Source organism: Streptomyces sp. NPDC014907 (genome assembly GCF_055562975.1).
This window is the reverse complement of sequence record NZ_JBVHEG010000002.1, coordinates 640,107-696,625: the sequence shown is the minus strand read 5'-3', so window position 1 is coordinate 696,625 and position 56,519 is coordinate 640,107. Positions and strand designations below refer to the sequence as shown.

The 56,519-nt window shown below is 74.0% G+C and carries 49 protein-coding genes and 2 tRNA genes (1 of these 51 only partly in view); 17 read left to right on the top strand and 34 right to left on the bottom strand.

Translation table 11 applies throughout. The features are described from left to right. A protein-coding gene (locus tag ACZ3IL_RS08505) for an IclR family transcriptional regulator (protein ID WP_467387929.1) crosses the window boundary here: on the bottom strand, positions 1-460 show its 5' portion. The gene continues 299 nt to the left of window position 1, outside the view; the window shows 460 of its 759 coding nt (coding positions 1-460); its start codon is at positions 458-460; its stop codon lies beyond the left edge, outside the window. Positions 461-915: 455 nt separating this feature from the next. Here ACZ3IL_RS08505 and ACZ3IL_RS08500 point away from each other — a divergent pair, with 455 nt between their 5' ends. Further along, positions 916-1,986, top strand: a complete 1,071-nt coding sequence (locus ACZ3IL_RS08500; RefSeq protein ID WP_467387928.1) for an LLM class flavin-dependent oxidoreductase — start codon at positions 916-918, stop codon at positions 1,984-1,986. Positions 1,987-2,288: 302 nt separating this feature from the next. Further along, positions 2,289-3,983: a glycosyl hydrolase family 18 protein gene (locus ACZ3IL_RS08495; RefSeq protein WP_467387927.1), complete on the top strand. Its 1,695-nt coding sequence runs from the start codon at positions 2,289-2,291 to the stop codon at positions 3,981-3,983. Positions 3,984-4,127: 144 nt separating this feature from the next. Here the strand turns inward: ACZ3IL_RS08495 and ACZ3IL_RS08490 are convergent, their stop codons facing one another. Then, positions 4,128-5,996, bottom strand: a complete 1,869-nt coding sequence (locus ACZ3IL_RS08490) for a putative bifunctional diguanylate cyclase/phosphodiesterase (RefSeq protein WP_467387925.1) — start codon at positions 5,994-5,996, stop codon at positions 4,128-4,130. 325 nt (positions 5,997-6,321) lie between these two features. On the opposite strand from ACZ3IL_RS08490, the gene ACZ3IL_RS08485 reads away from it, so the two are divergent. Further along, the gene (locus tag ACZ3IL_RS08485) at positions 6,322-7,674 is read left to right on the top strand and encodes a M6 family metalloprotease domain-containing protein (protein ID WP_467387923.1); all 1,353 of its coding nucleotides are present in this window, start codon (positions 6,322-6,324) and stop codon (positions 7,672-7,674) included. A 59-nt stretch (positions 7,675-7,733) separates the two neighbouring features. On the opposite strand, the gene ACZ3IL_RS08480 is transcribed toward ACZ3IL_RS08485, so the two are convergent. The 6 genes from ACZ3IL_RS08480 to ACZ3IL_RS08455 all read right to left on the bottom strand — a co-directional run bounded on the left by ACZ3IL_RS08480 (position 7,734) and on the right by ACZ3IL_RS08455 (position 13,459). Then, a tRNA-Lys gene (locus ACZ3IL_RS08480) sits at positions 7,734-7,807 on the bottom strand. Next, positions 7,798-8,454: a hypothetical protein gene (locus ACZ3IL_RS08475; protein ID WP_467387921.1), complete on the bottom strand. Its 657-nt coding sequence runs from the start codon at positions 8,452-8,454 to the stop codon at positions 7,798-7,800. Before ACZ3IL_RS08475 ends, ACZ3IL_RS08480 begins: the two co-directional genes overlap by 10 nt. 347 nt (positions 8,455-8,801) lie before the next feature. Continuing rightward, on the bottom strand, positions 8,802-9,158 hold the full coding sequence (locus ACZ3IL_RS08470; RefSeq protein WP_467387919.1) for a hypothetical protein: 357 nt from the start codon (positions 9,156-9,158) through the stop codon (positions 8,802-8,804). A gap of 101 nt (positions 9,159-9,259) precedes the next feature. Beyond that, positions 9,260-10,597, bottom strand: coding sequence for an AAA domain-containing protein (locus tag ACZ3IL_RS08465; protein ID WP_467387917.1), 1,338 nt, complete (start codon positions 10,595-10,597; stop codon positions 9,260-9,262). Further along, the gene (locus ACZ3IL_RS08460) at positions 10,594-12,183 is read right to left on the bottom strand and encodes a hypothetical protein (protein ID WP_467387915.1); all 1,590 of its coding nucleotides are present in this window, start codon (positions 12,181-12,183) and stop codon (positions 10,594-10,596) included. Before ACZ3IL_RS08460 ends, ACZ3IL_RS08465 begins: the two co-directional genes overlap by 4 nt. Before the next feature lie 85 nt (positions 12,184-12,268). After that, the gene (locus ACZ3IL_RS08455) at positions 12,269-13,459 is read right to left on the bottom strand and encodes a hypothetical protein (RefSeq protein ID WP_467387913.1); all 1,191 of its coding nucleotides are present in this window, start codon (positions 13,457-13,459) and stop codon (positions 12,269-12,271) included. A gap of 190 nt (positions 13,460-13,649) precedes the next feature. On the opposite strand from ACZ3IL_RS08455, the gene ACZ3IL_RS08450 reads away from it, so the two are divergent. Further along, the gene (locus tag ACZ3IL_RS08450) at positions 13,650-14,246 is read left to right on the top strand and encodes a histidine phosphatase family protein (RefSeq protein ID WP_467387911.1); all 597 of its coding nucleotides are present in this window, start codon (positions 13,650-13,652) and stop codon (positions 14,244-14,246) included. Between the two features lie 228 nt (positions 14,247-14,474). Here the strand turns inward: ACZ3IL_RS08450 and ACZ3IL_RS08445 are convergent, their stop codons facing one another. Then, the gene (locus tag ACZ3IL_RS08445; protein WP_467387909.1) at positions 14,475-15,773 is read right to left on the bottom strand and encodes a tetratricopeptide repeat protein; all 1,299 of its coding nucleotides are present in this window, start codon (positions 15,771-15,773) and stop codon (positions 14,475-14,477) included. 224 nt (positions 15,774-15,997) lie between these two features. On the opposite strand from ACZ3IL_RS08445, the gene ACZ3IL_RS08440 reads away from it, so the two are divergent. Both ACZ3IL_RS08440 and ACZ3IL_RS08435 read left to right on the top strand, forming a co-directional pair. Further along, the gene (locus tag ACZ3IL_RS08440; RefSeq protein WP_467387907.1) at positions 15,998-16,438 is read left to right on the top strand and encodes a hypothetical protein; all 441 of its coding nucleotides are present in this window, start codon (positions 15,998-16,000) and stop codon (positions 16,436-16,438) included. A 114-nt stretch (positions 16,439-16,552) separates the two neighbouring features. After that, positions 16,553-17,416 carry a spermidine synthase gene (locus tag ACZ3IL_RS08435; RefSeq protein WP_467387905.1) on the top strand — a complete coding sequence of 288 codons (864 nt, stop codon included), beginning with the start codon at positions 16,553-16,555 and terminating at the stop codon, positions 17,414-17,416. Positions 17,417-17,547: 131 nt separating this feature from the next. Here the strand turns inward: ACZ3IL_RS08435 and ACZ3IL_RS08430 are convergent, their stop codons facing one another. Continuing rightward, the gene (locus tag ACZ3IL_RS08430; RefSeq protein WP_467387903.1) at positions 17,548-18,156 is read right to left on the bottom strand and encodes a hypothetical protein; all 609 of its coding nucleotides are present in this window, start codon (positions 18,154-18,156) and stop codon (positions 17,548-17,550) included. A 79-nt stretch (positions 18,157-18,235) separates the two neighbouring features. On the opposite strand from ACZ3IL_RS08430, the gene ACZ3IL_RS08425 reads away from it, so the two are divergent. Together ACZ3IL_RS08425 and ACZ3IL_RS08420 are read left to right on the top strand one after the other, a co-directional pair. Beyond that, complete coding sequence (locus ACZ3IL_RS08425) at positions 18,236-18,937, top strand: response regulator transcription factor (protein ID WP_467387901.1); 702 nt, start codon at positions 18,236-18,238, stop codon at positions 18,935-18,937. Continuing rightward, positions 18,934-20,355 (top strand): sensor histidine kinase, encoded by a 1,422-nt coding sequence (locus ACZ3IL_RS08420; protein ID WP_467387899.1) that lies wholly within the window; start codon positions 18,934-18,936, stop codon positions 20,353-20,355. Before ACZ3IL_RS08425 ends, ACZ3IL_RS08420 begins: the two co-directional genes overlap by 4 nt. Before the next feature lie 555 nt (positions 20,356-20,910). Here ACZ3IL_RS08420 and ACZ3IL_RS08415 read toward each other — a convergent pair. The 5 genes from ACZ3IL_RS08415 to ACZ3IL_RS08395 form a co-directional block, all read right to left on the bottom strand. After that, positions 20,911-21,348, bottom strand: a complete 438-nt coding sequence (locus ACZ3IL_RS08415) for a hypothetical protein (RefSeq protein ID WP_467387897.1) — start codon at positions 21,346-21,348, stop codon at positions 20,911-20,913. Continuing rightward, a complete protein-coding gene (locus ACZ3IL_RS08410) occupies positions 21,345-24,443 on the bottom strand; it encodes a DNRLRE domain-containing protein (RefSeq protein ID WP_467387895.1) in 3,099 nt (1,032 codons plus the stop codon). Before ACZ3IL_RS08410 ends, ACZ3IL_RS08415 begins: the two co-directional genes overlap by 4 nt. A gap of 295 nt (positions 24,444-24,738) precedes the next feature. Further along, positions 24,739-24,811: transfer RNA gene (locus ACZ3IL_RS08405), tRNA-His, on the bottom strand. 117 nt (positions 24,812-24,928) lie between these two features. Continuing rightward, a complete protein-coding gene (gene orn, locus ACZ3IL_RS08400) occupies positions 24,929-25,531 on the bottom strand; it encodes an oligoribonuclease (RefSeq protein WP_467387893.1) in 603 nt (200 codons plus the stop codon). 133 nt (positions 25,532-25,664) lie between these two features. Then, the gene (locus tag ACZ3IL_RS08395) at positions 25,665-26,834 is read right to left on the bottom strand and encodes a helix-turn-helix domain-containing protein (protein WP_467387890.1); all 1,170 of its coding nucleotides are present in this window, start codon (positions 26,832-26,834) and stop codon (positions 25,665-25,667) included. An 849-nt stretch (positions 26,835-27,683) separates the two neighbouring features. Here ACZ3IL_RS08395 and ACZ3IL_RS08390 point away from each other — a divergent pair. Further along, on the top strand, positions 27,684-28,205 hold the full coding sequence (locus ACZ3IL_RS08390; RefSeq protein ID WP_467387888.1) for a universal stress protein: 522 nt from the start codon (positions 27,684-27,686) through the stop codon (positions 28,203-28,205). A 243-nt stretch (positions 28,206-28,448) separates the two neighbouring features. Here ACZ3IL_RS08390 and glmS read toward each other — a convergent pair whose 3' ends face one another. Continuing rightward, positions 28,449-30,266, bottom strand: a complete 1,818-nt coding sequence (gene glmS, locus ACZ3IL_RS08385) for a glutamine--fructose-6-phosphate transaminase (isomerizing) (protein ID WP_467387886.1) — start codon at positions 30,264-30,266, stop codon at positions 28,449-28,451. Between the two features lie 68 nt (positions 30,267-30,334). Continuing rightward, positions 30,335-30,610, bottom strand: a complete 276-nt coding sequence (locus ACZ3IL_RS08380) for a hypothetical protein (protein WP_467387884.1) — start codon at positions 30,608-30,610, stop codon at positions 30,335-30,337. Positions 30,611-30,804: 194 nt separating this feature from the next. Between ACZ3IL_RS08380 and ACZ3IL_RS08375 the strand changes: the two genes are divergently transcribed. Beyond that, positions 30,805-32,481 (top strand): beta-N-acetylhexosaminidase, encoded by a 1,677-nt coding sequence (locus ACZ3IL_RS08375; protein ID WP_467387882.1) that lies wholly within the window; start codon positions 30,805-30,807, stop codon positions 32,479-32,481. Positions 32,482-32,550: 69 nt separating this feature from the next. On the opposite strand, the gene ACZ3IL_RS08370 is transcribed toward ACZ3IL_RS08375, so the two are convergent. The 3 genes from ACZ3IL_RS08370 to ACZ3IL_RS08360 are packed head-to-tail and all read right to left on the bottom strand — an operon-like array spanning position 32,551 to position 33,843. Next, positions 32,551-32,763: a DUF397 domain-containing protein gene (locus ACZ3IL_RS08370; protein WP_467387880.1), complete on the bottom strand. Its 213-nt coding sequence runs from the start codon at positions 32,761-32,763 to the stop codon at positions 32,551-32,553. Between the two features lie 34 nt (positions 32,764-32,797). Continuing rightward, the gene (locus tag ACZ3IL_RS08365; RefSeq protein ID WP_467387878.1) at positions 32,798-33,007 is read right to left on the bottom strand and encodes a DUF397 domain-containing protein; all 210 of its coding nucleotides are present in this window, start codon (positions 33,005-33,007) and stop codon (positions 32,798-32,800) included. Further along, positions 33,004-33,843, bottom strand: coding sequence for a helix-turn-helix domain-containing protein (locus ACZ3IL_RS08360; RefSeq protein WP_467387876.1), 840 nt, complete (start codon positions 33,841-33,843; stop codon positions 33,004-33,006). Before ACZ3IL_RS08360 ends, ACZ3IL_RS08365 begins: the two co-directional genes overlap by 4 nt. Positions 33,844-33,938: 95 nt before the next feature. On the opposite strand from ACZ3IL_RS08360, the gene ACZ3IL_RS08355 reads away from it, so the two are divergent. Further along, positions 33,939-34,406 (top strand): hypothetical protein, encoded by a 468-nt coding sequence (locus tag ACZ3IL_RS08355; protein WP_467387874.1) that lies wholly within the window; start codon positions 33,939-33,941, stop codon positions 34,404-34,406. After that, positions 34,403-34,702, top strand: a complete 300-nt coding sequence (locus tag ACZ3IL_RS08350) for a hypothetical protein (RefSeq protein WP_467387872.1) — start codon at positions 34,403-34,405, stop codon at positions 34,700-34,702. Before ACZ3IL_RS08355 ends, ACZ3IL_RS08350 begins: the two co-directional genes overlap by 4 nt. Positions 34,703-34,808: 106 nt before the next feature. Here the strand turns inward: ACZ3IL_RS08350 and ACZ3IL_RS08345 are convergent, their stop codons facing one another. The 4 genes from ACZ3IL_RS08345 to ACZ3IL_RS08330 are packed head-to-tail and all read right to left on the bottom strand — an operon-like array spanning position 34,809 to position 40,460. Continuing rightward, positions 34,809-35,969 (bottom strand): acyl-CoA dehydrogenase family protein, encoded by a 1,161-nt coding sequence (locus tag ACZ3IL_RS08345; RefSeq protein WP_467387870.1) that lies wholly within the window; start codon positions 35,967-35,969, stop codon positions 34,809-34,811. Positions 35,970-35,977: 8 nt separating this feature from the next. After that, a complete protein-coding gene (locus tag ACZ3IL_RS08340) occupies positions 35,978-36,913 on the bottom strand; it encodes a hydroxymethylglutaryl-CoA lyase (protein WP_467387868.1) in 936 nt (311 codons plus the stop codon). Further along, positions 36,910-38,838, bottom strand: a complete 1,929-nt coding sequence (locus ACZ3IL_RS08335) for an acetyl/propionyl/methylcrotonyl-CoA carboxylase subunit alpha (protein WP_467387866.1) — start codon at positions 38,836-38,838, stop codon at positions 36,910-36,912. The genes ACZ3IL_RS08340 and ACZ3IL_RS08335 overlap by 4 nt, the downstream gene beginning before the upstream one ends. Positions 38,839-38,852: 14 nt before the next feature. Beyond that, a complete protein-coding gene (locus ACZ3IL_RS08330) occupies positions 38,853-40,460 on the bottom strand; it encodes a carboxyl transferase domain-containing protein (RefSeq protein WP_467387864.1) in 1,608 nt (535 codons plus the stop codon). 87 nt (positions 40,461-40,547) lie between these two features. On the opposite strand from ACZ3IL_RS08330, the gene ACZ3IL_RS08325 reads away from it, so the two are divergent. Next, positions 40,548-41,144 (top strand): SACE_7040 family transcriptional regulator, encoded by a 597-nt coding sequence (locus tag ACZ3IL_RS08325; protein WP_467387862.1) that lies wholly within the window; start codon positions 40,548-40,550, stop codon positions 41,142-41,144. Positions 41,145-41,289: 145 nt separating this feature from the next. On the opposite strand, the gene ACZ3IL_RS08320 is transcribed toward ACZ3IL_RS08325, so the two are convergent. From ACZ3IL_RS08320 to ACZ3IL_RS08295, 6 genes are all read right to left on the bottom strand, one after another. Further along, entirely contained in the window at positions 41,290-42,336 is a 1,047-nt protein-coding gene (locus tag ACZ3IL_RS08320) for a TauD/TfdA family dioxygenase (RefSeq protein ID WP_467387860.1), read from the bottom strand. Positions 42,337-42,404: 68 nt separating this feature from the next. Next, on the bottom strand, positions 42,405-43,379 hold the full coding sequence (locus tag ACZ3IL_RS08315; protein ID WP_467387858.1) for a HesA/MoeB/ThiF family protein: 975 nt from the start codon (positions 43,377-43,379) through the stop codon (positions 42,405-42,407). Next, positions 43,376-44,251: a hypothetical protein gene (locus tag ACZ3IL_RS08310; RefSeq protein ID WP_467387856.1), complete on the bottom strand. Its 876-nt coding sequence runs from the start codon at positions 44,249-44,251 to the stop codon at positions 43,376-43,378. The genes ACZ3IL_RS08315 and ACZ3IL_RS08310 overlap by 4 nt, the downstream gene beginning before the upstream one ends. Beyond that, entirely contained in the window at positions 44,248-45,459 is a 1,212-nt protein-coding gene (locus ACZ3IL_RS08305; protein WP_467387854.1) for an acyl-CoA dehydrogenase family protein, read from the bottom strand. The genes ACZ3IL_RS08310 and ACZ3IL_RS08305 overlap by 4 nt, the downstream gene beginning before the upstream one ends. A 40-nt stretch (positions 45,460-45,499) precedes the next feature. Further along, complete coding sequence (locus tag ACZ3IL_RS08300) at positions 45,500-45,820, bottom strand: hypothetical protein (protein ID WP_467387852.1); 321 nt, start codon at positions 45,818-45,820, stop codon at positions 45,500-45,502. 710 nt (positions 45,821-46,530) lie between these two features. After that, positions 46,531-47,976: an MFS transporter gene (locus ACZ3IL_RS08295; RefSeq protein ID WP_467387850.1), complete on the bottom strand. Its 1,446-nt coding sequence runs from the start codon at positions 47,974-47,976 to the stop codon at positions 46,531-46,533. 111 nt (positions 47,977-48,087) lie between these two features. Between ACZ3IL_RS08295 and ACZ3IL_RS08290 the strand changes: the two genes are divergently transcribed. The 3 genes from ACZ3IL_RS08290 (at position 48,088) to ACZ3IL_RS08280 (ending at position 51,136) form a co-directional block, all read left to right on the top strand. Continuing rightward, positions 48,088-48,495: a MarR family winged helix-turn-helix transcriptional regulator gene (locus ACZ3IL_RS08290; RefSeq protein WP_467387848.1), complete on the top strand. Its 408-nt coding sequence runs from the start codon at positions 48,088-48,090 to the stop codon at positions 48,493-48,495. A 368-nt stretch (positions 48,496-48,863) separates the two neighbouring features. Beyond that, the gene (locus ACZ3IL_RS08285) at positions 48,864-50,138 is read left to right on the top strand and encodes an AfsR/SARP family transcriptional regulator (RefSeq protein WP_467387846.1); all 1,275 of its coding nucleotides are present in this window, start codon (positions 48,864-48,866) and stop codon (positions 50,136-50,138) included. A gap of 218 nt (positions 50,139-50,356) precedes the next feature. Continuing rightward, positions 50,357-51,136, top strand: coding sequence for a phosphatase (locus ACZ3IL_RS08280; protein ID WP_467387844.1), 780 nt, complete (start codon positions 50,357-50,359; stop codon positions 51,134-51,136). Between the two features lie 49 nt (positions 51,137-51,185). Here the strand turns inward: ACZ3IL_RS08280 and ACZ3IL_RS08275 are convergent, their stop codons facing one another. The 4 genes from ACZ3IL_RS08275 to ACZ3IL_RS08260 form a co-directional block, all read right to left on the bottom strand. Further along, positions 51,186-52,157 (bottom strand): cation diffusion facilitator family transporter, encoded by a 972-nt coding sequence (locus ACZ3IL_RS08275; protein WP_467387842.1) that lies wholly within the window; start codon positions 52,155-52,157, stop codon positions 51,186-51,188. A gap of 19 nt (positions 52,158-52,176) precedes the next feature. Beyond that, positions 52,177-53,049, bottom strand: coding sequence for an acyl-CoA thioesterase (locus ACZ3IL_RS08270; protein ID WP_467387840.1), 873 nt, complete (start codon positions 53,047-53,049; stop codon positions 52,177-52,179). Next, complete coding sequence (locus ACZ3IL_RS08265) at positions 53,050-54,207, bottom strand: acyl-CoA dehydrogenase family protein (RefSeq protein WP_467387838.1); 1,158 nt, start codon at positions 54,205-54,207, stop codon at positions 53,050-53,052. Positions 54,208-54,311: 104 nt separating this feature from the next. Continuing rightward, a complete protein-coding gene (locus ACZ3IL_RS08260; RefSeq protein ID WP_467387836.1) occupies positions 54,312-55,586 on the bottom strand; it encodes a helix-turn-helix domain-containing protein in 1,275 nt (424 codons plus the stop codon). A 164-nt stretch (positions 55,587-55,750) separates the two neighbouring features. Here ACZ3IL_RS08260 and ACZ3IL_RS08255 point away from each other — a divergent pair, with 164 nt between their 5' ends. Beyond that, a complete protein-coding gene (locus tag ACZ3IL_RS08255) occupies positions 55,751-56,356 on the top strand; it encodes a hypothetical protein (protein ID WP_467387834.1) in 606 nt (201 codons plus the stop codon). Positions 56,357-56,519: the final 163 nt, after the last annotated feature.

The window sequence follows — 56,519 nt, the reverse complement described above, 5'->3', positions numbered from 1 at the left end:
CGAGCTGGGTGAGCAGGCACTTGCCGACCGCGCTGGCGTGCGCCGCCGAGCGGAAGTCGACCCACTCGTTGACCTTGGGCGTGCGCGGGCCGTCCGCGAACTGGGTGATCTTCACCTCGCCGTCGATGTACCGGCTGATGTAGACGGCCGCGCCGACGGAGTCGCGCAGCTCGGTCAGGGTCTCCTGGAGCTTGGCCTCCAGGGCGTCGCGGCGGGTCGTGCCGGAGCCGAGGAGGACGAGGGAGTCCCCGACCACGTACGCGCCGTCGGCGACCTGCTCGACGTATCCCTCGCGACGGAGCATGAGGAGCAGCGAGGACAGGTGGGCCACGGGGAGGCCGGTCTCGCGTGCGATCTGGACGTCCGTCACTCCGCCGCCGTGCCGGGAGATCGTTTCGAGTACGCGCAGGGCGTACTGCACCGAATGGAACGGCGCGGTGGGCTCGGGCTTCAGCGCCACGGTTTCCCCCTACCAGGTTGTGACCGCTAGCTTTCGTTCCAAGATAGCCGTCAAGGCCCCTTCGGAGGGCGGCTGTTGGCCAGAAAGACGCGGGCGGTCCGGGCCCTGTGCTGGGTCGCGCCACTCTGGCATATGCCAGGGTCATTGGTTTCGGGCAGAACCTCAGGTCAGGGACGTGCGTGAACGCGCTCGTCCGCGTGTTCGACCGGAAGAGAAGAAGAGATTTTTCGCGCGGAAAGGGACCCGGTGCCGCCTCCTCCCCGGTGGCCGGGAACGCACGCCGCCGCCCGCGCGGGGGTACGGCGCCCCGCACGGGCGGCGGGAGCGGGAGGAGGCGGGAGCGACGGCGGGAAGAGGCGGGGCGAAGAGGTGGGGCGGAGGGGACGGAATAAGCGGAGCCTCCCTCCTGTTCTTCCCCTCATGCACACGCGAGCGCGCCGAGGAGGGTCCCGACGGTGACCGACACCATTCGAGGAGAGGTGCGGGGGACCGCGCCCGTACCGCTGTCCGTGCTGGATCTGGTGACCGTCGGCAGCGGGCGGACCGCGAGCCAGGCCCTCGCCACCAGCGTCGAGCTGTCCCGGCTCGCCGAGCGGCGCGGCTACCACCGCCACTGGGTGGCCGAGCACCACTCCATGCCCGGGGTCGCCTCCTCCTCCCCGGCCGTCATCCTGGCCCACCTCGCCGCCCACACCCGGCGCGTCCGGCTGGGCTCGGGCGGCGTCATGCTGCCCAACCACGCCCCGCTCGTCGTCGCCGAGCAGTTCGGCACCCTGGAGGCCCTCGCCCCCGGCCGGATCGACCTCGGTCTCGGCCGCGCGCCCGGCACCGACGGCGCCACGGCCGCCGCCCTGCGCCGCACCGACCGGCTGAACGAGGGCGCCGACGACTTCCCGGAGCAGCTCGCGGAGCTGACCCGCTTCCTGGACGACGACTTCCCCGACGGGCATCCGTACGCGCGCGTCCACGCCGTGCCCGGCCCGGTGCAGGGCCCGAAGGGACGCCCGCCGGTCTGGCTGCTCGGCTCCTCCGGCTTCAGCGCCCGGCTCGCCGGCCTGCTCGGGCTGCCCTTCGCCTTCGCCCACCACTTCTCGGCCAGGAACACGATCCCGGCGCTCGACCTCTACCGGGAGTCCTTCCGGCCCTCGGCGGTGCTCGACGCCCCGTACGCGCTGATCGGCGTCTCGGCGCTCGCCGCCGACGAGGCCGGGGAGGCGCGCCGCCAGGTCCTCACCGGCGCCCTCTCGATGCTGCGGCTGCGCACCGGCCGGCCCGGTCTGGTGCCGACGCCGGAGGAGGCGGAGGCGTACTCCTTCGGCCCCGCCGAGCGGGAGTTCGTGGACGGCTGGCTGGCGAACGTCGTGTACGGCACCCCGGACGAGGTCCGCACGGGCCTGGACGACCTGCGGAAGCGGACCGGCGCCGACGAGCTGATGATCACGGCCAACGCGCACGGCGGGGAGGCGCGGCTGCGGAGCTACGAACTCATCGCCGACGCCTACGGCATGCCGGAGCTCCCCGAGTAGCCCGGACGGTCCGGCCGTCCGGTCCCGGACCGGCGCCCGCCGGACGGATCGCGGATTTCCGGAACGGGTGGTTCACCGTCGAACGAATCCCGGATCTTCCCTAAGGGAACCTTAAACCGCTCGTCACCGATGGTGGCGGGCGGTTCTTTTCTGTGCCGCACCCCTCCGACAAGGCCTTTCTGCCTCCGATTGGTCTAGTCCTCAATTTGGTTCAGACCATTGACTCACCGTTCGCGCGGCGGCTATCACTGCTCCCACTCCTGTACGGCACCACCCAGTACCCCCCCACCCGGAGGCCGCACGTGCACCCCCGCAAGTCACTGATCGCCGCGCTCCTCGGCTCGGCCCTCGCCGCCGGCGCGCTCGCCGCGACCGCCGGACTCGGCTCCGCCCAGGCGGCCGGCACGACGACCGCCGCCTCCGCGGGCGGCGTGCGCATCGCGTACTACGACCAGTGGAGCGTCTACGGCAACGCGTTCTACCCCAAGCACCTCGACACCCGGGGCATCGCGGGCCGGCTGGACGTCCTCAACTACTCGTTCGGCAACATCCACCCCACCGACCTCACCTGCTTCATGGCCAACAAGGCCGCGGGCGACGACAACAACCCCAACGCGGGTGACGGCGCGGGCGACTCGTTCGCCGACTACCAGAAGTCCTTCGGCGCGGCGGACAGCGTCGACGGCGTCGCCGACACGTGGAACCAGCCGATCGTGGGCGTCTTCAACCAGTTCAAGGAGCTGAAGGCGAAGTACCCCCACCTGAAGATCAACATCTCGCTGGGCGGCTGGACCTACTCCAAGTACTTCCACGACGCCGCGAAGACGGACGCGAGCCGCAAGAAGCTCGTCTCCTCCTGCGTCGACCAGTACCTCAAGGGCAACCTGCCGGTCGAGGGCGGCTTCGGAGGCCCGGGCTCGGCGGCCGGCGTCTTCGACGGCATCGACATCGACTGGGAGTACCCGGGCTCCTCCGGCGGCCACCTGGGCAACCACTACGGCCCCGAGGACAAGCAGAACTTCACGCTCCTGCTCGCCGAGTTCCGCAAGCAGCTCGACGCGTACGGCAAGGCCAACGGCGGCAAGAAGTACCTGCTGACCGCGGCCCTCCCGGCGGGCCAGGACAAGATCAAGCACATCGAGACGGACAAGATCGGCGCGTACCTCGACTACGCGAACATCATGACGTACGACATGCACGGCGCCTGGGACGGCGACGGGCCGACGTACCACCAGTCCCCGCTGTACCCCTCCCCGGACGACCCGACCGACCCGATCGCGCCGGGCACCGAGAAGTACACGATCGACTCCGCCGTCGACTCCTGGATCGACGGCAACCCGGCCTACGGCGTCGCGGGCGGCTTCCCCGCCGGCAAGCTGACCCTCGGCTACGAGTTCTACTACCGCGGCTGGAAGGGCGTCCCGGCCGGAACCACCCACGGCCTCGCGCAGACCGCCACCGGCGGCTCCAACGCCCGCCCGCTCAGCCAGCAGGCCGGCATCGCGCACTACAAGGAGCTGGGCGGCATCGTCGACAACCCGGCGACCACCTTCTGGGACGACCGGTCGAAGTCCTCGTACTTCTACAAGGACGGCGAGTTCTTCACCGGCCTGAACCAGAAGTCCGTGCAGGCCCGGGTCGACTACGGCAAGCAGCGAGGCCTGGCCGGCGCGATGATGTACTCCCTGCTCGGCCTGGACGAGAACGCCACCCTCCTGAAGCAGATCGACACCGCGCTCGGCTCCGCCACCACGCCGCCCACCACCCCGCCGACGACGCCTCCCACGACGCCGCCGACCACCCCGCCCACCACGCCCCCGACGACGCCGCCGGCCACCGGCTGCACCGCCCCGGCGTACGCGGCCGGCACGGTCTACAACACCGGCAACGAGGTCTCCCACAACGGCCGCACGTACAGGGCCAAGTGGTGGACCCAGAACGAGGCCCCCGGCACCACCGGTGAATGGGGCGTCTGGCAGGACCTCGGCGCCTGCTGAGGACCTGACCCCCCCCACGACCGCCGTCCCGTCCCGGCCGGCCGCTCCCCACGGCCGGCCCCCTCCCCCCACGACCACCGCCCCCGCCCGGACTGTCCCTCCGGCCGGGGGCGGTTCCACGCCCCGGCCCGGCGCGCGGGCGGCTCAGACCGGCAGCGGCTCCGTGCCGATCAGCTCGGCGATCCGGTCCGGGGTCACCGCCCGCGAGTACAGCCAGCCCTGCCCCGTGTCGCAGCCGATCCGCCGCAGCCGGCCGGCCTGCCCGGCGGTCTCGACGCACTCGGCGGTGACCGTGAGCCCCAGCCGGTGCGCGAGCTGGACGAGCGCCTCGACGATCAGCTCGTCCGCCGGGTTGGAGTGCTCCTCGTCCTGGAAGCCGCGGACGAACGAACCGTCCAGCTTGAGCACGGAGACCGGGAGCCTGCTCAGGTAGGCGAGGTTCGAGTACCCGGTGCCGAAGTCGTCGATCGCGATCCGCACCCCCATGTCGCTCAGCGCCTGGAGCGCCCGCAGCGGCCGGCCCGCCGAGCCCATCACGGCGGACTCGGTCAGTTCGAGCTGGAGCAGGTGCGGGGCGAGGCCGGTCTCCGCGAGGACGCCGGCCACGTCCGAGACGAGGTCGGAGTCCCAGACCTGCCGGACCGCCACGTTGACGCTCACGAAGAGCGGGCGTTCGCGCGGATGGTCCTTCTGCCACTGCCGGGCCTGGTGGCAGGCGGTGCGCAGGATCCACCGCCCCAGCTCCACGATGGAGCCGTCCTCCTCGGCGATCCCGATGAACCGGTTCGGCGCGAGCGGGCCGAACCGCGGATGGTGCCAGCGCACCAGCGCCTCCACCCCGCGCACCGCCCCGTCGGACAGGTCCACGAGGGGCTGGTACTCCAGGGCGAACTCCCCGCGCTCCACGGCCGGCCGCAGGGTGGAGGAGAGCGCCTGCCGGGTCATCCGGTGGGCGTTGCGCTCGGGGTCGAAGAGGGCCCAGCGGGCCTTGCCGTCCGCCTTCGCCCAGTACAGCGTGGTGTCCGCGGCCTGCATGAGGGACGTCGCCGTCGTCCCGCGCCCGGAGCGCTCGACCACGCCGATCGAGGCGGACACCGAGAGCCGCTGCCCGGCCAGGTCGAAGGGGGCCTGGAGCGCGTCGAGCACCGAGCGCGCCAGGTCCGCGAGCTGTTCCGTGCCGGTGGAGTCCTCGACCATGATCGCGAACTCGTCCCCGCCGAGCCGCGCCACGAGGTGACCGCCGCCGCGGGTGGGGCCCCCGCCGTCCGCGCACGCGGTCAGCCGGTCGGCGACGGCGGCCAGGAGCCGGTCGCCGACCCGGTGGCCGAGGGTGTCGTTGATCGCCTTGAAGCCGTCGAGGTCGATGGAGCAGAGGCCGATCCGGCCGGTCCCGCCGTACCCGTGCGGCTCGTGTGATTCGTGCGGCTCGTGCGGCGGTCCGGACGGGCCGGTGTCCTGCCGGGCGGCGGCGTCCAGGGCGGCCGAGAGGCGTTCGAAGAAGAGCGCGCGGTTGGGCAGCCGGGTCACCGGGTCGTGCATCTGGAGGTGGCGCAGCCGGGCCTGGAGCTCGCGCCGGTCGCTGATGTCCGCGACCGACAGCAGGACCCGCCGGCTGCCCGGCACGGGGGCGACGGTGACCTCGGCCCACAGCGGGCGCCCACCGGGGTGCTCGAGGCGGCGGGTGCAGCGGAGGCGGGAGCGCCGGCCGCGGAGCACCTCGCGGTACGCGTGCCACGTGCGCCCGTCCGAGGCGAGGTCCACGAGGTCGGAGGCGGCCCGCTCCCGGAGCGCCTCGGCCCCGGTGCCGAGGAGGGCGCCGAGGGAGTCGTTGGCGGCGACGACGATGCCGTCCTGGTCCACGACGGCCATGGCGAGCCGGGCGACCCGGAAGGCGGCGCGGTAGTCGTGGAGTTCGGCCGCGCGGTGCTCGTCGTGACGCTCCGTGAGGGCGGGGGCGGTGCCGGGCGGCTCCGGCCGCTCCTGGGGCGCCGGTCCTTCGGGGGTTGCGCTCACCGCTCGCTCCCGTAGTGCAGTCGGGCCGGTCACACGGGGACGGGACGGTCGGCCGAGGAAGAGTGAGCCGATCATAGAGCCAGGCCGGGCGGCCCTTCCAGCCGTGGGGGGCCGCCCGGGTCCGCCCGGCCTCCCGGAGCGCTCCGCCGGGCCGCCCCGCCCGACCGCTTCGGCCCGGCTCTGACAGGGGCTGATGGGGGGTGATCGATTGTGACTTTCCGTGAACCGGTTCGTGTCCGTTTCACGTCGACACCGTGGCTCCTCCTCACCCGACCGGGTCAGCGGAAATATGCGAAATGATGCAAATCATCACAAGGTGGGTGAGGTGTCCCGCATTCGTGATCCGGAGGTCCACGTGAGGCGTCAGCAGCCACCCGGAGGAGGGGAACCGCCCGGGGGAGCGGAGCCACCGGGAGGCGCGGGACCGTCCGGCGGCACGGGTCCCTCCGGAAGGGCGGGACGCCCGCGCCTGCGCGCCGGGGCGGCCGCCTTCACCTCGCTCACCGCGCTGGCCGCCACCACCCTCGTCACGGGCCCCGCCGTCGGCGTGCCCTCGGCGGCCCCCTGCGCCCTGACCCGCACCGGGGCCCACCACTCCCTCGGCCTCGACACCTGGAACGGCTCGTACCCGCGCCCGGGGGGCGTCCTCGACGCGGTCATGATCTTCCTGTCCTTCCCGGACGCCGAGCCCCTCACCGGCCCGGCCGAACTCGCCGCCGACCACTTCCCCGGCACCAGCGAGTACTTCGAGCGCGCCTCCTACGGGCGCTTCACCCTGCGCCCGCACCCGCAGAAGGCCTGGACCCCGATGCCGCGCGACTCCGGCGCGTACGGCATACGGCGGGACTGGGACACCGAGAAGCGGGCCGCGTACCTCCGGGACGCCGTCGCCGCCGCCGACGCGAGCGTGGACTTCTCCCGGTACGACATCGTCTACCTGGTCGCGGACCCGGACGCGCCGGGCGTGGACTCCGACGCGACCAAGGTCGTCAACCTGGACCGGCCGCTGGAGGCCGACGGCACCGAGATCAGGCGGGTCGTCACCGTCTTCGAGCGGCACCCGCCCGACCGGAACGTCCTCGCCCACGAGACCGGCCACGTCTTCGACCTGCCCGACCTCTACCACCGCCCGGAGGACGGCAGGGGCGACTGGGACACCCACGTGGGCGACTGGGACGTCATGGGCAGCCAGTTCGGGCTCGCCCCGGACCTCTTCGGCTGGCACAAGTGGAAGCTCGGCTGGCTCTCCCGCACGCAGGTGACGTGCGTCCGGGGGCCCGGCCCCGAGGTGGTCAGCCTGGAGCCGACCGACGCCCCGCGGGCCCCGGGGGCCACGCTCGGCACCCGGCTGGCCGTCGTCCGCACCGGTCGCGACAGCGCGCTCGCGATCGAGGCCCGCAGCGACGCCGGGAACGACGCCGAGACCTGCACGGAGGGCGTGCTCGTCTACCGGATCCGCAGCGGTACGGCCTCCGGCGACGGGCCGGTCGAGGTCGTGGACGCGCACCCGGACACCGAGGCGTGCTGGGACCGCTCGGTCTACCCGCCGCTCGCGGACGCCCCGCTGGAGGAGGGCGAGACCTTCACCGTGCCGGGGACGGACGTCCGGATCGAGGTCACGGACCGCACGGCGTCGGACGTCTGGACGGTCCGGATCACCCCGGCGGGAGCGCGCTGACGGCCGCCCGCCGGCACACGAAGAAGCCCCCCGCTTCCGCGAGGGGCTTCTTCCGTCGGTGCGCCGCCAGGGACTCGAACCCCGGACCCGCTGATTAAGAGTCAGCTGCTCTAACCAACTGAGCTAGCGGCGCCTGCTGACGTCGTAGACATTAGCACCCGGAACGGCGGGAGGAAAAATCGATACCCGCACGTCGGCGGCGGCGGCCGCCCGCGCGGCCCGCACGCAGGCCCAGAGGACGACCTCGGGTCCGGGCAGCCACGGGTGCCGGGTGTCGGGGGCCACCAGCCAGCGGGGCCCGGCCGTGCCGGACGGGGCGAGCGGCGGCACGGTCACCGCGTCCCCGCGTCCGTGGCAGAGCGGCCGGGGCACCGCGCCGCCCCGCCCCCGGGCGTCCCGCCCGGAGTCGGCGCCCGCCTCCCAGTCGAGCAGGGCGGGCAGCCGCTGGGCCGTGCCCGGCGCGGTGAAGAGCATCATCCGGCCCCGGTGGACGGCGACGGGCCCCGACCCCGGGCCCTCCGCCCACAGCCGGTCCAGCATCCGGCGCCCGAAGACCTGGTCCACGCCGACGACGTCGAAGACCGTTCCGCAGGGCAGCGTGGCGGGCGAGGCGGGCCGGGACTCCCAGCGGGTGAGCGCGGCCCCCCGGTCGCCGGCGGCCGAGGCCAGCCAGGCGGCTCCGTCGGCGGTCACCCGGGCCGTCTGGTGCCGCCCCTCGTCGTCCTCCCGCAGGAAGCGGAACACGTCGTGCGGGGTCTCTTCGCGCAGCCACGTCGTCATGCGTCCAGGTGTACCCGGAGTGACGGGACGGTTTCCGAGAGTTCGCGGAATCCCGGACAGGGAGGGCGGCCGAGGGGTATCGTGCCCACTCGGCATATGCCAGGGGTGTTTTTTGGTCACGGGGTACGACTTCGAGCCGTACGCGCCCCCGTTTCGCGCCCCCGTGCTCCGGAGCGACGCCCTTGCGCCCCGGCTCGTCCGTGTGCGCCCCGGCCCGCGCCCGCGCGCCGTCCGGGGCTCCGGAGACGTCCGCGGCGCCCCCGCCTCCCGGTCCGGGCGCCGGGGGCTCCCGGAGACGCCAGCGGCGCCCCGCCTCCCGGTCCGGGCCCGCGCGCCGCCGGGTCCGCTCAGTCCTCCGGCGGACGTCCGTCCGTCCGGATGAGGCCGCGGCCGAACTCGATCATCTTCCGGGCGTAGTCCTCGGTCCACTGGGCCCGCTCGGCGACGTCCGCCACCGACAGGCGGTCGAAGCGGCGCGGGTCCGCGAGCTGGGCCGCCGCGATCGCCTGGAACTCCGTCGCCCGGTCCGTCGCCGCCCGGAACGCGAGCGTCAGCTCCGTCGCGCGGGCCAGCAGCTCCCGGGGGTCCTCCAGGGACTCCAGGTCGAAGAAGTGCTCCGGATCGGCGGTCGCCTCGGCAGGCTCGAAGACCAGCGGTGCCGGCCGGAGCCGCCGCTGTCCGCTCCGCTCCGCGGGTTCCGCCATCGTCCTTCTCCTCCTCGCACGGGCACGGCCCGGAGTCCCGGGCCGTCCTCCATTGTCCCGCGCCCCGCAAGGGCGCGAATCCGGGGCCGCGCGCCCCGGGGTCACGGCGTCCAGACCACCCGGTGTTCCTCCAGGTGGGAGAGGACCGCGTGGTTCGCCTCCCAGCCGTCGGGGAACGACACCACCGCCCCCAGCCGGACCGGTTCCGTCGACGGGTGCTCGTCCAGGAGCTCCGCCACGCCCGCCCGGCACACCACCACGCACGCGTGCCGGTGCCGGGAGGCGAGCACGCACAGCCGGCCCGTCTCCAGGTGGAAGGCGGTCGCGTCCGGGCGGCCGGACAGCGGGTGGAGGACGACCGTCACGTCGTACTCGCGTCCCTGGAGCCGGTTCGCGGTGTCCACCGTCACCCCCGTCACGCCCAGCCCCGCGAGGGCCGCCCGCACCGCCGCCGCCTGGTCGCGGTGGGCGGTGCCGACCGCGATCCTCGCCGGGGTCAGGGGCACGGGGTGCTCGGAGCGCTCCGAGACCGCCGCGCCGCCCCGGTCCAGGAGGCGCCGCACCACCAGGGCGACCGCCCCCACCGCCTCGGGATCGGTGCGCGGGGTGTGCCGGGGCGGGAGTTCGAGCAGTCCCCAGCCCGACTCGGCCGCCTCGTCCAGGACCCGGTCCGGACCCGAACCGTCCGACGGCACCCCGAAGGACAGCCTCCGGTCCCCGTGCCCGGTGCCGCTGCGGAACGGCGTGTACGGGTAGAAGGCGTCCGACACCAGCGGCGCCGCCGACGCGGGCAGCCGCCACGACACCGGCAGCCGGTGCTGCGGCAGCTCCGGGTTGTGCGCGAGCAGGGTCGAGACCGCGCTGGCGGACGGGTCGTACGCCAGCCCCGCCCACTGCTCCGCGCCCACCACCGAGAACGGGTCCAGCTGCCCCGGGTCGCCCACGAACAGCGCCCGCTCGAAGAGCCCGGCCACCGCGAGCAGCGCGTCCGAACGCATCTGGTACGCCTCGTCGACGATCGCGTGCGCCCACGGCTCGGCGTTCTTCACGTGCCCCCACTTGGCGGCCGTGGAGATCACCACCGGCAGCCCGGCCAGGTCGCCCGCCTTCGCGGACTTCCGCACGTTCTCCAGGTCGTCGAGCGCCTTGTCGTACGGATCGCTGTCGCTGGAGTGCAGCCGGCCCACCACGAGGTCCGGTTCCTTCTCGGCGAGCCTCAGGACCAGGTCGTCCACCTGCGCGTTCGTCTGCGCGACCACCATCAGGGGACGCCCGGCGGCGGCCAGTTCGAGGGCCGCGCGCACGACGAGCGTCGACTTGCCGGCGCCGGGCGGGGAGTCCACGACCACGCCCCGCGAGGTGCCGTGCAGGGTGTCCGCCAGGATGGCGTCCGTCGCCCGCCCGGCCGCGGCGGAAGGATCGAAGGGTTCGCGGGTCACAGCAGGTCCTCGGGGGTCACGGGGTCGGGCGGTTCCACGGCGTCGGTCCGGGGCGGACCGCCGTGCGTCCAGGGCGTCTCCTCCGGGTCCGGAAGCCGCGGCCCGGTCCGCTGGTCGTGCTCGAAGAGCGTCCAGACGATCCGCTCGCCCTTCTCCGGCACCGAACCCTCCGCCGGCTCCCTGGACCGGCCCATCCGGTCCAGGACCCGGAACACCGGCGAGCCGTCCTCCTCGTACCGCACGAACTCCGCCGTCTGCGGCTTGCCGTCCAGCGAGCGGTACGCCCGCACCCGCTCGGCCAGGTGCGGCCGGTCCTCCGTGCGGAGCGTGAGCAGCGGCCGGGGCGCGGGGCGCTTCGACTCCGTCCACGCCATCGTCACCTCCACCACCTCCGCCGCGAACGCCTCGCCCGCCAGCCGCCGTCCCGCCATGACCAGCGGGTCGTCCAGCGCCTCCTGCGCCTCCAGCTGGCCCTGGGCCTGCTCGCGGGCCGCCAGCTTCCGCGCCGCCGTCACCGCGTCGTCCCGGCGCGGCTGCGGCGGCTCGCCGGCCGCGATCCGGTCCCGGTGGGCGGTGAAGGACCAGCGGTCCCGGGTCCAGCGGTCCCCGGTCCTGGCCCCCTCCGGCAGCTCCCGCAGCAGCCCGAGCGCCCGCCACACCGCCTCCCAGACCGGCTTCAGCTGCGAGGCGACGAGCCGGCGCACCTCCCGCTCGGCCGCGACCAGTTCGCCGAGGGCCCGGTCGGCCGCCTCGCCGTCCTCGGCCGCGCCGGACGCCTGCCGGGCCCTGTCGTACCGCTCGATCGCGGGCGCCAGGAGCCGGTTGTCGAAGGCCGGGTCGGTGGCGGGCCCGGCGGGCGGGCAGAGGAGCTGCCCCCGCTCGTCCCGGCCCGTCTCTGCCCGCAGCGCCCCCACCGGGCCTGGCACCCCGTCCTCCGGATCGATCCAGGCCAGCAGCGCGCCCAGGTGTTGGTCCTCCAGGGAGGACTGGCCGGTCGCCCAGTGCCGGTTGAGCAGGTCGGTCGCCGCGAGCAGCAGCGACGAGCCGGGCACCCGGGCCCGCTCGCCGAAGTGCGTCAGCCAGCGGCCGAGCAGCGGCACCCGCGGCGGCGCGGGGAACGGCGTCTCCGGGTCCTGTTCGGCCGTCCGCCGGAACCGGGTGGAACGCCCGAGCAGCCGCACGTACTCGACGCCCGCCCGGCTCGGCACGATCAGCTGCGGCGCGTCCGCGCACAGTTCGACCTCGACCCGCACCTTCTTCCCGGTCTCCGCGTCCGTCTCGTTCCGCTCCACCAGCTCCACGGCGTCCGTGAACCCGTCGACGTACGGCAGGATCTCCTCGGCCAGGTCCGCGAGGAACGAGAACCGCAGGTCGCGGTCGCGGGGCTGGGGCACCACCAGGAGCCTCGGCTCCTCCGGGTCGGTGCCGACGAGCGCGCCCAGCGGGGCGCCCGCCTCACCGGCGGTGGTCAACGGCACCAGGACCAGCGGGCGTTCGGAGAGGTGCCGGTGCCGGACGGTGGCGAGCGGCTGCGCCCGGCCCGACTCGACGGCCTCCATCCGGGCCAGCGTGGAGATCAGCGACATGCGGGGGCCTTTCGGGGCGCGCGACGGGGACGCGCGGTCGGGCGGGGCGCGCGGGACCCGGCGCCCCGGGGCGCGGGACGCGCGGTCAGCGGGGGCATGCGACGCCCTCCCGGGGGACGCGCGGAGGGGCCGACGCCAGCGCCTCCTCGCGCAGGGCCCGCGCCCGGCGCAGCGCCGCCACCGCCGGGTCCTCCGGGTCGCCGGCCTCGCCGCGCGCCGCCGCCAGGACCGCGCCGATCGTCGTCAGGCCGCCCAGCTCACCCCGCACCGAACGGCCCAGGGTCTCCACCGCGCCCGCCTCCCGCGACCGCGAACGGCAGTGGAAGGCCAGCTCGCAGGCGGCCAGGCACTCCGGCGCGTACTGGTGGGGCACCGACTCCACGGCGGCCTCCAGCTCCTCCGCCGAACGCTCCGTCACGTCGAAGCCGACGCCCTCCGGCAGGGCGTCCACGATCTCGTCGATCCGGGTGAGCCGGGCCAGCTGACGCCGGGTCACCGACCGCTGCTTGCGGACGTCGACCACCGAGGCCGTCGGCACGTTCGAGAAGTCCTTGGGGCAGACGAGCAGGACGGAGTGCGCCACCCGCGCGCCCTCCACGGCCTCCGCGACCCGTTCGAGCGCGAGCACGTACACGGCGGCCTGGCGGGCCGCCGCGCCCACCTTCGCCGCGTCGGCCGAACCGTCGACCGTCGGGAAGGACTTGATCTCCACCACCGTCCAGCCGCCGTCCGGGCGGACCACCACCGCGTCCGGCTCCAGGTAGACCGGCGAGCCCGCCACCTCCAGGGCGAGCAGCGGATGGTCGAGGAGCGTCCACGTCCCGGACCCGGTCGCCTCCCGCAGGGCGAGCGCGGTGCGCGCCACCCGTCCCGCGGGCCCGGCCGCCGTCAGGTCGGGCACGTCCACCCCGCCCGGCTCCTCCACCCCGAACAGGCGCAGCAGTTCACGGCCGCCGTCCGCCTTGACCTTCGCCTCGAAGGAGTTGCCCCGCACGATCGCGAACTGCGACTGGCCGAAGGGGGCCGGGGAGCCGAGCCTCGCGGCCAGCGCGGACTTGTCGACCCCGGCGCCGTCGAGCAGGGCCCGGCGCCGGCAACCGGGGTTGGCCGCGAGCGCCGCGAGCGCCCGGGCGTCCAGCGGGCGCGGCGGGTTGGCCGGCCCGCGCAGTTCGGCGAGCCGTTCCCGGGCTCTCGGCTTCGCCGGGGCGGGGGCGGTGCCGGGCCGGCGGGTCGTCTGCGGCGGTCGTGACAGACCGCCGTCCAGGGATGCGCTCACCCGCGGAAGTCTCGCATCCGCCACCGACAACCGGGGCGGGTTCCCCCCTTTCCGGGCGTCCGGCCGGCCGTTCCGCGCGGCCGGAGACGCCGGAGGCGGCCCCCGCCGGTCGCCCGCGTGCCGCCCCGGATCGGGGTGGGCGATGATGGAAGGAGCCCGTCCGCACCGCGAACCTCTGGAGAGCCTTCCCATGGCACCGCGCATCCTGCTCGCCCGGCACGGCCAGACCGAGTGGTCACTTCTCGGCCGGCACACCGGCAGGACCGACATCCCGCTGCTCGAAGAGGGGCGGCGCGGCGCGAAGCTGCTCGGCGAGCGCCTCCACCGGGGGCCCTGGCAGGGCCTGCCCGGCGTGGAGGTGCGCACCAGCCCCCTGGTCCGGGCGAGCGAGACCTGCGCCCTCGCGGGCTTCGGGGACCGGGCCGAGCCCTGGGACGCGCTGATGGAGTGGGACTACGGGGCGTACGAGGGACTGACCCCGGCACAGATCAAGAAGGACCGGCCGGACTGGTTCATCTGGCGCGACGGCGTCCCGGAGGGGGAGACCCTGGCGCAGCTGTCGGACCGCGCCGACACGATCGTGGAGTGGGCCCGCTCCGGGGACCGGGACGTCCTGGTCTTCGCCCACGGACACATCCTGCGCGCGATCGGCGCCCGCTGGCTCGGCGAGGACGTCTCCTTCGCCGCCCGCATCCGCCTGGACCCGACGAGCCTGTCGGTCCTGGGATGGGCGTACGACGCCCCCGCGCTCGAACGCTGGAACGACACCGGACACCTGGAGCGCTGACCGCGCGCACGCGGAGGAGCGGGCGGAGGAACTGACGCCCCCGCCCCGCGCGTACGGCGCCCGCCGGGCGGACGGCGGCCCGGCCGGGGTGGTACGGGCCCGCCCCCGGCGTACGGGAGCCCGGCCCGGGCGGTACGGCCCCGCCCCCCGGCGTACGGCGCCCGCCGGGCGCGGGACGGGCCCGCGGGGCGCCGGCCCGCGCGCGTGCGGCCGGGCCCGCGCCCGGTGTCAGCGCGTCGCGGACAGGACGCGGCCCGTCTCCGTGAGGAGGCCGCGGACGCGGGCCGAGGCGATGCCGTCGAGCGAGTTCCGCACGAGTTCCGCCTCCGCCGCCGCCTCGTCCGTGCGGCCCGCCCGCGCCAGGTCCCCGGCGAGCTGGGCGCGGTAGAGGGCGAGGTTCCGGGCGAAGTGCGGGTTCTGCAGGGCCGTGGCCCGGCGGGCGTGCCGGACGGCCCGGTCGTGGTCGCCGAGGAGCGACCAGCACTGCGCCTCGTGCGCCTCCCGCTCGGGCTCCCCGAAGAAGGACATCCACTCCGGGTCGTCGTCGGCCGGGCCCCGGTCGAAGAAGGAGTGGGCGCGGCCGAGGGCCCGCTCGCAGGCGGAGCGGTCCCCGAGCCCCGCCCGGGCGCCCGCCTCCCGCAGCGACAGCAGACACAGCAGCCGGGCCGACCCCAGTGGTCGCGCGACCCGCAGACCGGCCTGTGCCGCCCCGAGCGCCTCCCGGTACCGGCCGGTGTCCCGGGCCAGGAACGACGTGTTGCAGAAGGCGTGCGCCTCCAGGGCCGCGTTTCCCGCGCCGCCCGTCGCGCGCGCGGTCGCGAGGGCCTCGGCGTAGTGCGAGCGCGCGTCCTCGTGGCGGCCCGAGTCGTGGGCCAGCCATCCGACGGAGAGCGCGAGTTCGCCCACGCCCGCGTGCAGCCGTTCCCCGGTGGAGCGGCGGGCCGCGGCGCCCGCGTCGAGCAGCGCGTACGCGGCCCGGAGCGGCTGGGCGGCGGCCTTGTGGAGCCCGTCGGCGCCGTGCCGGTCGTCGAGCAGTCTGATGCGCCGTACGGCGTCCTCGACGGCCCGCACCTCGGCCTCGCCGATCCGGTGGGTGCCGCGGGGGGCCGGGATCGCGGCGGCGGGACCGCCGAGTCCCAGCGAGACGGCCGCCAGGGCGGCGGAACCGCTCGTCATGAATGCGCGACGCAGCACGTCGCTCTCCTCATCGTTCCAGGTCGTGAAGCCGGTGGGGGGCGCCGCGCCGGCCGGGACGGTCCGCCGTCGGCCGCGCACCGCCTCCCGCGCGGAGAAGCCCAGGTCGGAGAGGCCGAGGCCGGGGAACATGTGCAGGAACACCCGCTCGTACGCGTAGTTCGGGCAGCGGATCTCGCCCGCCTCCACGCGCCCGACGTAACGGGCGTCGCACGCGACCTGTTCGCCGATCTCCCGCGCCGCCCGTCGGACGGCGGCGGCGAACTCCGCCGCCGACCGCTGTCCGCGGAGCCTGCGGAAGGCGAGGTTGGGAACTGCCCGTGACATCGCCATGGCCGAGCCCTCTCCTGGTGCTGCCGGGTGGTCCGGCGGCAAGAACGTACCCTCTGTGACCGAATGCCTACGCGGAGTTTGGCAACAAACCGGATATCTCACCCGCGATCCGCCATGAACCGCCACCCTTTGCGGCGGGAAAACGCCGTAGCCGTTGACGGGCGCGGGCGTTGAACCGTAAGGGGGAGACGAACGTGTCTCCTCATGGAGTGAGGAGGGGTCCCATGTCGGAGATCGGTTCCCAGTCGGCCACCTGGAGCGCGCCCGCCCCGGGGACGGACGGGCCCCCGCCGGCCGAGGCCTGGGACCTGGTCACCGTGCCGGTCCGCCAGGGACTGGAGGCCGTCGACATCCTGCGCAGGACCGGGGCCCCCGCCGTCGGGCCGGTCGTGCACGACGGGACCTGCGACACCCTGGGGTTCCTGGTGCCGCCCGGCACCGCCGCCGCCTGGGACGTGCCCGGCAGCGCCTGTACGCGCACGTCGGGGCGCGGCCTCCGCCTCCCCGAGCTCCCGGAACTGCCCGAACCCGCCGGTGACGCGCTCCGTCCCGCCGGGTGGCTGCTGCCCCCCGGCGACACCGACCCGGTCACCGACCCCGCCGTCCTGCGCGAGGCCCTGGGCGAGGCGGCCCGGCTCATCGAGGCCGCCGACGGCTGCCGCTGAGCCCGCCGCGCGCACGTCCGGCCCCGGAGGAGGCCGCCGCCCACCGTCCGCCGTCCCGCCGGGCCGGGGCCCGCCGCATGCGTACGGATGAGCGAACGAGCGGATAATGGGCCGATGGCCAGGAACAAGCAGCGTGACCGGGCGGCGGCCGCACCCGTCGCCGAGACCGTCGACGGCGGCCTCGCCGAACTCGTACCCGACCGGGAGCGCCCGCGCGGCTGGACCCTGCTCGTCGACGGCGCCCCGCAGTCGCACGTCGACCTCGACGACCCGACGCACCTCTCCTTCGAGTACCAGCGGCGCCTCGGCCACGTCGTGGACCTCGCCGCCCCGCCGAACCGGCCGCTCCAGGCCGTCCACCTCGGCGGCGGCGCCCTCACCCTCGCCCGGTACGTCGCCGCGACCCGCCCCCGCTCCACGCAGCAGGTCGTGGAGCTGGACGAGGCCCTGGTCCGGTTCGTCCGGCGCGAACTGCCCCTCGACCCGGGCGCCCGCGTGCGGGTCCGTTCCGCCGACGCCCGCGCCGGTCTCGCCAGGATTCCGGACGGCTGGGCGGACCTGGTCATCGCGGACGTGTTCGGCGGAGCCCGTACCCCCGCCCATCTGACCAGCACCGAGTTCCTCGCCGGGGTGCGGCGGGTGCTGCGGCCCGGCGGCCTCTACGCGGCGAACCTCGCCGACGGCCCGCCGCTGGCCCATCTGCGCGGCCAGATCGCCACGGCCGCCGCCGTCTTCCCCGAACTGGCGCTGACCGCCGACCCCACCGTGCTGCGCGGGCGCCGCTTCGGCAACGCGGTGCTGGTCGCCTCGGACCGGGAGCTGCCGGTGGCCGAACTGACCCGCCGGGTCGCCACCGACCCGCACCCGGGCCGGGTCGAACACGGCAGGGCCCTCGCCGACTTCGCGGGGGGAGCGGCGCCGGTCACCGACGCGACCGCCAGGCCCTCGCCCGCCCCGCCGCCCTCCGTCTTCCGCTGAGACCCGGGAACGCGGGGGCCCGGACCGGTCGTTCCGCCCGGACCGCCGGACCGCCGGACCGCCGGACCGCCGGACCGCCGGTCCCGTCCGGGCCGGCCCTCAGACCTTCCGGTCCTCAGACCTTCCGGCCCTCAGACCTTCCGGTCCTCGATCTCCACCCGGGGCGCGGTGTCGTGCCACACGCAGAAGACCGACAGTTCGCGGTCGTCCCGGGTGAAGGTCACGCGAATCCAGTTCGTCTGTTTCCACACCTGCATCCGCCAGCCCGGGGCGGGCGTCGCCGAGACCAGTTCGGCCGAGGTCGCCCCGATGTCGAAGGTGACCCGGCCGCCGTCCACGGGATAGCTCTTCACGTTCGAGCCCGACCCGGGGTCCCGGTCCGCCGGAGGGGTGGAAGGGGTCTCCGCCGTGGGCTTCGGGTGGACCGTGGGGCGCGCGGAGGGGGTGGAGGAGGAGGGCGGGGCCGACGTGGGCGTGGGACGGTCGTCCGGCTTCGCCGCCGGCGGCGCGGTGGACGCGGCCGGCCCGGTGGGCTCGGGGCGCGGGGGCGTGGTGACCGGCGGGCCGCCCGAGCCGTACAGCCCGTCGACGGCGCCGGCCGGCAGGGGAAGGGCGCGCGGCGGGTCGTACACGGTGCCGGAGAGCACCGTGTGCACCCCCCACCAGGACAGGGTGACCGCCGCGCCGGTGGCGAGTGACCAGGCCAGGGCGTGAACCAGTCTTCTTCGCACCGGCCCCATATTGCACCATGGTCGGGAGCCCCGGTCCGGCGGGTGGATATTGTCCGACGATTCGCCCACATGGCGTACGGTGCCGCCCATGGCAAGTGTGCTCGTGGTCGAGGACGACCAGTTCGTGCGCTCCGCCCTCATCCGGCAGCTCACCGCGGCGTCCCACACGGTACGCAGCGTCGGCACTGCTCTGGAGGCGCTGCGCGAGGTCGCCCATTTCCGTTTCGACGTGGTCATCCTCGACCTCGGACTACCCGACCTGGACGGGTCCGAGGCGCTCAAGATGCTGCGCGGCATCACCGACGTACCGGTGATCATCGCGACCGCCCGGGACGACGAGGCCGAGATCGTGCGGCTCCTCCACGCCGGGGCCGACGACTACCTGGTGAAGCCCTTCTCGGTCGACCACCTCTCGGCCCGGATGGCCGCCGTCCTGCGCCGCTCCCGGTCCGCCGCCGGCGAGGCGCCGCCCTCCGCCGTCATCCGCGTCGGCGGGCTCACCGTCGACCCGCTGCGCCGCCGGGCGGAGCTGGACGGCGCGCCCCTGGACCTGACCCGGCGCGAGTTCGACCTGCTGGCCTTCCTCGCCGGGCGGCCCGGCGTGGTCGTCCCGCGCAAGGAACTGCTCGCCGAGGTGTGGCAGCAGTCCTACGGCGACGACCAGACCATCGACGTCCATCTGTCGTGGCTGCGGCGGAAGCTGGGCGAGACGGCCGCCCGGCCCCGCTACCTGCACACCCTGCGCGGCGTCGGCGTGAAGCTGGAGCCGCCCCGGGAGCCGCAGCCGTGAGATGGGCGCTGGTCAAGGTCTGCCTGGCCGTCACCGTCATGGTCGTGGTCGCCTTCGCCGTCCCCCTGGGGCTCGTCGTCGAGGAGATGGCCCGCGACCGGGCCTTCTCCAACGCGGAACGACGGGCCTCCGGTCTCGCCCCCGTCCTCGCGATCACCACCGACCGCGACGAGCTGGACAGGGCCGTCGCCGCCACCGAGGACGGGCCCGCCGGCCGGCTCGCCGTCCACGTGCCCTCCGGCACGCCGGGCGCCCCGCCGCTGGAGATCGGCACCCGGCGGGCCGGCGAGGAGGAGCTGCGGGCCACCCGCGGCCTCGGCCGGGCCTCCATCGCGGAGGTCCCGGGCGGGTTCGCCCTGCTCCAGCCCACCGCGATCGGCAGCGGGGAGGTCGCGATCGTCGAACTCTTCGTCCCCGAGGGCGAGGTGTCCAACGGCGTCGCCACCGCCTGGCTGATCCTCGCGGGCGTCGGCGTCGCCCTCGTCGTCGGCTCCGTCGCCGTCGCGGACCGCCTCGGCGTCCGCATGGTCCAGCCCGCCGAGCGGCTCGCGGGTGCCGCCCACGAGCTGGGGGAGGGACAGCTCGGCGTGCGCGTCCCCGAGGAGGGGCCGCCGGAGCTCAAGTCGGCCGCCGTCGCCTTCAACTCGATGGCCGATCAGGTCGTCCAGCTCCTCGCCAACGAACGCGAGCTGGCCGCCGACCTCTCCCACCGGCTGCGCACCCCGCTGACCGTCCTCCGGCTCAACGCCGCCTCGCTCGGCGGGGGCCCGGCCGCCGAACAGACCCGTACGGCCGTGGAACAGCTGGAACGCGAGGTCGACATCATCATCCGCACGGCCCGGGAGGCGAAGCCGCAGACCCGGGCGACCGGACCCGGCGCGGGCTGCGACGCCGCCGAAGTGGTCCGTGAGCGGATGGACTTCTGGTCGGCGCTCGCGGAGGACGAGGGGCGGCGGGTGCGGGTCGCGGGCGTCGAGCGCCCGGTCCGCATCCCGGTCGCCCGCCCCGAACTGGTCGCCGCCCTCGACGCCCTGCTCGGCAACGTCTTCCGCCACACCCCCGAGGGCACCGCCTTCTCCGTCGACGTCCACAACGGCGACGACGCCGTCATCGTCCTGGTCTCGGACGCGGGCCCCGGCATCGACGACCCCGCCGCCGCCCTGGCCCGGGGCAACAGCGGTGACCGGGACGGTTCCACGGGCCTCGGCCTCGACATCGTGCGCCGGATGGCGGAGGGCACCGGCGGCGACGTCCGGATCGGGCACTCGGTGCTCGGCGGCACCGAGGTCCGCGTCTGGATCGGCCTGGAGGGACGCGCCGGGGCGTCCGGCCCCGCCCGTACGCCCACCCGCCGCGCCCACCGCCCGGCCCGCCGCCGGCGCGGGGGGACGGGAACCCGCCGGGCCCGCGAACGCTGAGCCCCGGGCCGGGCCCGGTACGAACACCGCCCGGCCCGGGACCGGTACGAACACCGCCCCGGGCCCGGTCCGGTACGAGCCCCGCCCGGGCCAGGGCCGTACGAACGCCGCCACGGCCCAGGGCCGGTACGGGCCCGGCCCGGTTCCGCCGGTACGGGCCCGGCCCGGTTCCGCCGGTACGGGCCCGGCCCGGCCCGCCCCGGTTCCGTCCCCGTTCGCCCTCCTCCCTGGGGGCGAACCTTTTCCCGTCCCGATGGCCTCCTTAAGCGGCCCGTAAGAAACCCCTCCCCCGCCCCCGGAGTCCGGTTTCTCCCCCTCCCGGCCGCTAGCGTGCTGTCACATCCCCTCGGCAGGAAGGTTCCCACCGGCCCCGTACGGTCCTCCTCCACTGCACCCCCCCAGCAGCGCGCCCCGGCCTCCCCCACCCACCCCCCCGGCCGGGGCGCGCCTTTCCTCCCGGTCCGCCGCGGACACGACGGAGGCCCCGGTCCTCACGGACCGGGGCCTCCCCCCGGGGCGGGCCCCCGGCGCCCGCGCGGGTGCCGGGGGCGCCGTTCAGCCCTGGAGCGCCGTTCTCCGTGACGCGTCACGGAGGCCCAGGACGCACGCGGCGACGGCGACCAGGGCGCACAGCACCATCAGCGCGTTGACCGCGACGTCGGGTCCGGCGTCCTGGGCCAGCGCGTTGGACACCGCCGACCGGATGCCGAGGGCCTGGAGGACCGCCGCGGCGACGAGCCCCGCGGCACGGGCCCACCGGGGGCCCTTCTCCGTGAGGGCGGGAAGCGCGAGCACGGCCGCGGCCCAGAGCAGGACCAGCGCCGCCACCGCCCCGGCCACGAGGGGAAGACCTCCGGAGCCCTCCGACCCCGGGTGGTCGATCTCGGACGTGTCCACCACGAGGAACGCGAAGGCCAGCTGCACGAGCAGCAGGTAGCAGACCTCCAGGGCGAGGACCGCCGCTCCCGCCCGCTTCACGAAGAGAGGGCTCAACTGTTGCTCCTCACGAGTCTTCCGCTCTTGATGATCCACAGCTTGCCGTTCCGCTGGGCGCTGCGGCAATCGTCCCGCGCCCTGATCCCGGCGTTGGTCTGGCCGGTCCGCTTGCGGCCGATCTCCCGGCCGATCGCGTTGTTCTTCAGGTCCATCTGCTTGTCGACGCCCTTGGACGTCGACTCGTGCCGGGTCGCGAACTCGTAGGCGTCCGTGGTGGACAGGCGGATCTCCATGCGCGCGTTCCAGTAGCAGTGCCGGAAGGAGTCGCCGGTGCCCTGGAAGAGGGTCCTGTCCGGGTACCAGTCCTGCGCCTGCTTGAACGCCTTGTTCGCAGCGTCGTACGCGGTGGTGCAGTCGATCGGGTTCCAGAAGCAGTACGACCGCTCGGAGGGCGTGGCGCTGCCGTAACCGAAGCCGGGGTCCATCAGGACCGGGTAGGCCGGGGTCTGCCCGGCGGCGGGGGCCAGCGAGGCGGTGACCTCGTTCCCGGAGAGCGTGAGCTTCACGGGGATGCCGGCGCCCTTGGCGTCCCGGGCGACGGGTGCGGTGATGAAGGTCAGGTTGCCCAGCTCGTCCGAGACGATGATGACGTTGTCCGCGCCCTGCGACGCGGTCTGACCGGGCAGCAGGCGCAGGGTGTACGTGTAGCTCGTCGCCGCGGAGGCGCTCCGGAGCAGGTGGAACGTCTCGACGGCGTTCTGCCCGGTCCGGATGGCGAGCGTGTCCGCGTCCGTCTGCGTGTTCGGGTAGACGACGACACCGGTGTCGCTGAGCGTGGCGGTCGCCGCGGCGCCCGCGGGCATGGCCACCGACGTCTGGACGGAGCCGTCCGCGCTGGTGCCGACGATCTCCTGACCGGCCGTGCCGGGGAGTTCCACGACGCCGGAGGACAGGACGGACTCCTCGGTCTCGACGACCTCGGGGTCCTCCTGCTCCTGGTAGCCCGCGGGCGTGTCGTCGACCTCGGGGTACTCGGTGTCGACCGGCCGGTCCTCGGGCTCCGTCTGCTCCTCCTCGGGGTGCAGCAGCTCGGAGAAGTGCGTCTCGGCGATCTCGTTGATGAAGGCGGGGGAGAGGACGCCGGTGATCCGCCCGGCGCGGAACGTGTGCTCCGCCGGGTCCGACCACGTTCCCGCCGCGTTCCTCACGCGGACGGAGAGGACGTGGGTGCCGTCGGCCGAGGGGGTCAGCGTCACCGTTCCCCGGCCGGCCGAGAGGGCCACCGTGCCCGCCGGGCCGCCGTCCAGGGAGTACTCGGCCGCGACGGCCTTGCCCTGGGGGTCGGTGACGGTGAAGGAGCCGGGGGTTCCCGCGCCGCCGTGCCACAGGCCGTCGGCCGGGTAGGCGGAGGAGGCGATCGAGGGGGCCACCGGCACGGAGGTGTCGACGGTCAGGGTGCGCCAGGCGGACCATCCGCCGTTCCAGAGCTTGCCGTCGTACACCGAGACGCGCCACTTGTACGTCCCCGGCGCGAGCGTCCCGGACGTCCAGGTGGCGGGCTTGCCGGAGGCGACGAACGCGGAGGTCCCGCTCGTCACCTTCGTGGTGGCGTCCTTGTTCCAGACCTCGAAGGTGAGCCGCACGGAGTCGGCGTCGGGGTCGGTGGCCTGGGCGGTGAGGGTCGGGGTGGTGTCCGCGGTGACCGTTCCCTCGGCGGGGCTCACGGCGCTGCCGGCGTTCGGCTTGGTGTTGTAGGTCACGACGAGCGTCGGCTCGGTCGGGCCCTGGGCCCCGTCCACGTAGTTCGCCGAGCGGAAGCGCCGCCAGCTCATCGAGTCCGCCTCGTCCACGGCGCGCACCTGGAGGCCGTGGTTCGGCTGGCCGTCGGCCCACGCCTGGACGATCCCGTCCACGTCCCAGCGCATGAAGTTCGCCGGGCAGGCCGAGCTGTACCCGTAGGCGGCCTTGGAGACGACCGCGTCGTCGGCCGTCGTCGCGGGCTGCGCGCCCCAGGTCACCGCGCTGGGGTCCCAGTTCGCGGTGATGCGCCGGACGGCCACGCCGGAACCGGTCGCGGAGCAGCTCGACGACCAGTAGGAGTGCAGCCTGAACTCGGTGTCCAGGATCTGCTTGCCGGCGTACTTCGACACGTCGAACTTCACGTACGAGCGGGCCTTGGTGGTGCCGCCGTCGTAGGTGCCGGCCTTCAGCTCGGTCGAACCGCGCTGGGAGTCCGGGTAGTTGGTGGCGACCCAGGTGTCCGTGGACGCCGCGAGGGTCGTCGTGGGGTCGATGTTCACCGGGTAGGTGACGTCGGGGTCGGTGAGGAACGCCATGCTGGGCTTGAGGACCAGGACCGGCCGGCCCGCGCTCTGCTCGATGCGGGTCTCGATCTCCATGGAGTGGGTGGGGTCACCGGACTTCGGGTCCGTTCCCGTGCCCCACATCCGGGGGGCCGGGGCGCTGGCGACCAGCTTCCCGGTGGCGTCCTCCAGGCGCAGGTGGCCCGACCGCTCCTTCTCCAGGCTCAGGCCCTCCAGCGTGACCGGGAGCCGCAGCTCGACCGGTTCGGTGGGGCGTTCGCGCAGGATGAGCGACTCGGTGAAGCCCTGGGGGAGCGCGGTGACGTGCAGGTCGCCGTCGGGCACGACGTCGGGGTAGACCGCCGTGTCCCCCTCGACCTCGGGGGCCGGGAGGGCCTTCGAGGCGGACCAGTCGAGGCCGAAGGTCCGTCCGCTGCGGGTCACCGCGGCGAAGTCCTCGGCGCCGCCGTCGGACAGCTTCACGTCGGCGACGGCGGCCTCGGGTTCGAGCCGCGTCCCGGTGTCGACGAGGGTGGTGTCGAGCTGCTTCCACGCACCCCCTTCCTTGACCCGGACCGGCCCGGAGGCGGTCTCCGTGGTGACGGTCCCGTTCGGGTTGACCCAGGTGCTGGAGTCCTCCGTGCGCTCGGACAGGGCCTCGACCCTCTTCCCCCCGAGCACGGCGGCCAGGCGTGCCGACGCGAGGTCGGGCGCCTCGGTGCGGCCGGAGACGACTCCGGCCGTTTCGGCGGGTACCGCTGCTTGCTCTCCTGCGACGGCCGGCAGCTGTATGGACAGCGTCAGGGCCACCGCGGTCGAGACGGACGCGATACGTGTTCCTCTTCGCATCCACCCCCCTTAACTCGTTCGTTCGGTGTGGTTCGCCTGCGGGGCAGGCCGCGCGAGCTTTTCATGATCATTAGGTAAAGAGAAAGTCAGGAAAGGGTGTGCTCGATCACAGCGAGTCTTCGGCCGGTACGTTGTGTCACATTTTGTGATCATGGGGATGGTGTCGGGGCCGGTGGGGGACCGGGGGCCGGTGCGGGGCGCGGCGGCCCCCGCCCCTCCCGGGCGGTCCACCCGCGCCGGAACACGAAGAAGGCCCTGATTCATGTCTCCATGAATCAGGGCCTTCACCTGAAAGGGTGAGTAACGGGACTCGAACCCGCGACATCCTGGACCACAACCAGGTGCTCTACCATCTGAGCTATACCCACCACGCCCGGCGGTTTTCCCGAAGGTTTCCCCGACCGGCCGAGAAGAAGTCTACAGGGTTCCGGAGGGTGCTCGCGCCCACGTTTCCCGGAGGGGTCCGCGCGGGCGCGAGCGGGCGGTCATTCGGCGGACAGGACGTGACGGGCGGCGATCCGCTTGGCGGTGTCCGAGTCGGGGCCGGGCTGCGGCACGAAGACCGCCTCGCGGTAGTAGCGCAGTTCCGCGATGGACTCGCGGATGTCGGCGAGCGCCCGGTGGTTGCCGCTCTTCTCCGGACTGTTGAAGTACGCCCTCGGGTACCAGCGGCGGGCCAGCTCCTTGACCGAGGAGACATCGACGATCCGGTAGTGCAGGTGGCCTTCCAGGGCGGGCATGTCGCGGGCGAGGAAGCCCCGGTCGGTGGAGACCGAGTTCCCGCAGAGCGGCGCCTTGCCGGGCTCCTTGACGTGCTCGCGGACGTACGCGAGGACCTGGGCCTCCGCGTCGGCGAGCGTGGTGCCGCCGGCCAGCTCGTCGAGCAGCCCCGAGGCCGTGTGCATCTGGCGCACGATCTCCGGCATGGTCTCCAGGGCCGCGTCCGGCGGGCGGATCACGATGTCCACCCCGTCGCCGAGCACGTTCAGTTCCGAGTCGGTGACCAGTGCGGCCACCTCGATGAGTGCGTCGTCCGTCAGCGAGAGCCCGGTCATCTCGCAGTCGATCCACACCATGCGGTCGTTCATGCGTCCACCTTAGGGGCTGCTCGGGGGCTCTTCCCCGTGCGGACGGGGACCGACGGGCCGGCGGGCGCCGGGGAGTGCGTCCCCCGGCGCCCGCCGTTCCCGCGGTGCGCGGCTCGTGGCCGCGCGGTTTCCGTCAGGGAGCGCTGCGCTGGCCCGGGAGGGAGGCGCGTCCGGGGGCGTAGACGTCGGACGGGGGCTTCCCCGGCTCCGGCGGGGGTCCCGGACGCCGGGCGCCGGCCGGGACCTGGGCGGGCACGACCGGGTCGAGCACCGCCGTACCGATGTCGCCCTGCGGCCGGCGGGCGCGGTACGCCGCCCGGTAGGCCGCCGGGGAGGAGCCGAGCTGGCGCCGGAAGTGCCCGCGCAGCGCCACCGGGGAGCGGAAGCCGCACCGGCCCGCCACCTCGTCCACCGAGTAGTCGGAGGTTTCGAGCAGCCGCTGCGCCTGGAGCACCCGCTGGGTGATCAGCCACTGGAGCGGGGCCGAGCCCGTGAGGGAGCGGAACCGGCGGTCGAAGGTCCGCCGTGACATGTAGGCGCGCGCGGCCAGGGTCTCCACGTCGAACTGCTCGTGGAGGTGCTCCAGCGCCCAGGCGACGACCTCGGCCAGCGGGTCGGCGCCGATCTCCTCGGGTAAAGACCTGTCGAGGTAGCGCTCCTGACCGCCGCTGCGCCGCGGCGGGACGACCAGCCGGCGCGCGAGCGCGCCCGCGGCCTCGGTGCCGTGGTCGGTCCGCACGATGTGCAGGCACAGATCGATTCCGGCCGCGGTGCCGGCGGAGGTCAGGACGTCCCCGTCGTCCACGAAGAGCTCCCGGGGGTCCACGTGGACCGACGGGTAGCGCTTGGCGAGCGTCGGCGCGTACATCCAGTGCGTGGTCGCCGGGCGGCCGTCGAGCAGTCCGGCCGCCGCGAGGACGAACGCCCCGGTGCACAGCCCGACGATCCTGGCCCCCTCCTCGTGCGCGCGGCGGAGCGCGTCGAGCGCCTCCGGCGGCGGCGGCGAGGTGATCGACCGCCAGGCCGGGACGACGACGGTGCCCGCCCGGCCAATGGCCTCCAGGCCGTACGGCGCGGTGAGTTCGAGTCCGCCGGTGGTCCGCAGCGGGCCTTCCTCGCCGGCGCAGACGAGCAGCCGGTAACGTGGCACTCCGGCGTCCTGGCGGTCGATGCCGAACACGGAGAGCGGGATGGAGCTCTCGAAGATGGGGCCGCCGCTGAACAGCAGCACCGCGACGACTTCGCGACGGCGCCGTCCGGACAGTTTCCGTGCGGCCTCCGGTACTGCGGAGTCCTGGCTCATGACGCTAAGCCCCCCTCGGTGTTCGCGTCTCCCTGGTCGTGTCGCACCTGCACGTTTCCCCTCGGTTCTGCACGAGACCCCAGTCCTCGGTACCCATGATCGAATCTACTGCGTCCCGTGGTGCCGACGTGCCACGTTCTCGAACCGGTGGATTGTCGACAAGGCAACTTGGCGCGAAGCGATCGATCGGGAAGCATCGCCTCCGGGTCCCCCGGTGATGCCGGGCCGGGTGGCGAACGCCCCGGTGGGCGGGGGGTGCGACCCCTTGGGGCAGGGCTTTCACCGGCAGGGGCGCCGGGGTTGGCCAATCGTTACGCCAAGGACTCGCCGGTCAGTGGAAGTTGGCCGAAAACGTATGGGAGCGGGTGTGCGAGCCTGTCAACTCGGAGGGGTTCCGGACCGGCCCGGAGCCCTCCCCGGCCCGGACGCGCGGCCGCGGAGGGGCGTCCGCCCGGCGGCGCGGGCGCGGAAGTCCTCCCCGTGGGGACGGGACCCCGTGGCAACGAGGAACGGAGCGCTCCGGTCACTCCCCGGCGCGCCTTCCCCGCTCCCCGTCCGGGTACCGTCCGGTCCACGCGCGCCCGCCCGCCGGCCGTGACCGGACGCCTGTAGGACACAACCGGCATTGCCAGATCCCGAACCGCTCGTGCATGCTCCCTGGAACGCCGCGCGCGAGCGGCGTGCGCGCCGGGCACCGCGCGGCGGGCTCTGGGCAGGAGAGGAGTGGCGCCGTACCCTTGGGGGTAGGAGAAGGGGAAGACCATTCCCGGACACAGCTCCGCTCTCCCGCCGTCCCTCACCCCCCCTTTCCCGTCCCTTCTCACGAGGACTCTCTTCGCCGAGACACCGATGGCCGGTCACGAATTCTTCGAACCCGCGGACCGCGAGCGCGTCGCCGACTCCACGGTCGACCCCCTGGCGGTAGAACAGCCACGTCATGCCTGCGACCCGGCCTTCCGGCACGGGGTCGTCGTCGGCTTCGACGGCTCCACGTCCAGTGAGCGCGCCCTCGCGTACGCCATCGGCATGGCCCGCCGCTCCGGCTCGGGCCTGATCATCGTGCACGTGGCCAACCGGCTGCCCACCACGGTGTGGGCGGGCTGCGAGCCCCCCGTCTTCGTCGACGTGCCCGACCACCGCACCGAGGTCCTGGGCCTGGAACTGGCCTGCGCCGACTACCTCTCCGAGGTGCCGTGGATTCTCGTCGAGCGCGGCGGGGACATCTGCCACGAGCTGGAGGAGGTCGGCCGCGAGTACTCGGCCGACGCGATCGTGGTCGGCTCCACGCACGGGATCGTCGGGCGGATCTTCGGCTCGGTGGCCGGCCGCCTGGCGCGCCGCGCCCGCCGCCCCGTCATCGTCATCCCGTAGCCCGTAGCCCGTAGCCCGTAGCCCGTAGCCCGTAGCCCGTAGCCCGTAGCCCGTAGCCCGTGGCCCGTGGCCCGCGGCCCGTGGCCTCGGCGGTTCCGGCGGTTCGGTGGTCCGGCGGTTCCGGAAAGCACGAACGGTCCCCGTGCACGGGAGGTGTGTGCACGGGGACCGTCGTGTGTCAGGCCGAGCGGCGCCGGGGGACAGGCCCGGCGGCGGGTTCCGGGGGACAGGCCCGGGGTTCCGCTACTCGACCGTGACGGACTTGGCCAGGTTGCGCGGCTTGTCGATGTCGCGGCCCATGGCGAGCGCGGTGTGGTACGCGAAGAGCTGGAGCGGGATGCCCATGAGGATCGGGTCCAGCTCGTCCTCGTTCTTCGGGACCACGAGGGTGTGGTCGGCCTTCTCCTGCGGCTGGTGCGCGACCGCGAGGATGCGGCCGCTGCGGGCCTTGATCTCCTCCAGGGCGGCGCGGTTCTTCTCCAGGAGGTCGTCGTCCGGGACGATCGCGACCGTCGGCAGGGCGGGCTCGATGAGGGCGAGCGGGCCGTGCTTCAGCTCGGAGGCGGGGTAGGCCTCGGCGTGGATGTAGGAGATCTCCTTGAGCTTCAGGGAGGCCTCCAGGGCGACCGGGTAGCCGCGCACGCGCCCGATGAACATCATCGACTGGGCGCCCGCGTACTCCTCGGCGAGCCGCTTGATCTCGTCCTCGCCCTTGAGGATCTCCTCGATCTGGGCGGGGAGCTTGCGCAGGCCCTCGATGATCCGCTTGCCGTCGGTGACGGACAGGTCGCGGATGCGGCCGAGGTGCAGGGCGAGCAGCGCGAAGGCGGTCACCGTGTTGGTGAAGCACTTGGTGGAGACGACGCAGACCTCGGGGCCGGCGTGGACGTACACGCCGCCGTCGGCCTCGCGGGCGATGGCGGAGCCGACGACGTTGACGACGCCGAGGACGCGGGCGCCCTTCCGCTTGAGCTCCTGGACGGCGGCGAGCACGTCGTAGGTCTCGCCGGACTGGGAGACGGCGATGTAGAGGGTGTCGGGGTCCACGACCGGGTTGCGGTAGCGGAACTCCGAGGCCGGCTCGGCGTCGGCGGGGATGCGGGCCATGGACTCGATGAGCCCGGCGCCGATGAGGCCGGCGTGGTAGGAGGTGCCGCAGCCGAGGATCTTGATGCGGCGGATGGTGCGGGCCTCGCGCGGGTCCAGGTTCAGGCCGCCCAGGTGCACGGTGGAGAAGCGGTCGTCGATCCGGCCGCGCAGCACGCGGTCGACCGCGTCGGGCTGCTCGGAGATCTCCTTGTGCATGAAGGTGTCGTGGCCGCCCATGTCGTAGGAGGCGGCCTCCCACTCGACGGTCTCCGGGGTGGCGGTGGTGGTGGCGCCGGAGGTGGTGTACGTGCGGAAGTCGTCGGCCTTGAGGGTGGCCATCTCGCCGTCGTCCAGGGTGACGACCTGGCGGGTGTGGGCGATGAGGGCGGCGACGTCGGAGGCGACGAGCATCTCCTTCTCGCCGATGCCGAGGATGACCGGGGAGCCGTTGCGGGCCACCACGATGCGGTCGTTGAAGTCGGCGTGCATCACGGCGATGCCGTAGGTGCCCTCGATGACCTTCAGGGCCTCGCGGACCTTCTCCTCGAGGGTCTCGGCCTCGGAGCGCGCGACGAGGTGGGTGATGACCTCGGTGTCGGTCTCGGAGGCGAAGACGACGCCGTCGGCCTCGAGCTTGGCCCGCAGCTCGGCGGCGTTGTCCACGATGCCGTTGTGGACGACGGCGACCTTGTTCTCGGGGTCCATGTGCGGGTGCGAGTTGACGTCGCTGGGGGCGCCGTGGGTGGCCCAGCGGGTGTGGGCGATGCCGGTGGTGCCGGTGAAGCGCTTGGGGACGCGGGCCTCCAGGTCGCGGACGCGGCCCTTGGCCTTCACCATCTTCAGGCCGCCGGCCTTCGGGCTGGTGACGACCATGCCGGCCGAGTCGTACCCGCGGTACTCCAGGCGCTGCAGGCCTTCGAGCAGCAGCGGGGCCACGTCACGCTTACCGATGTAACCGACGATTCCGCACATAAAGGTGAAACCCCTCCAAGTCAGTGGATGTACTCGGCCGTCCTGGCCGTCCGGGTCGTCCCGCGCGCTCAGCCGTAGACGATCCGGCGGAGCTGCCGGAGCGAGAGTTCCGGCGGGGACACGGCCCGGTGCGGCAGTTCCGCCGCGATCCGTTCGAAGATCTCGGCGTTCACGGACCCGCCGGCCTGCAGTTCGCGGTGGCGGCGGCGGACGAACGCCTCGGTCGTCTCGTCGAAGTACGCCAGCACGTCGAGCACCACCCGGGCGGCCTCACCGCGCTGGAGCGCGGTGCTGCGGACCAGATGGTCGATGAGGTCGTCGTGCGACGGGCGGCGTTCGAGCACCCGTGAATATTGGGGGGTCCCCGACGCTTTACGCAAGATTCCTGCCCGGAATCGGGCAGGGACGGGAAGATCACACCTCCGATTGCGACGGTTGGCCTAGACCTTCACCGTTGGTGAGCGGTGCGGTACGCGGAGGGCCGGCGCGGATATAAGAGAACAGCAGACGCGTCGATCACCCGAAGGGGAGCCCGCCCGTGAGACAGCGCCTGAACGTTCCGCGCCGACGGACCTCGCACCGAAGGATTCCGTACCTGATCGGTTCCCTCCTCCTGCTGGCGGCCGCCGGCGTCGGCTGCGGCGAGGCCGCCGCCGACGGCACCCGCGGCACCGGCGGCAAGGCGGCCGGCCGGCGGGCCGCCGCCGAACCCGAGGTCCGCCCGCTCGGCCGGATCATCCCCGTGCCCGCCTCCGTCACCCCCCGGGGCGGCCCCTACACGCTCACCGCCACCACCCGCATCGGGGTGGACACCCGCTCCCGGGAGTCCCAGGACCTCGGCCGCTACCTCGCCGGACTGCTCCGCCCCGCCACCGGCCTCCCGCTGCCCGTCGTGGACGACCAGGCGGCCCGGGGCGGCATCCGGCTCCGGATCAGCCCCACCGACACCGCCCTCGGTGACGAGGGCTACCGGCTCAGCTCCGCGCCGGAGGGGCTCACCGTCACCGCCCGCCGCCACGCCGGGCTCTTCCGGGGCATCCAGACCCTGCGCCAGCAGCTCCCCTCCGCCGTCGAGCGCGGGAGCGTCCAGGCCGGGCCCTGGAAGGTCGCCGGCGGCACCGTCACCGACACCCCGCGCTACGCCTACCGGGGCGCCATGCTCGACGTCGCCCGCCACTTCTTCACCGTGGACGAGGTGAAGCGGTACATCGACCAGCTCGCCCTCTACAAGGTGAACACCCTCCACCTGCACCTCTCCGACGACCAGGGCTGGCGCATCGCCGTCGACTCCTGGCCCCGGCTCACCACCCACGGCGGCTCCACCGAGGTCGGCGGCGGCCCCGGCGGCTTCTACACCAAGGAGCAGTACCAGGAGATCGTCCGGTACGCCGCCTCCCGCTACCAGGAGGTGATCCCGGAGATCGACATGCCGGGCCACACCAACGCGGCCCTCTCCTCCTACGCCGAACTCAACTGCGACGGCGTCGCCCCGCCCCTCTACACCGGCACCAAGGTCGGCTTCAGCTCGCTGTGCGTGCCCAAGGACGTCACGTACGACTTCGTGGACGACGTGGTCCGGGAGATCGCCGCGCTCACCCCCGGCCGCTACCTCCACATCGGCGGCGACGAGGCCCACTCCACCAGCCACGCCGACTACGTGGCCTTCATGGACCGGGTGCAGCCGGTCGTCGCCAGGTACGGCAAGACCGTCGTCGGCTGGCACCAGCTCACCGGCGCGACGCCCGCGAAGGGCGCCCTCGTCCAGTACTGGGGCCTCGACCGCACCCCCGACGCCGAGAAGGAGCGGGTGGCCGCCGCCGCGCGGAACGGCACCGGCCTGATCCTCTCGCCCGCCGACCGCGCCTACCTCGACATGAAGTACACGAAGGAGACCCGCCTCGGGCTCTCCTGGGCCGGGTACGTCGAGGTCCGCAGGTCGTACGACTGGGACCCGGCCTCCTACCTGCCCGGCGTCCCCGAGGGCGCGGTCCGGGGCGTCGAGTCCCCGCTGTGGACCGAGACCCTCGCCACCACCGGCGACCTCGACGTCATGGCCTTCCCGCGCCTGCCGGGCATCGCCGAACTGGGCTGGTCCCCGGCCTCGACCCACGACTGGGAGACGTACAAGGTCCGCCTCGCCGAGCAGGCGCCGCGCTTCCGGGCCCTCGGCATCGACTGGTACCGCTCGCCCGAGGTGCCCTGGCCGGCGGAGTAGCGCGTCCGCGCACGCGGAACGCCCGGCCGGGAGTTCCGGCCGGGCGTTCCCCGGGAGTGGGCGGGTCCGTCAGCGGACGCCGAAGCCCTCGCGCCCGACGCCCTCCACGAAGGCCGCGAAGGCGGTGGCGCCCAGGTCCAGGACGGGCCCGTCCGTGACCTTGGAGTCGCGGACGGGGACGGTGCCGCGCGAGGGGGCGAGGTTGACTGCGATCTCGACGCACGCGCCGCCGTTGTCGCTGTACGAGGACGTGAACCAGTGGGGGGTCTCGTCGGTCGTCATGGGCGTCCTTTCGGTCGGCGGAGCCGCCCGGTGGTCAGGCGGCGTCGAACTCTCCGGTCCTGACGCCTCCCACGAAAGCGGAGAAGGCGTCGGCGCGGAAGCCCAGAACCGGTCCGTCCGCGACCTTGGAGTCGCGGACGGGGACGGTGCCGCGCGAGGGGACGAGGTTCACGGCGACCTCGACGCAGTTGCCGCCGTTGTTGCTGTACGAGGACTTGAACCACTGGGGGGATGCGGTCGTCACGAGGTGCCCTTTCGCGCTTCTTGGATCATGGCCACGGATTCCGCCTGGGAGAGCGATGCGGCCTGAAGCTGATGGTAGGCCGTCAACATGGGGACCACGGACGTCATTTCACGGTCGAAGTGCCCCTGTGCCTGTGACTCGGCGTAGCACACCACCGACCGGTCGGCGAGGGTGAGCAGATTGACCGGCAGGTCGAACGTGCGGCGTTCCCCTATGGCGTACGGGGCGATCTGGAGCAGGGCGTTGGGGCGGTCCGCGAACTCGGTGAGCCGTTCCAGTTGCGCGTCCATCACCCTGTGTCCCCCGATGGGGCGACGGACGCAGCTCTCGTCCATCACCACGAAGACCATGGGCGGTTGGTCCCGCTCCAGCGCCACCTGGCGGGCGGCCAGGAACGCGACGCGTTCGTCGGCCTGTTCGGGAGTGATGGCCCCCCGCTTCACGGCGCTGTTCGCCAGGACGCGCGCGTACTCCGGGGTCTGCAGGAGGCCCGGGACGATCCCGATCTCGAACAGCCGGATCTCCACCGCCCGCCCCTCGTACCCCACGTACTCCGGGAAGCCCTCCAGGAGCACGCCGTGCCGCATGTCCCGCCACTCGCGCTCGAACGACTCCTTGCTCCCGGCCAGGCCGAAGACCTGGTCGGCCCGGCGCGAGAACGGCAGGGTCGGCGGTTTGCGGCCGGTTTCCACGGCGGAGATGTGCTGACTGGAGCAGCCCATGGGCCCGGCCAGGTCCTCCTGGGTCCACCCCCGTTCCTCCCGCAGCCTGCGCAGATGGGCCCCGTAGGCCGCCTGCGGACTGGATTCCGGTCGCAACTCCTTGCGATTGACCACGACTTGTCCTTCGGGTCCGCCTAGTTGAAGAGGGGGCCGACTCTAGTCCACGCTGGGCACCCCTGGTAGTGGATTCACTACGGAGAGGAGCGAACGTGCCCGTGCAGGACGTCCCCCCACCCCCCGACCAGTCCCCGCCCTTCCCCTCCACGGGCGCCTTCGTGGCCGACGCCGGCAGGGGGACGGTCCGCCTCGGCAAGGTCACGCGCCGGGAGGACGGGCGGGTGTACGTACGTCCGCCGGGTGGCGGGGCCGAGTGGGCCGCGACGCCGGAGGACCTGCGGGCGCCGACCGAGGGGGAGTGGGCGAGCATCCGCATCCTCACCACGCGCGTGCCCTCCGTCGTGCTCTCCGCCGACCACGGTCTCCGGCCCCGGCCGGAACCGGTCCCGGGGTGCACGCCCTGCGCGCACCTGGCGCGGTGGTTCGACCACTACATGCGGCGCGGGCCGCAGCACGACGAATCGGCGGCGGTGGACTGCGTGGTGGAGATCCGCAACCACCCGCACGACCCGCCGAAGATGACGCTCAGGGACTCCGCGCCGCCGGAGGGACGGCCGTGAGCGCGCCGGCGCCCGGAGCGGCCGTGGAAGCGGCGCCCGGGGCGGCCCTGGAGGAGGTGCCCCCGACGCGCCGGATCGGACCGCACCCGCAGGGGGAGGCCGTCGCCACGGCCCACTGCCTGGACGGCGGGTGCGGCTGGGGGACGCCGCCCACGGCCGCGCCGCCGGGCGTGAACGTCGAGTGCCTGGCGCACGCGACGGCGACCGGGCACGACACCTTCGCCGTCACGGTCGAGTACGTGGCCCTGGTGACGGACGCGGGCGGCGCGGGGCGGGACCCGGACACGGCGGCGTGACCGGAGACGGGCGGCGCGGGACCAGGCCCGGAACGCCCCCGGCCGCCCACCGCCCCGGCGAGGGGGCGGCGGACGGCCGGGGAGAGTCCGGGCGCCCGGAACGGGGTCAGGAGGGCAGGCCCAGCTCCCGGGCGATCAGCATCCGCTGGACCTCGCTGGTGCCCTCGCCGATCTCCAGGATCTTCGAGTCGCGCCACATGCGGGCCACCGGATACTCGTTCATGAAGCCGTAGCCGCCGTGGATCTGGGTCGCCTCGCGGGCGTTGTCCACCGCCACCGTGGAGGAGTACAGCTTCGCGATGGCCGCCTCCTTCTTGAACGGCTCGCCCAGGACCAGGCGCGAGGCCGCGTCCCGCCAGCCGATCCGGGCCATGTGCGCCCGGGTCTCCATGTCCGCGATCTTGAACTGGATGGCCTGGTTGTCCCCGATCGGACGGCCGAAGGCGTGACGTTCCTTCGCGTACTTCACGGACTCGTCCACACAGCCCTGCGCGAGGCCCGTCGCGAGCGCCGCGATGGCGACCCGGCCCTCGTCCAGGATGCGGAGGAACTGCGCGTACCCCCGGCCCTCCTGGCCCAGCAGGTTCTCCACCGGGACCCGGACGTCGTCGAAGGACAGCTCGCGGGTGTCCGAGGCGTTCCAGCCGACCTTGGAGTACGGGGCGGCGACGGTGAAGCCGGGGGTGCCGGACGGGACGATGATCGAGGAGATCAGCGGGCGGCCGTCGGGCTTGCGGCCGGTGACCGCCGTGACCGTCACCAGGCCGGTGATGTCCGTACCCGAATTGGTGATGAAACACTTGGAGCCGTTGATGACCCAGTGGTCGCCGTCGCGGACGGCCGTCGTCCGGGTGCCGCCCGCGTCCGAGCCCGCACCCGGCTCGGTCAGGCCGAACGCGCCCAGGACCTCCCCGGCGCACAGCCTCGGCAGCCACTCCCGCTTCTGCTCCTCGGTGCCGAAGAGGTGCAGGGGCATGGCGCCCAGCGAGACGCCCGCCTCCAGGGTGATCGCCACGGACGAGTCGACCCGGGCCAGCTCCTCCAGGGCGATCCCGAGGGCCAGGTAGTCACCGCCCATGCCGCCGTACTCCTCGGGGAACGGCAGCCCGAACAGGCCCATGCGGCCCATCTCGCGGACGATCTCGTACGGGAACTCGTGCCGCTCGTAGTAGTCGCCGATCTTCGGGGCGATCACGTCGTGGGCGAACGCCTCGACGGTGCGGCGGAGTTCCTGGTGCTCGGCGGAGAGCCGGTGGTCGAGGGACATGGAAGTCGTCACTCCTTGTGGGAGAGGGCGCGGACGGTGCGGGACGGGCTGGGCCGGCCCAGTTGTTCGGCCATCCACACGCTCGTGGCGGTGAGGGCGGCCAGATCGACCCCGGTCTCGATGCCGAGGCCGTCGAGCATCCACACGAGGTCCTCGGTGGCGAGGTTGCCGGTCGCGCTCTTCGCGTACGGGCAGCCGCCGAGGCCGCCGGCGGAGGCGTCGACCGTGGTCACCCCGTGCCGCAGCGCGGCCAGGGTGTTGGACAGGGCCTGTCCGTAGGTGTCGTGGAAGTGCACGGCGAGGCGGGAGGTGGGGACGCCCGCCTCGTTCAGCGCGGTGAGCAGGGCCTCCACGTGCCCCGGGGTCGCCACGCCGATGGTGTCGCCGAGGCTCAGCTCGTCGCAGCCCATGTCGGCGAGCGCCCTGGCGACCCGGACGACCTGTCCGACCGGGACGGGCCCCTCCCAGGGGTCCCCGAAGCACATCGACAGGTAGCCGCGGACCTTCAGCCCGGCTTCCACGGCCCGGACGACGACCGGCGCGAAGAGGGCGAGGGACTCGTCCACGGTCCGGTTCAGGTTGGCCTTCGCGAAGGACTCGGTGGCCGAGGCGAAGACGGCGATCTCCCGGGCGCCGAGCGCGAGGGCCCGGTCGAGGCCGCGCTCGTTCGGGACCAGGACCGGGAGGCGCACCGGGAGGTCGCGGACGAGCGGGAACAGCTCCTCGGCGTCGGCCAGCTGGGGCACCCACTTGGGGTGCACGAAGCTGGTCGCCTCGACGGTGCCCAGCCCGGCGGCGGCGAGCCGGCGGACGAACTCCGCCTTCACCTCCGTCGGGACGGCCGTCCTCTCGTTCTGGAGGCCGTCCCGGGCCCCGACCTCGTGGACGCGGACCCGGGCGGGGAGCCCGGTGCCGGGGACGGTCATGGGCAGACCGGCGGTCATGCTTCCTCCCGGGGGGCGACGACGGCGAGCACCTGGTCCATGGCGACGGCGGTGCCGGGCGTGACGTCCAGCCCGGTGACGGTGCCGGCGTGCGGGGCGGAGATGACGTGCTCCATCTTCATCGCCTCCACCACCAGCAGGCTCTGCCCGGCCTCGACCTCGTCCCCGACGGCCACCTTCACCACGGTCACGGTGCCGGGCATCGGCGCGGCCAGCGTGTCGGCGCCGCCGTGCCGGGCGCCGCCGAGCGCGGCCTCGACCGGATCGTGGTCGAGGACGTGCCAGGAGTCGCCGTCGCGCCCCAGCCAGGCCCCGGCCCGGTGGAAGGCGTGGGTGACCCCGTCCACGACGACCGTCACCGAGGTGTCCGTGACCCGGGCGCCGGGGGGCGCCGCGGCCGTGACGGGTTCGAGGCCCGGTACGCGCACGGGGAAGACGAGCGGGGCCGGAGTGCCGCCCAGGCGCCAGCCGTTCGGCACCGAGAAGGGGTCCGTCCAGCCGTCCCGGGGCGCCGGGTCCAGCTCCGCGAGCCGTACGGCCGCCGCCGCCGCGTACACCTCCTCCGGCACCTCCTTCGGGACGAGCCCCTCCGCCTCGCGCTCCACCAGGCCCGTGTCCAGGGCGCCGGAGACGACGTCCGGGTGGGCCAGGAGGCGGCGCAGGAAGCCCGCGTTCGTCGGGACGCCCAGGGTCACCGTGTCCGCGAGGGCCGCGCGCAGGCGGCGCAGGGCCGTGGGGCGGTCCGGGGCGTGCACGACGACCTTCGCCAGCATCGGGTCGTACAGGCTGCCGACCTCCGTGCCCTCGCTCAGGCCCGAGTCCGTGCGGACGCCGCTGCCCCGCGGCTCGCGCAGCGCCAGGACCGTGCCGCCCGACGGCAGGAAGCCCCGGGACGGGTCCTCGGCGCAGAGGCGGGCCTCGATCGCCCAGCCGTCCAGGCGGACGTCCTCCTGCGCGAAGGACAGCGGCTCGCCCGCCGCCACCCGGAGCTGCCACTCCACCAGGTCCAGGCCCGTGACCAGCTCCGTCACCGGGTGCTCGACCTGGAGCCGGGTGTTCATCTCCATGAAGTAGTACTGGGAGGGGTCGCCGCCCGGGACGATGAACTCGACCGTGCCCGCGCCCACGTAGCCGCAGGACCGGGCCGCCTCCACCGCCGCCGCGCCCATCGCCGCCCGGATCTCCGGGGTCAGCAGGACGCTCGGCGCCTCCTCGACGATCTTCTGGTGGCGGCGCTGGAGCGAGCACTCGCGCTCCCCGAGGTGCACCACGTTCCCGTGGGCGTCCGCGAGGACCTGGATCTCGATGTGCCGGGGCCGGTCGATCCACCGCTCCACCAGGAGCGTGTCGTCGCCGAAGGAGGAGCGGGCCTCGCGCCGGGCCGCCGCGATCTCCTCGTCCAGGACCGCCAGGTCCCGCACGAGCCGCATGCCCTTGCCGCCGCCGCCCGCGCTCGGTTTGAGCAGCACGGGCGCGCCCAGCTCCCGGGCCGCGTCGGCCAGTCCGGGGCCGGAGGCGCCCGGGACGACGGGGACGCCCGCCGCCGACACGGTCTCCTTCGCCCGGATCTTGTCGCCCATGAGGGCGATCGCCCCGGCGGGCGGGCCGATGAAGACGAGCCCCGCCTCCGCGCAGGCCCGCGCGAACTCCGCGTTCTCCGCGAGGAAGCCGTACCCGGGGTGGACGGCCCGCGCGCCGGTGCGGCGGGCGGCGTCGAGCAGGGCGGGCACGGACAGGTACGACTCGGTGGCCGGCGGCGGACCGATCCGCACCGCCGTGTCCGCCTCCCGCACGTGCCGGGCGCCGGCGTCCGCGTCGCTGTACACGGCCACCGAGCGCACGCCGAGCTCCCGCAGGGTGCGGATGACCCGGACCGCGATCTCGCCCCGGTTGGCGACGAGGACGGTGTCGAACATGGACTGCATCTCCTGGGGTCCCCTCACATCCGGAAGACGCCGAACTGGGGGTCCCCCAGCGGCGCGTTGGCACAGGCGGTCAGGGCGAGCCCGAGGACCTGCCGGGTCTCCAGGGGGTCGATGACCCCGTCGTCCCAGAGCCGGGCGGTCGCGTAGTAGGCGCTGCCCTGGGTCTCGTACTGCTCCCGGATCGGGGCCTTGAAGGCCTCTTCCTCCTCCGCGCTCCACCCCTCGCCGAGCTGGTCGCGCTTGACGGTCGCGAGGACCGAGGCGGCCTGCTCGCCGCCCATCACCGAGATCTTGGCGTTGGGCCACATCCACAGGAAGCGGGGCGAGTACGCCCGGCCGCACATCGAGTAGTTGCCCGCGCCGTACGAGCCGCCGACGACCACGGTCAGCTTCGGCACCCGGGTGGTGGCCACGGCCGTGACCATCTTGGCGCCGTGCTTGGCGATGCCGCCGTGCTCGTACGCCTTGCCGACCATGAAGCCGGTGATGTTCTGGAGGAAGACCAGAGGGATGCCGCGCTGGTCGCACAGCTCGATGAAGTGCGCGCCCTTCTGCGCGGACTCGGCGAACAGGATGCCGTTGTTGGCGACGATCCCGACCGGGTGGCCGTGGATCCGGGCGAAGCCGGTGACCAGCGTCTGCCCGTACTCGGCCTTGAACTCCTGGAAGCGCGAGCCGTCGACGACCCGGGCGATGACCTCGCGCACGTCGTACGGGGTGCGGGAGTCGACCGGCACCGCGCCGTACAGCCCGTACGGGTCGGCCTTCGGCTCCTCGGCCGGTTCCACCGACCAGGGCAGCGGGCCGCGCCCGGGGAGCGTGGCGACGATGTTCCGGACGATCCGCAGGGCGTGGGCGTCGTCCTCGGCGAGGTGGTCGGTGACGCCGGAGATCCGGGAGTGGACCTCGCCGCCGCCCAGCTCCTCGGCCGTGACGACCTCGCCGGTCGCGGCCTTCACCAGCGGCGGGCCGCCGAGGAAGATCGTGCCCTGGTTCCGCACGATCACGGCCTCGTCGCTCATCGCGGGGACGTACGCGCCGCCGGCCGTGCACGAGCCGAGGACGGCCGCGATCTGCGGGACGCCCGCGCCGGACATCCGGGCCTGGTTGTAGAAGATGCGGCCGAAGTGCTCCCGGTCGGGGAAGACCTCGTCCTGCATGGGCAGGAAGGCGCCGCCTGAGTCGACCAGGTAGAGGCAGGGGAGACGGTTCTCCAGCGCCACCTCCTGGGCCCGCAGGTGCTTCTTCACCGTCATCGGGTAGTACGTGCCGCCCTTGACGGTGGCGTCGTTCGCGACGATCACGCACTCGCGGCCGGAGACCCGGCCGATGCCCGCGATGACGCCGGCGGCCGGGGCCTGGTCGCCGTACATGCCGTTCGCGGCGAGCGGGGCCAGCTCCAGGAACGGCGAGCCCGGGTCGAGGAGGGTGTCCACCCGGTCCCGGGGGAGCAGCTTGCCGCGCGCGGTGTGCCGGGCCCGGGACTTCTCACCCCCGCCCAGCGCGGCCGCCGCGAGCTTGGCGCGCAGCGTCGCGACCAGCTCGTGGTGCGCGGCCTCGTTCGTCCGCCAGGCGGGCGACGCGGGGTCCGCCGCACTCGACAGCACGGGTGCCTGCTGCATCGACCGATCTCCCTTGTCCGGTTAATGAGCGTTAACGTATGGCGCACAGGTTAACGACCGCTAACCCCCTTGTCTAGGATGGGGAGCATGGCCACGACTACGACCGCCGGCGTCAGGACCGACGCCCCCACGCGACGCGAGCAGATCCTCAAGGAGGCTGCCCGTCTCTTCGCCGAGCGCGGGTTCCACGGCGTGGGCGTGGACGAGATAGGGGCCGCCGTCGGCATCAGCGGCCCCGGGCTCTACCGGCACTTCCCCGGCAAGGACGCGATGCTCGCCGAACTGCTCGTCGGCATCAGCGAGCGGCTCCTCGACGGCGGCCTGATGCGGGTGGGGGAGGCGGGCGGCGACGCCCGGGTCCTGCTCGGCTCCCTCATCGACGGGCACATCGACTTCGCCCTGGACGACCGGCCGCTGATCACCCTCCACGACCGGGAGCTGGACCGGCTCAGGGACGAGGACCGCAAGCGGGTGCGCAAGCTCCAGCGGCAGTACGCCGAGCTGTGGGTCTCGGCGGTGCGGGAGCTGTACCCGGACGTCTCCGAGGGCGAGGCCCGCACGGCGGTCCACGCGGTGTTCGGCCTCCTGAACTCCACCCCGCACCTGGCGGCGGTCGGCCGCCGGCCCATGGAGGAGCTGCTGCGGCGACTGGCGCACGGGGCCTTCGGGGCACTGGAGGCCTGACGGGTCTCACGGGCCCGATGGCCCGATGGGCCGGCGAGCCCGGTGAGCCCGGTGAGCCCGGTGAGCCCGGTGAGCCCGGTGGGCCCGCCGGGTCCCGGCCGTTCACGGCACGGGGACCCGGCGGAGCCGGACCGTCGGGCCGCCGTCAGACCGCCGTCAGGGCGCGCGCCGCGGGGGCGGCGGGGGCGGCGGTGACGGGGTTGTGACTGCGGCCCTCACCGAGGGCGCCCAGGACCGGACGCAGGTCCGCCAGCGCGAAGGAGCGCCGCAGCCAGCGGTCCTCGCCGTCGTACCGGGGGACGAAACCGGTGCGGCCGTGCACGGTGCGCCGGTTGTCGATGACGACCAGCTCGCCGGGCCGGAGCACGATGCCCCGCAGCGCGTCGAGCATCGCCCGCTCCAGCGTCGCCAGCGCGTCCCGGGCCTCCCTGGTGACGCCGACCGTGCCGTGGAAGTCGACCCGCATGTCCGGGTCGCCCACCGGCCCGGAGAGCACCGGCACCGGCGGCGTCAGCACCTCCTCGTCGGTGTCGTGCACGAAGGAGCTGGAGAACCGGGTGCGGAACTCCGGGCGCCGCAGCGCCTCCACCGTCCGGGCGTCGAGGGCGGGCAGCACGTCCCCGATGCCGCCGGTGACCGTGGCGGCCGCCCCGTCCCGGTCGCCGCGCAGGCAGATCAGGCTCAGGAAGTGCGGCGCGGCCGGGTGGAAGCCGTCCTCGGTGTGCAGTTCCAGCAGGATGGAGCCGCTGTTCTCCTGGCGGGTCTCGGCGCCCCGCTTGGGGCTGACGTCCTGGACGAGGTCGCCGTTCTTCTCGTCGCTGTAGGAGATCGAGCGGCCCAGCACGGACATCACCATCAGCTGGGCGATCGTCGCCACCGGCACCCGGGTCCAGTCGGGTTCGTCCTCCACCCGGGCGGGGGTGGGGGGCAGACCGCCCAGGGGCAGGCCCCGCAGCAGCAGGGTGCCGGCGGTGTTCCCCTCGTCGCGGAAGGAGATGAGGGCGCGGCGGACGTGCGCGGGCAGGGCGGCGGCGGCGAGTTCCACGGCGTGCAGCAGGTCCGTGCCGTGCAGCGAGTGCCCCGCGTACTCGCCGGCGACCCTCAGGGCGGCCGCCTCGACGATGTTTGCTTCGCTCTCGCTCAGCACGATTCCCGTCGCGCGCGCGTCGGCGTACGCGAATTCTTTGCTCATGCTTCCTTTCCTTCTCTGTGTCCTTCTCCGAAGGCTCCGCGTCCTTCTCCGGGCGGGCGGACCGCCGGTCAGGCGGCCCGGCCCGCCCGGCTGCCGGCCCGGTAGACGGCCGCCGGGGCGAAGCCCCGCCACGCCTGCTCGGGCGGCAGCTTCCGCAGGAAGCGGGCCCGCTCCCAGTGGCGGCTCACCCGGTTGACGGCCCGGCGGGCCGGGGTGAGGGCGATGTGGTGGACGTCCACGGCGACCGTCCGCGGCACGTCCTCGCCCGCCACCAGCCGGTTGACCATGTGCACCGCGAGCGAGCCGAACTGGGTGGCGGCCTCCGTGAGCTGCGGCACGCTGTAGTCCGGCCGGCCGAGACCGTGGCGCAGCTCCCGGTACATCTCGCCGGGGATGTGGCCGCGGGGGGCGATCCGGAAGATCACCTCCCAGGTGCTCAGCCGGTCGGCGTCCTCCGCCAGCAGCTGGCCGTCGAAGATCCGCCGGACCAGCCGGTAGTCGAAGCACTGCGCCGCCAGCATGCCCGCCATGTCCCAGCCGGTGACCAGCGGCTTGCGCTGGCGGCAGGCCTCCTGGTGCAGGGCGATCTTGGCGAGCAGCCCCGACCTGGTGGTGACGTCGACGCCGTCGACGATCACCTCGGCCCGGCGGACCAGCTCCCGGACGTTCTCCCGGGTGATGCCCTCCGGCACCACCTCGGCCCGCACGTGCGGGTTGATGGCGCGCAGGGCGTCGGCCCCCACCTCGGCCTTGTTGCGGCCGAGGTCGTCCACGGTGGCGTGCTGCCGGTTGAGGTTGTTCAGTTCGTAGGTGCCGACGTCCGCGAGGACGAAGTCCCGGTAGCCCATGCGCCCCAGCGGCTGGACGGTGGCGCCGCCGATGGAGCCGCAGCCCGCGACCAGCAGCGGCGCGTGCCGGATGCGGTCCTGGAGCTCGGCGGGGACGAGGCCCCGGTTGCGCTGGGTCAGCGAGGCGTAGTAGGTCTCCTCGGCCAGTTCGCGGGCCTCGGCGGGCGTCCCGACGTCGGGCGGTACGGCGCTCATGCGCGGGCCTCCCGGAAGGCGGTGAGCCGGTCGCCGACCGAACCCGGCTCACCGGACGCGAGGATCGCGTCGAGGTGGTCCAGGGTGGGCCGCAGCGCTTCCCCGTCGGTGAGGACGAAGGGGTACGAGCGCTGCTGCTGGCCCCACATCGGCGCGAACAGGTCCGAGGGGTCCGCCGGCTTCGCGGGCACGTCGAGCATGCGGGCGGTGAAGCCGAGCAGCCCCAGCTGGTGGACGGCCACCCCGGGCTTGCCGTCGCCGACGACGGCGCCCTCCTCGGAGAGCGCGCGGACGCAGCCCTCCGCCCAGCCCCGGTAGACCCACCAGGGGACGGACACGCCGGCCTGGGAGCGGGGCATGCCGTAGTCGCGGACCAGCCGCTTGCCCTCCCGGACGCGCGCGGCGGGGGTGGCGGCGCCGAGGTGGTCGGCGAGCCGCAGCTCGTAGTCGCGCTCCACGACGAAGGGGCGGTGGTCCGGGTCGCCGAGCCGGGTGCCCGCCGGGCTGCGGGTGCCGGCCAGGGTGCCGTACCCGCGCAGCCTGCCGGTCTCCTCCTCGACCACCAGCGTGTGCTGGTCGGTCAGGGCGGTCTCGTCGTACGGCTCCGCCTCCAGGCCGCGCCCGGCGGCCGCGTCCTCGTTGACCCAGCCCCGCTGGAGGTACTGCGCCAGCCGGAACCGGAAGACCTCCGCGAGGTAGGGGGCGGGCAGCTGCGCGCCGTGGACGGTGAGGGTGAGGAGGCCCTCGGGGCTGGTGGCGCGGAAGACCGGCTCGCCGGTGAGGGAGGCCTCCAGGTCCGGCAGGGTGATCGCCCGGGCCCCTTGCAGCAGCCGGACCCGGTACTCGGCGCGGTCGGCGACGGCGGTGGTCATCGGACCTCCGGAACGCCGAACAGCTCACCGGTGACGACCAGCGCGAGGGCCTCGGGGCTGCCCTCGTAGATCCGCGGGCCGTAGGCGTCGCGGAGCACCCGGTCCATGCCGTCCTCGCGCTGGAAGGCGGCGGCGCCGATGAGGCTCATGGCGGCGTCGGCGTTGTCGATGGCCGCGCGGTCGGCGACCATCTTGGCGACGGCCGGCTCGTACGCCGGGGTGGGGATGACGGTGTCGGCCTTGAGCACCGCGTCGAGGTAGAGCGCGCGGGCGGCGGAGACGCGGGCGGCCATGTCGGCCAGCTTGCGGGCCGACATCTGGTGCTCGAAGAGCAGCTTGCCGCCCTGGCGGCGGGTGCCGGCCCAGGCGACGGCGCGGTCCAGGGCGTGGCGGGCGATGCCGGTGGCGACGGCGGCGCAGGTGACGCGGGTGAGGTTGCCGATGGCGACGTTGAGGTCCCAGCCGCCGTGCTCGTCGCCGATCACGTTCTCCTCGGGCACGCGCGCGCCGTCGAGGATCAGCTCGCCGGCCGGGGCCGTGCGGTAGCCGACCTTGTCGTGGATCTCGCCGCGGGTGACGCCGTCCTGCTCCAGCTCGGTGACGAAGCAGGTGAGGCCGGTGGAGCCGGGGGCGTCCTCCAGGTTCGCCATGATCGTGGCGTAGGTGGCGACCGGGGCGTTGGTGATGTAGCGCTTGGTGCCGGTGAGGAGGTACTCGCTGCCCGAGCGGCGGGCGACGGTCATGTCCTGGGCGTACGGCGCCTGCTGGGGGAGCACCAGGTCGGTGCCGTTGCGCTCCTCGGCCACGGCGTTGCAGGCGAGGACCGGCTCCGGGCCCAGGAACTTCGGCAGGTACTTCTCCTGGAGCTCCGGCTTCTCGCAGATGAGCAGCGGGGTCTGGAAGAGGCCGGTGGCCCCGAAGACCAGCGCCATGCCCGGGTCGGCGGCGGCCAGCTCCTCCAGGGTGAGGGCGAGGGCGAGCTGGCTCAGGCCCAGGCCGCCGAAGTCGCGCGGGATGGCCATGCGGAGCAGGCCGATCGCGTGGCCCTTGCGGATGGTGTCCCAGTCCACCTGGCCCTTCTCGATCCGGTCGCGCTCGGCGGCGCCGGGGGCGACCTCGTCCCGGGCGAAGGCGGTGATCTCGCGCAGCACACCGGACTCGAAGGCGTCGAGCAGCGGGTGGTCGGCCGGGTTGTGCGTGTACGTCATGGTGCTTCCTTGTCTGTGGGGGTGGACCCGGGCGGAGGGGTCAGCCCGCGAGGGAGAAGGTCGTCAGGGCCTGGCCGACGGCGAAGGTCCGCATGACGGGGCCGCGGGCGGTGACGCGGCGGGCGGTGACGGTCCGCAGGAAGGTGCGGCGGCCGGAGGTGAGGTCCAGCAGGTCGGCCCGTGTGATGCCGAGGACGTGGGTCGGCTCGGCCTCGGTGAGGGCGCCCTGCGGGTCGAGGGTGAACTCGGCCGCCGGCTCGGAGACGACGAAGCGGACGGTGGCGTCCGCGGCCCGCCAGGCGGCGGAGGCGCGGGCGGCTTCGGACAGGGTGCGGGGGAGCTCTTCGGGCGAGACGGACATGCGGGATTTCCTTCGCTCTTCGAGGGCGGGAAGAAGGGTGCGGACGGTGCGCCGGGCGTGCGGCGGAGGGTCCTGCGGAGACGGGCCGGAGACGGGGCCGGCGCGGAACCGGACGCGGTGTGCGGCCGGGCGGACGGCGGGACGTCCGGTGCCGGGCCGGACGGCTGCGGTGCGGTCTTCGTCGACCTCCGTGCCGTCGGACGAGCTCGACGTTACCGACCGGTAGAAGAGGCTGTCCAAGAAGTAAACGAGGTTCCACGGGCCGGGAACCGGCCTTCCAGTTCCCGGTAATCGGGCGTCCACTGAGGGGAGTTGTCGCAGGTGGGAGAACCCGCGGTAACCCCCGGGAACGCCGGACGGGCCCGAGGCGGGGAGCCGCGGGCCCGTGGGTGGGGGGTGTGCCGGAGGCCGTCGGGACGGCCCTCCGGGAGGGGATGTGGGGGTGGCGCGCCGGGCCCCGCGAGGAGGGCCCGGCCTGTGAGGAGGGGCGGCCCCGTGAGGGGAGGCGGCCCCGTGAGGAGGGGCAATCCCGAGAGGAGGGGCGGCCCCGCGAGGAGGGCCGGGTCCCTGAGGGGGGCCGGGCCCGTGAGGAGGGCCGGCCGCCGGGAGGGCGCGCGCGGGGAGGCGGCCGCCGTCCCGGCGGCCGGGGCGCGTGCGCGGGGGTGCGGGGAGTGCGCGGGGGTGCGGCCGCCGGGACGGCGGGCCGGGCCTCAGGACTGCGCGTCGGCCTGGATGTCGCGGGTCAGGTGGCGCAGGACGAGCGCGATGACGATGGCGATCGCCGCGCACACCGCGAGGGCCAGGAAGCCGTTGGCGACGCCGGAGGTGGTGGCCGCCGCCGCGGAGGCGCCCTCTTCGAGCCGGCCCTCGGTCGTGGTGGCCAGGATGGTGCCGATCACGGCGATGCCCAGGGCGGCGCCGCTCTCGTTGAAGGTGTTCAGCAGGCCGGAGCCGACGCCCGACTCCTCCACCTTGACGTGCGCGGTGCCGATGCCGAACAGCGGGACGAAGCAGGCCGGGAGACCGGCCCCGATGACGGCCAGGGCCGTGATCGTCAGCCAGACCTCGTCGGTGCCGGTGGCCAGGACGCCCGTGCCGACGAGCTGGAGGGCCGCGCCGAGGGCGTACATCCCGCCCAGTCCCAGCCCACCGGCGAGGGCGGGCGCGACCATGGCGACGACCAGCGCGGCCAGGCCCATCGGGAGCAGGGAGAGGCCGGTGACGAAGGCGCTCATGCCGTGGACCTGCTGGAAGTACATGCTGGCGAGGAAGGAGCTGCTGATCATCACGCTGGCGACCAGGAGCAGGCCGATGCTCGACAGCCAGTAGGTGGGCTTGCGCAGCAGGTGCAGGGGGAGCAGCGGGTCCTCCTTGCCCAGCTCCATGAAGGTCACCAGGGTGAGGAGGACCACCGAGGCCGCCAGGCTGATCCAGGCGACGCGGTCGCCGAAGCCCTCGTGCAGGCGGATCAGGCCGAAGGACAGGGCGGCGAGGCCGGCCGTGGAGACGACGGCCGAGGGGAAGCGGAGCCTGCGGCCGGAGCCGGTGCGCAGCGACGGCATGCTGCGCAGCGCGCCGATGAAGGCGGCGACGCTGACGGGGAGGTTGATCAGGAAGGCCCAGCGCCAGTTGATCGCCGTGACGATGAGGCCGCCGAGCACGACGCCGATGGTGGCGCCGATGACCCCGAGGCCGCTCCAGGCGGTCAGCGCGATCTTGCGCTGTTCCTCGTCCTGGTAGACCTCCAGGATGATCGAGAGGGCGGCGGCCGAGAGGAGTGCGGCGCCGACGCCCTGGGCGGCGCGGCCCGCGACCAGCAGTTCCTGGTTGCCCGCGACGCCGCAGAGCGCGGAGGCCACGGCGAAGAGGGTGAGGCCGGTGAGGAAGGTCCGCCGGCGGCCGAAGACGTCCGAGACCCGGCCGCCGAAGAGGAGCAGGCTGCCGAACATCAGGACGTAGGCGCTGATCGTCCACTGGAGGCCGGTCCGGTCGGCCGGCAGGTCCCCTCCGATGGACGGGAGGGCCACGTTCACGACCGTCGAGTCGAGCATCACCATCAGCTGGGCGACGCCGACCACCACCAGGGCGGTCCAGGGTGCCTTGGCCGGTGCGTCCGGCGTCTGCTCGGTGGGGGGCGCCAGCGTCTGCTCGGTCACCGGGTCTCCTTCTCCAGAAGTCTGATCCATGCGAATGCATCGAAGTGCTCGGCACACTACATTCATGCGCACGCATAGACAAGGGCGGGAAGAGAACCTAGTATCGGAGAGGTGACGGATACAGCTCTGACCGACCGATGGATGGCCGTGGTCCGCGCGGGCGCGCAGATCGTCCAGGCCGCCGAACGGCGGCTCTCCGACGAGTACGGCCTGTGCACCAGCGCCTTCGAGGTCATGGACGTCATGTCGCGGGAGGGCGACTGGATCCGGGCCGGGGAGCTGAGCACCCGCGCCTCCCGGAGCCAGCCCCAGGTCTCCCGGCTGCTGGCCCAGATGGTCGGCGCCGGGTACGTCGAACGCCGCGCCTGCGCCAACGACCGGCGCGGTTTCGACGTGCGCCTCACCGAGACCGGACAGCGGCTCTTCACCCGCTCCACCGCCACCATGGAGGAGTTGCTGAAGGAGCTGTCCGGAGCGAATCCGGAAGTGCGCGGGGTCCTCGGCGTTCCGGCCGCATGACCTGACGCACAGTCGGCCTCAGCGCTTTTCGGACGGATACTGGCTGGTAGCCTCCGGACGGCGACCGCTCCCGCACGCCCTTCACGTGCGTGATCCGGAGCCGGGACCGACAATCCGGGGGACGTCCGGACCCGTGCGCGCACGGGCCGCGACGGGGACTCCGCGTGCCGCCGCGCACCGGGGCCCGCGGCGCACCGTCCCCCGGTGGACACACGCACCGGAGGCACCTCCGGTGCGCGCACTCCCGGAAGGGAGTGCCCGACACGGGGGAACATGTGCTGAGCCAGACCATTCCACGACCGGACCCGGCCGGGCGCGTCCTCGCGCGTGGCCGGGACGTCCCGCACCGGAGAGAACCGGGCGGCCCGGTGTCCGTACCCCGCCCGCGGCCCTCGGTCATGGCCGAACGGGGCGTCTCCTTCCGGCTCCTGGGGCCGATGGAGATCACGACGGCGAACGGCCGGCTGCCGCTGAAGGGCATGAACCAGAGGCTCGTCCTCGCCTTACTGCTGCTCCACGTCAACCACGTGGTGCCCACCGCGGACCTGATGGGCGTCCTGTGGCCGGAGGGCAGCCCGCCCGCCACCGCCCGCAAGATCCTCCAGAACGCGATCTCGGCCCTGCGCGGGGTGCTGGCCCGCGGTGGAGTGCCCGAGCACGTCGCCTCCCTGACCAGCCAGGGCTCCGGCTACATGCTGAAGACCGCACCCGAGAACCTCGACCTGACGCGCTTCCGTCTCCTCGCCGACAAGGGACGGGACCTGCTGGCGGCGGGGGACACCGAGGAGGCGGCCCGCCTGCTGCGCGGCGCGCTCGGCCTCTGGCGCGGCCGGGCCCTGGAGGAACTCGCCGACGCCGGCGCCGACTGGCCCCAGCTGGTCACCGCCGAAGCGGCCTGGCTGCTCGCCCTGGAGGAGTACTGCGAGGCCGAACTGGCCAACGGACGGCCGCACGAGGTCGTCCACCGGCTGGAGGGCGTCGTCGCCGGGGCCCTCTCCCGGGAACGCACCCACCGGCTGCTGATGCTCGCCCTCTACCGGTCCAGCCGCCGCGACGAGGCCCTCAGGACGTACGAGCGGCTGCACCAGCGGCTGCGGGACGACTTCGGCGCCGACCCCAGCCGGGAACTCCAGGACCTGCACGAGGCGATCGTCCGGCAGGACCCCGCCCTCGCCGCCGAGGTGCCCGAGACCCGGCCCGCCGCCCCGACCCCTCCCGCCGACCCCGAACTGGGCGTGCTGCACGCCCTGCTGGACCTGGTGCGCCGCCAGCGCCGCCCGCACGTCGTCGCCCTCACCGGCGACGCCGAGGAGCGGCAGACCGCCCTGGTCGCCCGGCTGACCAGCGACCTCCAGCGGGACGACCGGGCCGCCGTGTGGCACGTGCGGTCCGGCCCCGACGGCGCCGACCTCGACCAGGACCTGAGGGCCGCGCTGCGCCGGGCCACCCCCGAGCGCCCCATGGTGGCCGTCGCCGAGCGTCTGCACCACGCCGGGCACCTCGTGCCGGAGTGCGTCGGCGACATCGTGGTCGAGGCGGGCCGCACCCCGCTGCTCATCGTCCTCACCGCCCGCACCGGCGCGCACGGCCTGTGGCCCGGCTGGGACAAGACCGTCCCCCGGTTCACCACGCTCACCGTGTAGGGCGCGCGCCGGAAGTCCCGCCCGCACTCCGGGCGGACGACACCGCGTCCGGCACGCGCCCCCGCCGTCCGCGGCGGTGCCCCGCCGTCCGCGGCGGTGCCCCTCCGTCCGCCGGTGATGCCCCGCCGTCCGCCTGCGGTGCCGCCCGGCCGGGGCGGCACCGCCGCGGATTCCCGCCGCCCGGCGCGCCGGGGGCTCCGACCGGCAGAATGAGCCCCATGCCGATACTCAGCCGTGAAGCCCTCGTCGAGCACCTCGTCCGCACCCGGATCGCGGGAGACGTCGCCACCCCGCGCGACAACAACCTCTCCCACTACCGGAAACTCGCCAACGGCGACCGGCACTACTGGCTCGGCCTGGAGCTGGGCGACCGCTGGACCGACGAGCAGGACGTGCTCGCCGTGATGGCCGAGCGGTGCGGGGTCGTGGACGACCCGGCCCACCGCAGCGGCCAGGACACCATCGACCCCGAGCTGACCGTGGACGCCCTCGACCGGATGGCCGCCCGGCTGCGCGAGGCCGCCGAGGGAGGGGAACGGGTCCTCTTCGCGACCGGCCACCCCGGTTCCCTCATCGACGTCCACAGCCGGGTCGCGGCGGCGCTGCGCGCCCGGGGCTGCGACATCGTCCGCATCCCCGGCGGCCTGACCGCCGACGAGGGGTACGTCGTGCAGTTCGCGGACGTCGCCGTCTTCGAACGGGGCGCCAGCCTCTGGCACACCCACTCCCCGGAGCCGATGAACGCCATCCTGGACGGCCTGGAGGTCCTGGGCGAGCCCGCGCCCGACCTGGTGGTCGCGGACCACGGCTGGGCCGGGCGCGCGGGCCAGCGCGGCATCGACTCCCTCGGCTACGCGGACTGCAACGACCCCGCCCTCTTCCTGGGCGAGGCCGAGGGCACGATGCGGGTCACGATCCCCCTCGACGACCACGTCGTGGACCCCCGTCACTACGAGCCGCTGACCGCGTACCTGCTCCACGCGGCCGGCCTGGACTGAGCCGGGGCCGGCGTCCGGACCGGGGGACGGGCCCGCCGGACCGGCGGGGTCAGGGGGTGCCCGCCGGGCGCGTCCGGCGCTCCCCCCGGCCCGGCGTCGGGTCCAGGTAGACCCGGCGGACCGAGGGCACGCGCGCGCGGAGCCGGGTCTCGGCCTCCTCGCAGCCCCACTCGATCTCCTCGGCCGTCGCGCCGTCCCGGAAGTCGATCTTCGCCGCGACCAGGACCTCGCCGGGGCCCTGGATGAGGGTCGTCAGGTCGAGCACGCCCGCGACCTGCGGGACGGACAGCAGCTCCTCGCGCACCGCGTCCCGCATCTCCTCCGGCAGCGGGCGCCCGACGAGGAGCTCGGCGTTGGAGCGGCCGAGGACCCAGGCCACGTACACGAGCAGGACGCCGATGAGGATCGACGCGACGCCGTCCCAGACGCCGGAACCGGTCAGCTGGCCGCCGAGCAGACCGCCCGCCGCCAGCAGCAGTCCCGCGAGGGCGGCCGAGTCCTCCATGACGACGGCCTTCACGGTGGTGTCGGGGGTGTGCCGCAGATAGGTCCCGAAGGGGACCTTCCGCTCCTTCGCCTCGGCCGCGACCTGCCGGATGCCGGTCCGCAGGGAGAAGCCCTCCAGGAGGAACGCGACGGCGAGGACGACGTACGAGACGAGCGGATCGCCCAGCTCCTCGCCCCTGGTCAGGGTGTGGACGCCGTCGTACACGGAGAAGACCGCGCCGCCCACGAAGGTCGCGACGGCCGCCAGCATCGCCCAGACGTACCGCTCGCCCGCGTACCCGACCGGATGGTCCTCGTCGGCCGGCTTCCCGCTCCGTCTGAGCGCCGTCAGCAGCATGACCTCGGTGACGGTGTCCGCGAGCGAGTGCGCCGCCTCCGACATCATCGCGCTGGACCCGCTGACGAGCCCCGCGACGGCCTTGGCGACGGCGATCCCGAGGTTCGCCACCGCCGCCACGATCACGGTGAAGGTGCTCTCACCGTCCGAGCCGTTCTTTCCGTCGTTCTTCGCCACGGTCGGAACGTATGCCCGGTCACGGGCGAGGTACGCGAACGACACCCTCCTGGATGACCGAGATCGCCAGCTTCCCGTCCCGCGTCCAGATCCGGGCCTGGCCGAGACCGCGCCCGCCGGAGGAGGTGGGGGACTCCTGGTCGTAGAGGAGCCACTCGTCGGCCCGGAAGGGCCGGTGGAACCACATCGCGTGGTCGAGGGAGGCCCCCACCACGTCCCCGACGGCCCAGCCGCCCCGCCCGTGCGCGAGCAGGACGGAGTCGAGCAGCGTCATGTCGGAGACGTACGTCGCCAGACAGACGTGCAGCAGGGGGTCGTCGGCCAGTTTGCCGTTGGTGCGGAACCACACCTGCGAGCGCGGTTCGCGCGGCTCCCCGACCGACCCCCACGGCGGGGTGTCCGCGTACCGCAGGTCCACCGCCGCCCGCGCCTCCAGGAGGCGTTCCGCGATCTCCGCCGGCAGGTGCCGGGGCAGCGTCTCCGCTGCGGTCGGCAGCGACTCCGGGTCCGGCGCGACCGGCATGTCCGCCTGGTGCTCCAGCCCCTCCTCGTACGCCTGGAAGGAGGCGGAGAGGTGGAAGACCGGCTGCCCGTGCTGGACGGCGACGACCCGGCGGGTGGTGAAGGAGCGGCCGTCCCGGATGCGGTCGACCGCGTACACGATCGGCGCGCCCGGGTCCCCGGGACGCAGGAAGTAGGCGTGCAGGGAGTGGGCCCACCGGTCCCCGGGCACGGTCCGGCCCGCCGCCACCAGCGCCTGGGCGGCCACCTGGCCGCCGAAGACGCGGGGGACGAGCGCGGACCGGGACTCGCCCCGGAAGATGTCCCGCTCGATCCGCTCCAGGTCGAGCAGATCGAGCAGGGCACCCAGTGCGTCGTGCGCCTCGGGCACTTACAGGCCCATCGACTTCGCGATGATCGACTTCATGATCTCGCTGGTGCCGCCGTAGATGCGGTTGACGCGGTTGTCGGCGTACAGGCGGGCGATGGGGTACTCGTTCATGTAGCCGTAGCCGCCGTGCAGCTGGAGGCAGCGGTCGATGACGCGGTGGGCGACCTCGGTGCAGAACAGCTTGGCGCTCGCGGCCTCGGCCGGGGTCAGCTCGCCCGCGTCCAGGGCCTCCAGGGCGCGGTCCGCGACGGCCTCGGCGGCGTCGACCTCGGCCTGGCAGGCCGCCAGCTCGAACTTGGTGTTCTGGAAGGAGGCGACCGGCTTGCCGAAGACCGTGCGGTCCGTGACGTACTGCTGCGCGAAGCGGATCGCGGCCTTGGCCTGCGCGTAGGCGCCGAAGGCGATGCCCCAGCGCTCGGAGGCCAGGTTGTGGCCGAGGTAGGAGAAGCCCTTGCCCTCCTCGCCGAGCAGGTCCTCGGCGGGCACCTTCACGTCGACGAACGCCAGCTCGGCGGTGTCGGAGGTGCGCAGGCCCAGCTTGTCGAGCTTGCGGCCGATGGAGTAGCCCTCGGACTTGGTGTCCACGGCGAAGAGGGAGATGCCGAAGCGGCGGTCCTCGGCGCTCGGGGCGGAGGTGCGGGCGCAGACGATCACGCGGTCGGCGTGGACGCCGCCGGTGATGAAGGTCTTGGCGCCGTTGAGGACGTAGTGGGTGCCGTCCTCGGAGAGCTTGGCGGTGGTCTTCATGCCCGCGACGTCGGAGCCGGTGCCCGGCTCGGTCATGGCGAGCGCCCACATCTCCTCGCCGCTGACGAACTTCGGCAGGTAGCGCTTCTTCTGGTCCTCGGTGGCCAGCATCTTCAGGTACGGCAGGGCGAGCAGGACGTGGACGCCGGAACCGCCGAACTGGACGCCCGCGCGCGCGGTCTCCTCGTACAGGACCGCCTCGAACTTGTGGGTGTCCAGGCCCGCGCCGCCGAACTCCTCGGGCACGTTGATGCCGAAGACGCCCAGCTCACCGAGCTTGTAGTAGAAGTCGCGGGGGGCCTGGCCGGCCGCGAACCACTCGTCGTAGACGGGGACGACCTCGGCCTCGATGAAGGCCCGGATGGTCTCCCGGAACGCCTCGTGGTCCTCGTTGAATACGGTACGGCGCACGAGCCGCCTCCTTCGGTTCCTGTCCTGGTCCGGCCGGTCGCTCCAGCGCCCGGACATGTGCCTAAGCGCTTGCTCAGCCTTTACCGGACGAAGTTACCCATCGGTCATCCGCTCTGTCCAGACTCCGCGCCTGTGATCCAGCGCCCTCCGGCGGTGTCGTACGCGTACGGAGGCCGCCTCCCGGTCCCGCTCGTACGGAAGGGCTTCCCGCCGTCCGTGATCCTCACCGTCCCCGACCGGCCTCCGGCACTCCATTCCAGTTCCAGGTACCAGCGGCAGTCGCAGCCCGTCGTCCGCGCGGAGACGAGCAGTTCCTCGGGGTCGGAGGCGGTGACCGCGTACGGGAAGGAGACGGCCGGGAGCGTCCGGACCTCGGCCCCGGAGGCGTCACGGCCGTCGACGGGCCGGGCGAGCGGGCGCGGCCGGTCGAGGTCCACCGCGAAGTGGCGCGGGGTGACGGCACCGCCGCAGCCGTCGCCCATCCGGTACGCGTTCCACGGCGGCGGCGCGGCCCGTCCGACCACGCGGACGTGCAGGGCCTGGAGGACGACGGCGCTGGACGCCGACCGGCCCTGGAGCGTGACCCGCACCAGCGTCTCCCCGCCGTGCACGGCCCCGTGCGCCGCCGCCCACGCCCTGGCGTCGGCCGTGACCGGCGGCGGGGCGACCGCGCGCGGGGCCCGGTCCACGAGGTACGTGTGTCCGCAGTCGCCCTGCCAGAGCTGGGACCCGACGGTCCAGGTGAAGGGGACGGGCCGTTCCTTTCCGGGGGAGGGAGCGGAAGCGGGCGCGGGCGCGGGAGGCGTACGGGAGGGGCGGCCGAGCAGGGCGAGGGCGAGCACGACGAGGGCGAGCACGACGGCCCCGGCGACGAGGAGGGGGACGGGGACGGAGAGGACGCGGCGGGGACGGGGCGCCTCCGGCGCGATCGGGACGGAGGCGGTCGGTTCCGGGGTGGGGGCGGGGCCCGAGGCTGGGTCGGGGCCCGGGTCCCGGTCGGGGGTCGGTTTCGGGGTGGGAGCGGGGCCCGGGTCCGGGGCGGGGTGCGATTTCGGGTGCGATTTCGGCGCGGGTACGGGCGCGGGTACGGACGCGGGAGGGGGCGCGGGTGCGGGCGAGGTCGTTCGGCGGCGGGCGCGGTCCGCCTCCGTCCAGGCCGCCTCCAGGGCCCGCCGCTCCTCCTCGCCCGCCCCGCACAGCAGGGCGAGGCGGCCGACCACGGCGAACTCCTCCGGGACGGTCACGCCCGAGCAGTAACGGTGCAGGGTGGACGCGCTGACGCTCAGGCGCCGGCCCAGCGCCTCGTAACTGCGCCCGTCCCGCGCCTTCAGCGCGCGCACGAGCCGCGCGAACTCCCCGACGGCGGCGTCCTCCGGCATTCCATCCCCCTCGACCCTGCGTCCCGCCCCTCACGCCCTTGCACGTCAGCAGGGGTGGAATGGTTCCGGGACGGGTGGTGGACGCGCCACCGTTGCAGGGGTGCGGGCGCCGGCCCGACGCTGGTGGAGCACTGACCGAAAGACCCGACGGGGGACTCACCACCATGAACAAGCTCCGCACCGCACTCGCCACCGCCACCGCCGCCGCCCTGGGCCTCGCGGCCCTCGCCACGGCCCCGGCGCGGGCCGCCGCGCAGCCCGCCTTCCTCGCGGCCTCCCAGATGCCGCCGTCGTCGACGCCGTGGACCGCCACCCAGGTCTTCACCGGCGTCCCGGAGAACGGCGGCGTCCTCTGCGCCCCGTACAAGATCCCGGCGCAGAACACCCGCTACCGCGAGTTCACCACCGAGCTCGACACCAACGGCGTCCAGGTCACCACCGTCGCCCGCACCGAGGCCGACGCCGTGAAGCTGGTCGACACCCTCCGCAAGGCCCTCGCCGGCTGCGGGCCCCTCCTCGAACAGCAGAACCCGGGCCTGAACGCCGTCAGCGCGTACCACGGCGCGCTCGCCGTCGAGGAGGGCGCCTGGGTCTACAGCCTGGACACCGCCGACCCGCAGGCCGGCACCACCGACGTCCACCTCTTCTCCGTCGGCCGCGACGGCCGCACCGTCACCCTCGTCCGCTGGGGGCGGATGGGCGACCTGAAGGACGCCCCGCTGACCGCCTTCCGCGCCACGACGAAGACCGCCGTCAACAAGCTGTACTGATCCGGGGGCTTCCCCGGAGGCCGGTCACGACTCCGCGGCGGCGCGGCCCCGCCCCCGGCCGCGCCCCCCGCGGTCACGGCGCCCCGGCGGCCGGGCGCCCCGGCGGGCCGGGCCGACGCACCCCGGATGTGGGCGGGGCGGGGGGGGTGTTCCCGCGGACCCG

Bases quoted from the DNA above. Each gene is read 5' to 3' on its own strand.
- ACZ3IL_RS08305 (WP_467387854.1), bottom strand. From the start codon at position 45,459: ATGACGTACACGCACAACCCGGCCGACCACCCGCTGCTCGACGCCTTC.
- ACZ3IL_RS08340 (WP_467387868.1), bottom strand. From the start codon at position 36,913: ATGACCGCCGGTCTGCCCATGACCGTCCCCGGCACCGGGCTCCCCGCC.
- ACZ3IL_RS08470 (WP_467387919.1), bottom strand. From the start codon at position 9,158: ATGGCGGAACCCGCGGAGCGGAGCGGACAGCGGCGGCTCCGGCCGGCA.
- ACZ3IL_RS08445 (WP_467387909.1), bottom strand. From the start codon at position 15,773: ATGGCGATGTCACGGGCAGTTCCCAACCTCGCCTTCCGCAGGCTCCGC.
- ACZ3IL_RS08430 (WP_467387903.1), bottom strand. From the start codon at position 18,156: ATGGGGCCGGTGCGAAGAAGACTGGTTCACGCCCTGGCCTGGTCACTC.
- ACZ3IL_RS08260 (WP_467387836.1), bottom strand. From the start codon at position 55,586: ATGCCGGAGGACGCCGCCGTCGGGGAGTTCGCGCGGCTCGTGCGCGCG.
- ACZ3IL_RS08320 (WP_467387860.1), bottom strand. From the start codon at position 42,336: ATGAGCAAAGAATTCGCGTACGCCGACGCGCGCGCGACGGGAATCGTG.
- ACZ3IL_RS08410 (WP_467387895.1), bottom strand. From the start codon at position 24,443: ATGCGAAGAGGAACACGTATCGCGTCCGTCTCGACCGCGGTGGCCCTG.
- ACZ3IL_RS08280 (WP_467387844.1), top strand. From the start codon at position 50,357: ATGCCGATACTCAGCCGTGAAGCCCTCGTCGAGCACCTCGTCCGCACC.
- ACZ3IL_RS08310 (WP_467387856.1), bottom strand. From the start codon at position 44,251: ATGACCACCGCCGTCGCCGACCGCGCCGAGTACCGGGTCCGGCTGCTG.
- ACZ3IL_RS08440 (WP_467387907.1), top strand. From the start codon at position 15,998: ATGTCGGAGATCGGTTCCCAGTCGGCCACCTGGAGCGCGCCCGCCCCG.
- ACZ3IL_RS08395 (WP_467387890.1), bottom strand. From the start codon at position 26,834: ATGAGCCAGGACTCCGCAGTACCGGAGGCCGCACGGAAACTGTCCGGA.
- ACZ3IL_RS08425 (WP_467387901.1), top strand. From the start codon at position 18,236: ATGGCAAGTGTGCTCGTGGTCGAGGACGACCAGTTCGTGCGCTCCGCC.
- ACZ3IL_RS08450 (WP_467387911.1), top strand. From the start codon at position 13,650: ATGGCACCGCGCATCCTGCTCGCCCGGCACGGCCAGACCGAGTGGTCA.
- ACZ3IL_RS08300 (WP_467387852.1), bottom strand. From the start codon at position 45,820: ATGTCCGTCTCGCCCGAAGAGCTCCCCCGCACCCTGTCCGAAGCCGCC.
- ACZ3IL_RS08460 (WP_467387915.1), bottom strand. From the start codon at position 12,183: ATGTCGCTGATCTCCACGCTGGCCCGGATGGAGGCCGTCGAGTCGGGC.
- ACZ3IL_RS08390 (WP_467387888.1), top strand. From the start codon at position 27,684: ATGGCCGGTCACGAATTCTTCGAACCCGCGGACCGCGAGCGCGTCGCC.
- ACZ3IL_RS08435 (WP_467387905.1), top strand. From the start codon at position 16,553: ATGGCCAGGAACAAGCAGCGTGACCGGGCGGCGGCCGCACCCGTCGCC.
- ACZ3IL_RS08370 (WP_467387880.1), bottom strand. From the start codon at position 32,763: ATGACGACCGACGAGACCCCCCACTGGTTCACGTCCTCGTACAGCGAC.
- ACZ3IL_RS08475 (WP_467387921.1), bottom strand. From the start codon at position 8,454: ATGACGACGTGGCTGCGCGAAGAGACCCCGCACGACGTGTTCCGCTTC.
- ACZ3IL_RS08315 (WP_467387858.1), bottom strand. From the start codon at position 43,379: ATGAGCGCCGTACCGCCCGACGTCGGGACGCCCGCCGAGGCCCGCGAA.
- glmS (WP_467387886.1), bottom strand. From the start codon at position 30,266: ATGTGCGGAATCGTCGGTTACATCGGTAAGCGTGACGTGGCCCCGCTG.
- ACZ3IL_RS08330 (WP_467387864.1), bottom strand. From the start codon at position 40,460: ATGCAGCAGGCACCCGTGCTGTCGAGTGCGGCGGACCCCGCGTCGCCC.
- ACZ3IL_RS08255 (WP_467387834.1), top strand. From the start codon at position 55,751: ATGAACAAGCTCCGCACCGCACTCGCCACCGCCACCGCCGCCGCCCTG.
- orn (WP_467387893.1), bottom strand. From the start codon at position 25,531: ATGAACGACCGCATGGTGTGGATCGACTGCGAGATGACCGGGCTCTCG.
- ACZ3IL_RS08345 (WP_467387870.1), bottom strand. From the start codon at position 35,969: ATGTCCCTCGACCACCGGCTCTCCGCCGAGCACCAGGAACTCCGCCGC.
- ACZ3IL_RS08325 (WP_467387862.1), top strand. From the start codon at position 40,548: ATGGCCACGACTACGACCGCCGGCGTCAGGACCGACGCCCCCACGCGA.
- ACZ3IL_RS08335 (WP_467387866.1), bottom strand. From the start codon at position 38,838: ATGCAGTCCATGTTCGACACCGTCCTCGTCGCCAACCGGGGCGAGATC.